Raw genomic sequence first — 57,671 nt, 5'->3', positions numbered from 1 at the left:
CTGCCCATGGAGGAGTGGCCCCACTTCGCCTTCCGGCGGCGCGCCAACCGGGCCCGCGGCCACCGCTGGCACATCCTCGCCGACCAGGACCGCTCCACCCGGGCCGTACGGGACCGCCTCCGGGCGGAGGGGCCGCTGACCTCGACCGGGCTGGGCGGCGCCAAGAACGGCGGCGAGTGGTTCCAGTGGTCCGAGACCAAGATCGCGGTGGAGTGGCTGCTCGACATCGGCGAGGTCGTCTGCACCGAGCGGCGCAGCTGGAAGCGCGTGTACGACCTGGCCGAGCGGGCCGTTCCCGGCGCCCTGTTCCACGACGGACTCGACGACCGGGAGTGCCTGCGCCGCCTGGTCGCGCTGGCCGGGCAGAGCCTGGGCGTCGGCACCCGCGCCGACATCGCCGACTACCACCGCCTCAAGGGCGAGCAGGTCGACGCGGTCATCGCGGACTCGGGCCTGGTCCCCGTCGAGGTCGAGGGCTGGGGCAAGCCGGCCTGGGCGGACCCGGCCGCCCTGGCCGCCGCCCCGCGCGGCCGCCACCGCACCACCCTGCTGTCCCCGTTCGACTCCCTGGTGTGGGACCGGGCGCGCACCGAGCGGGTCTTCGGCTTCACACACCGGCTGGAGGCCTACGTCCCCAAGGCACAGCGGATACACGGCTACTTCGCGATGCCGCTGCTGGCGGGCGGGCGGCTGCGCGGCCGGGTCGACCCGGCCCGCGAGGGCAGCACGCTGGTGGCCCGGCAGCTGTCGCTGACCTCCCCCGGGGACGCCCGGCACATGGCGGCGGCCCTGCGCGAGGCGGCCGAGTGGGTCGGCTGCGACGCCGTCCGCGTCGAGCGCGCGGCCACTCCGCAGGAGGCGGCCGCCGTCACGGCGGAGCTGGCCGCGCTCTGACCGGTGCGCGCGGGCGGCCCCGGGGCTCTCCGGGGCCGCGCCCGGCAGGCCGCCGTGCTAACGGATCTCCAGGATCTTCTCGCGCATCGCGTACACGACCGCTTCCATCCGGGAGTGCAGCTGGAGCTTCTCCAGGATGTTGCGGACGTGGTTCTTCACCGTGTTCTCGGAGATGAACAACTCCTTGGCGATGTCCCGGTTGTTCATCCCCGTCGCGACCAGCTTGAGGACCTCCAGCTCGCGGTCGGTGAGCCGCGGCGCCGGGACCAGCCGGCGCTCGTCGGTCCGCTGGATCATCGACTTGAACTCGGTCAGCAGCTTCGACGCCATTGAGGGGCTGATCTGCGACTGCCCGTCCGCCACCGCGCGGATCGCGGTGGCCACCTCGTCCGTGGAGATCTCCTTCAGCAGGTAGCCCGTCGCCCCCGCCTTGATCGCGTCGTAGAGGTCGGCCTCCTCGTCGCTGATCGTCAGCATGATGATCTTCGCGGAGGGGGCCACCTCCTTGATCGAGGTGCATGCCTCGATCCCGCCGCGGCGCGGCATCCGCACGTCCATCAGCACGATGTCCGGCAGCAGGTCCGCCGCCTTGTCCACCGCCTCCGCGCCGTCCCCGGCCTCGCCGACGACCTGGATGTCCTCCTCGTGCGCGAGGACGATCTCCAGCCCGCGCCGGAACAGGGCATGGTCGTCGACGACGAGCACCCGGATCGGCTCACCGCCGTCTTCGCCGCGCTCCGGCCCGAAACCGTCCGCCATCGTTCCTCCCCCTGCACGTACCGAGCTGCCGGCCAACGCCGCGGGCAGGCCCGCGGGTTGACTGCCCGCCATGATTCCATGCCCGCGGCCCCCGGCGCGGGCGCCCGGACGGCGACCGGCGCATACCGGTCATCCGCAGCCGGGCCGCCCGGTCACGGCGGTGCCCCCGCCGGACACCGAGGCGTCCGGCGGGGGCACCGCGCGGAAATCCGGTGCGGCCTCAGCCGCCGAGCGCGCCGCCCGCGCCCCCTGCACCGGCCTCGCCGTTGCTGGAGGCCTGGTCGGAGTTGAGGTGGATCACGCCGTAGTCGTAGCCGTGGCGCCGGTAGACGACGCTCGGCATCTTGGTGTCGGAGTCGACGAACAGGTAGAAGTCGTGGCCGACCAGCTCCATCTCGTACAGGGCCTGGTCGAGCGACATGGGTGAAGCCGAGTGCGTCTTCTCGCGGACGATGAGCGGGCCTTCGCCCTGCACCTCCAGCGATCCGATGCGGGTGGTCGGGATCGCGTCCGCCTCGTCGGCGGAGACCGGCTGGCCGCTCCCGTTCAGGGTCGCGGCGTCCGGCACCGCGTCGGCGACTTCGGCCGCGGAGAGGCGGCCTGCGCCGCGGCGGCTGTGCCGCTTGTCGTGCTGCCTGCGCAGCCGGGACTCGAGCTTCTCGTGTGCGAGGTCGAGCGCCGCGTACGGGTCGGCCGCGGCGGCTTCCGCACGGATCACCGGTCCGCGCGAGCGCAGGGTGATCTCCACACGGTCGGAACGGTCGGCCTGGCGCGGGTTGTGCTCCTTGGACACCTCGACATCCAGGCTGATGACCTTGCCGTCATACTTCTGGATCTTGTCCACGTTGAGCTTCTCCGCAACGTGCTTGCGGAACCGCTCGGGCACCTCGGTCTTGCGGCCCTTGACGACGATGTCCACGCAGAACTCCGTTCCCGGATAGCTCCGCCTCGCGGCGAAGCGTCTCCCTTTCGCACCAGGCTCCGGTGTTCACCGGAGCCTCGGACTTGGCGACTTTCACCTCCTCCTCCCCCATCGGCAAGATCTACACCCCACCGACTTCGGAGTCGAGAGACAGCCTCTGACACGAAGATTCAAGACCTGCGAAACGTGCGATCCGGTGCGAATCCCAGGGTCGCCAGTTCCTTACAACCGAACATATCTCTCCAAGACGGTTGTCGGCACCCGCTACCGGAACGTACCTCCGTTCAGGAGCTTTCTCCCTCTCACTACCTGCAACGATGCGCCTTCCCCTGCAGTTCCAAATCTATTCACCCAAGGGTTGGTCTGTCTGTGCAAACGGCGGGATTCGTACGAACGCCCCATGCGGAGCGGCCACCACGGCCGCCCCCTGCGCCTCGCCCAGGCCCGCCCCCGCGAGGGCCCGCGCCGCCTCGGCGAGCGTCGCCCCCGTCGTCGCCACGTCGTCGACCAGCACGATCCGCGCCCCGGCCGCAAGACGCCCCGCGCCCCGGCACACCCCGAGCGCCCCGGCCAGGTTCGCCCGCCGCTCCCGGGCACCCAGCCCGGCCTGGTCGGCCACCGGCCGCACCTGCCGCAGTACGGGCGCCACCCGCGCGGCCACCCCGGCCCGCCGCAGCCGCCCCGCCGCGGCCAGCGCGGTGCGCCGCACCGGATCGTGCCCCCGCGCCCGTACCTGCGCCCGCGCCGACGGCACGGGGACCAGCACCACCCCGGGTGCCGCCCCGGCCGCAGACTGCGGCAGCGCCGCGCGGACCGCCCCGGCCAGCGCCCCGCCGAGCGGCCCGGCCAGCGGCAGCGCCCCGCGCTCCTTGTGGGCGAGCAGCACGGCCCGTACGGGGCCCCCGTACGCGGCGGCCGCGTACACCGCGGGCAGCCCCGGCGGGCAGCCCGCCGGAACGACCCGGCCGGCCGGGCCCGCGGCGAGCGCCCGCGCGCATGCCGCGCACAGCACCTCCCGCGCCGCCCCGCAGCCCGCGCAGCACGGCGGCAGGACCAGGCCCGACAGCTCCCGCCACCACGCGCGCATGCCTCCACGGTGCCGGGCAGGACGCCGCTCCGCCACCCCTGTGGACAACGGTACCGGTCAGCCGGTCAGCCGGTCAGCCCGGGTACACCGGGGCCCGGCCGAGCGCGATCGTGCGCCACTGCGCGCCCGGCGGCAGCCACACGATGCCGTCGTCCTCGGACCAGGCCACGACCGGCTTCTTGTCGTCGTCCGCGGCGGCCACCGCGATCAGCCCGGTCGCCCCCGGCAGGCTCGCCGCGACCATCGAGCCGTCCGCCAGCATCGAGCGGGCCTGCACGACGCCGCCCTTCTCCCGGCCCACCACGAGCAGCCGCCCGCGCGGCGCCCAGCTCAGCGCCGTGACGTCGGCCATCTGCGGGGCCGCCGGGCGCAGTTCCCGCACCGTCACCGGCGGCGCGGCCGCCACCGCGGGCTTGCCGCCCTCGGGCCGCTCGATGCGCCCGATGTAGAGGCTCTTGAGGTTGCCCTTCTGCACCAGCAGCGCGAGGCGCACCCCGTCCGGGGCGGCCCTCACGGCGGTGATCCGGCCGTCCAGCCCGGCCACCTCGACCTTCTGCGCGACGGAGGTCCCCGCCGGCACCCGGTACAGGGCCGGCGCCTGCGGGTCCTGGTCGGCGACCCACACGTCGCCGGCCGCGTCGAAGCTGGGCGTGCTCAGCCCGTTCGGCTTGGCGCCCTTGGCGGTGAGCACCGGCGCCGGCATCGGCCCGGCGGTCGTCAGGTTGACCAGGTACATGCCCCGGCCGTCCTCGGAGACCGCGGCCGCCCGCTTCTCGTCGTACGAGACCGCGGCCGAGGCGGCCTTGAACGCCGGGCTGCCCGACAGCGGGCCCGGCACGGGCTCGGCCCGGTACTGCTGGTCCTCGCTGTTGACGTCGAGCTTCATCCGCACGAAGCGGCTCTCGGCGTCGACGTAGTACTGGTAGTCGGGGCTCGGCACGCGGTGCGCGATGGCCGAGGCGCCCGCGTCCGTCACCGAGCACAGCAGGGAGCGGTCGGAGCGCAGCAGCTCCACCCGCTCCAGCCGGGACGCCGCCAGTTCCTTGACGGTGAACAGCATTTGCGTGGCCATCTTCTGGCACTGCGGCTGCGCGACGTCGTCGACCTTCCGGTTCAGCGGCACACGCAGGACGTTCTGCCCGTCGGTGGCGAGGGACTTGGTGCCCTCGCGCAGCTCCGTCCCCGTCGGGAAGCTCGAAGTGACCACCGGCCCCAGCCACTTGGACGGCCCGGCGAGCAGCGACTGCACCGTCTGCGTCGTGGGGTCCATCCGCGAGTCCGGGTCGCTGCGCTGGCGTACGTACACCGGGTCGGCGACGAGGGTCCCCCCGGCGAAGTAGTACTTGTTCACCGGCATGTAGATGCGCTGGAAGTCCGACTCGCTGAGGACGAGGCTCGCCGGCGGGGTCTGGATCCGCCACTGCTTGTTCTCCTGCACGAGCTGCAGGGTCTCCTCGTAGCGGCTGTCCTCGGGGGCCGGCTGGTACGCGCTGCGCTCGTCCACGGTCGCGAGGCGCTTGCCGGCCATCTTGAAGCGGGGCCCCGGGCCGTCCTTGTCGCCGGGCAGGGAGAAGCGGTCGATGCCCGCCGACAGCACGGTGACGCCTGTGCTGGGCCGCCACGTCCGCGCCGCGTCCTCGGTGAGGTACTTCCGGGCGGTCTGCAGCTGCGGGTCGTCGCTGGTCATGGCCTCCAGGAAGCCGTCGACGATCTCGGTCGGGCCCGCCTTGTCGGCCGGCGGCACACCGAACACCCGCACCTGCGAGTCCACGCCCTGCGAGGCCCGCACCTCGCGGATCTCGCCGCTGACCGGCATGGACGCGCAGCCGGCCAGAAGCAGCACGCCCGCGCCGAGCGCGCAGGCGCGGGCGGCCGCCGGCCGGCGCCCGGTGCGGGCGCCGCCGCGCCCCGCGGGCGGCCCGGCCTCGGCTCGTACGGGCTCTGCGCCCACCGGCTCAGCGTCCACCTGCTCCATCCTCCTGTGCTGCCTGGTCGGCGGGGCGGGCCACGACGCGGGCACCGCTGCCGGGCAGGGCCGTCGGGTCGGCCGGCACCGGCACGGCCCCGCCGACCGGCGGCCGGGGCGGTATCGCCGAGCGGTCGGTGCGCGCGGGCGCCTGCGCCTGCGGCCCCTTCGGCCGGTCGGCAGCGCCGGCCGCGGCGCGGGCCCGGTTGGCCCGCGAGTCCTCGGGCTCCAGCGGGATCGGGGAGCCGCGCAGCGGCTCGTCGGCGGTGCGCGGCAGCGTCAGCCGGAACTGGGAGCCGCCGCCGGGCTCGCCCCAGGCCTGGAGCCAGCCGCCGTGCAGGCGGGCGTCCTCGACGGCGATGGACAGGCCCAGGCCGGTGCCGCCGGTGGTGCGGGCGCGGGCCGGGTCGGCCCGCCAGAAGCGGTTGAAGACACGGGTCGCCTCGCCGGGCTTGAGGCCGACGCCGTAGTCCCGTACGGCGATGGCGACGGCGCCGCCCGCGGAGGCGAGGCGCACCACCACGTCGCGGCCCTCGCCGTGCTCGACGGCGTTGACGACGAGGTTGCGCAGGACGCGCTCCACGCGCCGGGCGTCGGCCTCGGCGATGACCGGCTGGGTGTCGCCCAGCACCCGGATCCGGGTGCCCTTGTGCTCGGCGAGCGGCTCGGCGCCCTCGACGACCCGGTGGACGACGTCGCGCAGGTCGATCGGCTCGGCCTCCAGCGCGGCGGCGCCCGCGTCGAAGCGGCTGATCTCCAGGAGGTCGGCCAGCAGCGACTCGAAGCGGTCGAGCTGCCCGGCGAGGAGTTCCGCGGAACGGGCGGTGACCGGGTCGAAGTCGACGCGGGCGTCGTGGATGACGTCGGCGGCCATCCGCACGGTGGTCAGCGGGGTCCGCAGCTCGTGCGAGACGTCGGAGACGAACCGGCGCTGCATCCGCGACAGCTCCTCCAGCTGCTGGATCTTGCCCTGGAGGCTCTGCGCCATCTTGTTGAAGGCCTCGCCGAGGCGGGCGATGTCGTCCTCGCCGGTGACCTTCATCCGCTCCTGCAGCCGCCCGGCCGACAGCCGCTCGGCGATGCCCGCGGCCATCCGCACCGGGGTGACGATCTGCCGGACCACGAGCCAGGCGATGGCGCTGAGCAGCACGACGACGAACAGGCCGGCGGTGGCGATGGTCGACTTGACCAGGTTCAGCGACTCCTCCTCCTGCGTCAGCGGGAAGAGGTAGTACAGGTCGTAGGGGTCGCCGTTGATGTCGGTGAGCCGCTTCCCGACGACCAGCGCGGGCTCGGGGTCCTTGTCGCCGGCCCCGGCCGTGTACTTGATCTGCGAGAACGTCTTGAACGTGCCGGTGGCGTGGTTCACGGCGTGCCGCAGCGCCGGCGGGACGCTCGCGGTCGGGTCGACGTTGCCGGAGGCGCGGGCGCCCTTGACGCCGGATGCGCCGGGACCGCCGGGCCGGCCGACGCCGCCCGCGGCAGGGCCGCCCGGGGCGCCCGTGCCGACGCCGAGCGCGACCACCTCGAACGCTGTCTGGCCGCCGCTCGCGAGCTGCTTGACCAGCGAGTTCATCCAGGTACTGGCGTCCCGGCCGACCTTGTTGTCGGTGGCGTCGGGGCCGTCGACCGTCGCCGGGGTGTTCGCCTTCTCCTGCGCGACGGCGAAGCCGCCCGCGGCCTGGCTCTGCGCCGCCTCCTCCTTCGCCTCGAGAAGGCCCGTGCTGACCTGCGCGATGACGACGACGCCGAGCGCGAGCACGACGGTCAGCGACATCAGCATGGTCGCGGCGACGACCCGCAGCTGGATGTTGCGCCGCCACAGCCGGACAGCCGGAAGCAGCGGCCGCCGTACGAGGCGTACGAGCAGCCGCAGCACGGGACCGCCGGGCGCTCCGTCCTGGAGCAGCCGGCCGCCCCGCAGGGCCCCCCAGCGGGAGCCGCCCCGCGGCCTGCCGGACATCACGTCAGCTCGGTCCTGCCTTGTAGCCGACACCGCGCACCGTCACGACGATCTCGGGGCGCTCCGGATCCTTCTCGACCTTGGAGCGCAGGCGCTGGACGTGCACGTTGACCAGGCGGGTGTCCGCCGCGTGCCGGTAGCCCCACACCTGCTCCAGCAGCACCTCGCGGGTGAAGACCTGCCAGGGCTTGCGGGCGAGCGCGACCAGCAGGTCGAACTCCAGCGGCGTCAGCGCGATCGAGCTGCCGTCGCGCTTGACGGAGTGCCCGGCCACGTCGATCACGAGGTCGCCGATGGTCAGCTGCTCCGGAGCCGGCTCCTCCGAGCGGCGCAGGCGCGCCCGGATGCGGGCCACCAGCTCCTTCGGCTTGAACGGCTTGACGATGTAGTCGTCGGCCCCGGACTCCAGGCCCACCACGACGTCCACCGTGTCGCTCTTCGCCGTGAGCATCACGATCGGCACCCCGGACTCGGCCCGGATGAGCCGGCAGACCTCTATGCCGTCCCTCCCGGGCAGCATCAGGTCCAGCAGCACCAGGTCCGGTTTGACCTCCCGGAAGGCAGCCAGTGCCTTGTCGCCGTCCGCTACGAACGACGGCTCGAAACCTTCACCACGCAACACGATGCCGAGCATCTCGGCCAGTGCGGTGTCGTCGTCGACGACAAGGACGCGTCCCTTCATGCTTGACATCATCCCATTAGCCAATCGTTACCAGGCGGTGAGCTGCCCCACAGCCAGAATGGCCGGAAACCGCCCCTCGGCCCCGTGTGGAGATCACATCGCCCAGTCTGCCCCGGATCAGGGTGACAATTGAACCCGCAGGCGGCCCGGTACGGCGGGGGACGGCCCGCCCGCACGCTGTTCCCACGTGGCACGATGGCAGCCGACCAGCGCCCCCGCCCCCGGCAGGCACACGTGAAGGAGCGACGATGAACGACTCTCCGGGCTGGGCCGCGCCCGGATCCTCTCCGTCCGACGGCGAGCGGCCCGGCGCACCCGACTCCCCCGGGCCCGGCTCCGACGCCCGGCCCCCCGCAGAAGGCCGCAAGTGGGCCGAGCGCCAGCCGCCTCCCGGCGACTGGCAGAGCCCCGGCGCCCCGCAGACCCCCGAGCCCCCGGCCGGCCCGCAGCAGCCCGCGCCCGGCGGCTGGAACCGCGGCGGCACCGGCCCCGGCAGCCCGTACGGCTACCCCGGCGGCCCCGGCCGGTGGGGCAAGCCCCCGGCCGCCAAGCCCGGCGTCATCCCGCTGCGCCCCCTCGACATGGGCGAGATCCTCGACGGCGCCGTCGCCACCATGCGACGCCACTGGCGCTCCGTCTTCGCGATCACCCTCGTCATCGCCACGGTCGTCCAGATCACCGACGTCCTGCTGAAGAAGTACGCCTTCCCGGCCGTCCCCGTGATGAGCGAGGAGCCGGACCTGCAGGAGCTCGTCGACTCGCTCACCGACACGCTCCTGTCGAGCCTGGGCACCGCCTTCGTCCAGTTCATCGCCGGAATCCTGGCGACCGCCCTGCTCACCATGGTCTTCAGCCGGGCCGTCATCGGCCGCGCCTCGTCCGTCGGCGAGGCCTGGCGCGACGCCCGCCCGCAGCTGCCGCGCCTGGCCGGCCTGGCCCTGGCCATCGGCCTGGGCGCCGCCGCCCTCGCCACCGTGCTGCTCCTGCCGGGCATCCTCACCCGGAGCACCGGCCTGCTCCTGCTCGGCGGGCTCGCCGCCCTGCCGCTGCTGCTCTGGCTCGCGATCAAGTTCACGCTGGCCTCGCCGGCGCTGATGCTGGAGAAGTCCGGCATCGTCACGGCCCTGCGCCGCTCCTCCAGGCTCGTCCAGGGCTCCTGGTGGCGGATCTTCGGCATCACGGCCCTGACCGCGATCATCACGCTCGTCGTGTCGTTCGTGATCCTGACGCCGATCAGCGCCCTGGCGCTGGTCATCGCCGGCGGCCTCGACGGCTTCGACCAGCAGACCCTGGCCACCAGCTGGCCGTTCCTGGTCATCTCCGGCATCGGCGCGGTCATCGTGCAGACGGTCACCATCCCGATGCAGGCCGGCGTCACCGTCCTCCTGTACGTCGACCAGCGCATCCGCCGCGAGGCCCTCGACCTGGAGCTGGCCCGCGCCGCCGGCCTGCACGAGTACGGCACGGACCCCGCGGCCCCGCCCACGGCCGGCTAGCCGCCCGTGGCGAGCAGGGGGGACCTCATCGCGGGCGCGGCGGCCGGGGAGACGCCGCCGGTCACGACACCTCGCGGCCCGGCCCGCGAGGCGGCCGAACGGGAACTGTCCGACCCGGCCTACCACCAGAACGACCCCGGGCTGCTGCGGCGCGCCCTGGACGCCTTCTGGGAGTGGCTCGGCGACCTCTTCGACCGAGCCGGCGCGGCCGCCCCCGGCGGCACCGCCGGCCTGGCCGCGGCGGCCGCCCTGGCCGTCCTCGCCGCGGCCGCCCTGTGGTGGCGGCTCGGCACACCGCGCCGGACCTCCGCCGGCGCGGCCGCCCTGTTCGCCGACGGCCCGCGCAGCGCCGCCGACCACCGCACCGCCGCCGAGGCCCACGCCGCGGCGGCCCGCTGGAACGAGGCCGTCCAGGAGCGCATGCGGGCCGTCGTCCGCTCCCTGGAGGAGCGCGCCCTCCTCGACCCGCGCCCCGGCCGCACCGCCGACGAGGCCGCCGCCGCGGCAGCGCCCGCCCTCCCCGGCCACGCCGACGCGCTGCGCGCCGCGGCCCGCACCTTCGACGACGTCGCCTACGGCGGCCGCACCGCCGACGCCGCCGCCTACGGCCGCCTCCGCGACCTCGACCTGGCCCTGGCCGAAACCCGGCCCCGCCTGACGGGCGGCCCGGCATGACCGCCGCCGCCCCGCGCCCGGCCTCCCCGCCCGAGCCCGCCGGCGGCACGTTCCGCCCGGCCGCGACACCGGCCGCGGTGTGGCGCCGCGCCCGCGGCCTGCTCCTCGCCCTCGCCGTCCTGATCACCGCGGGCGTCGTCCTCGCCGCCCTGGACCCGGGCGGCCGCCACGGCCGCCTCGACCCCCGCTCCGCGGACCCCTCGGGCACCCGGGCCGTCGCCGCGCTGCTCCGGGACCGCGGCGTGAGCACCCGTATCGTCACGACGGCGGACGCCGCCGCGGGCGCGGCCGGCCCCGGCACCACCCTGCTGGTCGCCCGCCCCGACCTGCTCGGCCCGCAGGCACGCGGCACGATCCGCTCCGCCGCCGACCTGTCCGGCGGCCGCACCGTCCTCCTGGCCCCGGGAGGCACCGCCCTGCGCGACCTCGCGCCCGCGGTGCACACCGCCGGCGCCTCCCGCACCGACACCCCCGCCCCCGACTGCGCGCTGCCCGCCGCCCGCACCGCGGGACGCGCCGACACGGGTGGCGGCCTGCGGTACACGACGACGGCCGCGGGCGCGGCCGCCTGCTACCCGGACGGCGGCCGCCCGACCCTGCTCGTCCTGCCGTCGGCGACCGCGGGCGGCGACACCGTCGTCGCCGGCTCCGCCGCCTTCCTCCTCAACGAGGACCTGGCCCGCGAGGGCAACGCCTCCCTGGCCCTGCACCTGCTCGGCAGCCGCCCCGAACTCGTCTGGTACCTGCCCTCGCCCGCCGAGCTGCGGGACGGCGCGGGCGGCGACACCGCCCTCACCGACCTGATCCCGGCGGGCTGGCACTGGGCGCTCCTCCAGCTGCTGATCGCCGCCGTCCTGGCCGCCCTGTGGCGGGCCCGCCGCCTCGGCCCGCTCGTCACCGAACGCCTCCCCGTCGCGGTCCGCGCCTCGGAGGCCACCGAGGGCCGCGCCCGCCTCTACCGCAGGGCCGCCGCCCGGGAGCGCGCGGCGACGGTGCTGCGGGCCGCCGCCCGGGAGCGCCTCGCCGCCCTCGTGGGCGTACCGAAGTCCGGCTGCCACGACCCGGCGGTCCTCGTGCCGGCCGTGTCGGCGCGCGCTTCCGGCCCGGACCGGGACGCAGCGGCCCTGCTCTTCGGCCTCCCGCCCGCAACGGACGCGGCACTCGTCGCGCTCGCCGACCACCTCGACGCCCTCGAAAGAGAGGTCCGCTCCTCATGACGGCCACCACGGACAGCGCCCGCTCCGCCCTGGAGGCGATCCGCACCGAGATCGGCAAGGCCGTCGTGGGCCAGGACCCGGCGGTCACCGGTCTCGTCGTCGCCCTCCTGTGCCGCGGCCACGTCCTGCTGGAGGGCGTCCCGGGCGTCGCGAAGACCCTGCTGGTACGGGCCCTGGCGGCCTCCCTCGACCTCGGCACGAAACGCGTCCAGTTCACCCCGGACCTGATGCCGAGCGACGTGACGGGCTCGCTGGTCTACGACGCCCGCACCGCCGAGTTCTCCTTCCAGGAGGGCCCGGTCTTCACGAACCTGCTCCTCGCCGACGAGATCAACCGCACTCCTCCGAAGACGCAGTCCGCGCTGCTGGAGGCGATGGAGGAGCGGCAGGTGACGGTGGACGGCACCCCGCGCCGCCTGCCCGAGCCGTTCCTGGTCGCCGCGACGATGAACCCGGTCGAGTACGAGGGCACGTACCCGCTGCCCGAGGCGCAGCTGGACCGCTTCCTGCTGAAGCTGAACGTCCCGCTGCCCTCCCGCGCCGACGAGGTCGACGTCCTGACCCGGCACGCGGCGGGTTTCGACCCGCGCGACCTCGCGGCGGCCGGCATCCGCCCGGTGGCGGGACCGGAGGAGCTCCGGGCGGCCCGCGAGGCCGTCGCCGCCGTCGCCGTGTCGCCGGATATCGCCGGGTACGTCGTCGACGTATGCCGCGCCACCCGCGAGTCGCCGTCGCTGTCCCTGGGCGTCTCCCCGCGCGGCGCGACGGCCCTCCTCGCCGCGTCCCGCGCGTGGGCGTGGCTGACCGGCCGGGACTATGTCACACCGGACGACGTGAAGGCGCTGGCCCTGCCGACGCTGCGGCACCGGGTGCAGCTGCGCCCGGAGGCCGAGATGGAAGGTGTGACACCGGATGCGGTGCTGAACGCCGTCCTGTCCCACGTCCCCGTGCCCCGCTGATGGCCCTCACCGGACGCGCCGCCCTGCTGGCGGCCCTCGGCGCCCTCCCCGTCGGCCTGCTGGAGCCGTCCTGGGCGGGCATCCTCGCGGTGAACGGCCCGCTGGCCGCAGCCTGCGCCCTCGACTACGCGCTGGCGGCGCCGGTCCGCAGCCTGGTCCTGTCCCGCTCGGGCGACACGGCGGTCCGCCTGGGCGAGCCGGCCGAGGTCCACTTGTCGGTCACCAACCCGGGAACCCGCCCGCTGCGGGCCCGGATCCGCGACGCGTGGCCTCCGAGCAGCTGGCTGCCCGGCACCGAACAGGCGGCGTCCCGGCACACGCTGACGGTCCCTCCGGGCGAACGCCGCCGCGTGTCGACCCGTCTGCACCCCACCCGCCGCGGCGACCGCCACGCGGACCGGGTGACGATCCGCTCCTCCGGTCCTCTGGGCCTCGCCTCCCGCCAGGGCACGCACCGCATCCCCTGGACGGTGCGCGTCCTCCCGCCCTTCACGAGCCGCAAGCACCTGCCGTCCCGCCTGGCGCGCCTGCGCGAACTGGACGGCCGGACGAGCGTCCTGACGCGCGGTGAGGGCACCGAGTTCGACAGCCTCCGCGACTACGTCCCGGGGGACGACACCCGCTCGATCGACTGGCGCGCGACGGCCCGCAGGCACGGCGTCGCGGTCCGCACCTGGCGCCCGGAACGCGACCGGCACATCCTGGTCTGCCTGGACACGGGCCGCACCTCGGCCGGCCGCGTCGGCGACGCCCCCCGCCTGGACGCCTCGATGGATGCGGCCCTCCTCCTGGCGGCCCTGGCCGCCCGCGCCGGCGACCGCGTGGACCTCCTGGCCTACGACCGCCGGGTCCGCGCCCAGGTCCAGGGCCGCTCGGCGGGCGACGTCCTGCCGGCCTTCGTGGACGCGATGGCCCCGCTGGAGCCGGAACTCATCGAGACGGACGCCCGCTCGCTCGTCTCCACGATCCTCCGCACGGCCCCCCGCAGCTCCCTGGTGGTCCTGCTGACCAGCCTGGAGGCGGCTCCGGTGGAGGAGGGCCTGCTCCCCCTGCTTCCCCGCCTGACCCAGCGCCACACGGTCCTCCTGGCCTCGGTCTCGGACCCGAAGGTGGCGGAGATGGCCCGCGCCCGCGGCACCCTGGACGCGGTCTACGAGGCCGCGGCCGCGGCCCAGTCCCAGGCCCAGCGCCGCCGCACCGCGGACCAACTGGCCCGCCACGGCGTCCACGTCGTGGACGCCGCCCCCGACACCCTGGCCCCCGCCCTGGCCGACGCCTACCTCGCCCTGAAGTCCGCCGGCCGCCTGTGAGGCCGGCGGTCCACGTCAACGATCGAGGACGAGGTGCTGCCGGATCACGCCGCATTCTCGTGTCGGCCCGCGAAGGCCTGACGGATCCTGCGCCCCATCTCCGCGCTCTCCTCGTCCGTCACTCGCACACCGAAGTGTTCGGCCATGTACTCACGCGCCCGTTCGGCCCGCTCGCGCCGCTCCTCGTGGGTGAGCGTGGACTCCGCAAACTCCTGCGCGAGAGCTCTGATGGACGTGCCGCGGGACTCGGCGATGACCGCAAGGCGATCGCGCACCTCAGCCGACACTCGGATCATGGCATCGGACATGACCCGAATCTACAGCGGTGTACACATGCACGGCTGGTAAACGCAGGAAAGCCCCGCACCAGAGCTGGTGCGGGGCTGACCCACAATGATTGTTCGGCGGCGTCCTACTCTCCCACAGGGTCCCCCCTGCAGTACCATCGGCGCTGAAAGGCTTAGCTTCCGGGTTCGGAATGTAACCGGGCGTTTCCCTAACGCTATGACCACCGAAACACTATGAAGTTGAACTCAAGCCGGCAAGGCGAGTTCGTTGCTTCAGAACTAACACAGTGGACGCGAGCAACTGAGGACAAGCCCTCGGCCTATTAGTACCAGTCAGCTCCACCCGTTACCGGGCTTCCACATCTGGCCTATCAACCCAGTCGTCTACTGGGAGCCTTACCCTCTCAAGGAGGTGGGAATACTCATCTTGAAGCAGGCTTCCCGCTTAGATGCTTTCAGCGGTTATCCCTCCCGAACGTAGCCAACCAGCCATGCCCTTGGCAGGACAACTGGCACACCAGAGGTTCGTCCGTCCCGGTCCTCTCGTACTAGGGACAGCCCTTCTCAATATTCCTACGCGCACAGCGGATAGGGACCGAACTGTCTCACGACGTTCTAAACCCAGCTCGCGTACCGCTTTAATGGGCGAACAGCCCAACCCTTGGGACCGACTCCAGCCCCAGGATGCGACGAGCCGACATCGAGGTGCCAAACCATCCCGTCGATATGGACTCTTGGGAAGATCAGCCTGTTATCCCCGGGGTACCTTTTATCCGTTGAGCGACGGCGCTTCCACAAGCCACCGCCGGATCACTAGTCCCGACTTTCGTCCCTGCTCGACCCGTCGGTCTCACAGTCAAGCTCCCTTGTGCACTTACACTCAACACCTGATTGCCAACCAGGCTGAGGGAACCTTTGGGCGCCTCCGTTACCCTTTGGGAGGCAACCGCCCCAGTTAAACTACCCATCAGACACTGTCCCTGATCCGGATCACGGACCGAGGTTAGACATCCAGCACGACCAGAGTGGTATTTCAACGACGACTCCACAACCACTGGCGTGGCCGCTTCACAGTCTCCCACCTATCCTACACAAGCCGAACCGAACACCAATATCAAACTGTAGTAAAGGTCCCGGGTCTTTCCGTCCTGCTGCGCGAAACGAGCATCTTTACTCGTAGTGCAATTTCACCGGGCCTATGGTTGAGACAGTCGAGAAGTCGTTACGCCATTCGTGCAGGTCGGAACTTACCCGACAAGGAATTTCGCTACCTTAGGATGGTTATAGTTACCACCGCCGTTTACTGGCGCTTAAGTTCTCAGCTTCGCCCCACCGAAATGGAGCTAACCGGTCCCCTTAACGTTCCAGCACCGGGCAGGCGTCAGTCCGTATACATCGCCTTACGGCTTCGCACGGACCTGTGTTTTTAGTAAACAGTCGCTTCTCGCTGGTCTCTGCGGCCACCCCAGCTCAAGGTGCAAGACCTATCACCAGGAATGGCCCCCTTCTCCCGAAGTTACGGGGCATTTTGCCGAGTTCCTTAACCATAGTTCACCCGAACGCCTCGGTATTCTCTACCTGACCACCTGAGTCGGTTTAGGTACGGGCCGCCATGAAACTCGCTAGAGGCTTTTCTCGACAGCATAGGATCATCCACTTCGCCACAATCGGCTCGGCATCAGGTCTCAACCTTGTATGAGGGACGGATTTGCCTACCCCTCGGCCTACACCCTTACCCCGGGACAACCACCGCCCGGGCTGGACTACCTTCCTGCGTCACCCCATCGCTTACCTACTACAAGTCCGGTTCGTCGGCTCCACCACTTCCCTTCACCCGAAGGATCCAGGACGGCTTCACGGACTTAGCATCGCTCGCCTCGATATTGGGCGTTTCAAAGCGGGTACCGGAATATCAACCGGTTGTCCATCGACTACGCCTGTCGGCCTCGCCTTAGGTCCCGACTTACCCTGGGCAGATCAGCTTGACCCAGGAACCCTTAGTCAATCGGCGCACACGTTTCTCACGTGTGTATCGCTACTCATGCCTGCATTCTCACTCGTGAACCGTCCACAACTCGCTTCCGCGGCTGCTTCACCCGGCACACGACGCTCCCCTACCCATCACAGCCTCCGTTGGGAGTATTACTGCAATGACACGACTTCGGCGGTACGCTTGAGCCCCGCTACATTGTCGGCGCGGAATCACTTGACCAGTGAGCTATTACGCACTCTTTCAAGGGTGGCTGCTTCTAAGCCAACCTCCTGGTTGTCTCTGCGACTCCACATCCTTTCCCACTTAGCGTACGCTTAGGGGCCTTAGTCGATGCTCTGGGCTGTTTCCCTCTCGACCATGGAGCTTATCCCCCACAGTCTCACTGCCGCGCTCTCACTTACCGGCATTCGGAGTTTGGCTAAGGTCAGTAACCCGGTAGGGCCCATCGCCTATCCAGTGCTCTACCTCCGGCAAGAAACACACGACGCTGCACCTAAATGCATTTCGGGGAGAACCAGCTATCACGGAGTTTGATTGGCCTTTCACCCTAACCACAGGTCATCCCCCAGGTTTTCAACCCTGGTGGGTTCGGTCCTCCACGAAGTCTTACCTCCGCTTCAACCTGCCCATGGCTAGATCACTCCGCTTCGGGTCTAGAGCGTGCAACTCAAACGCCCTGTTCGGACTCGCTTTCGCTACGGCTTCCCCACACGGGTTAACCTCGCTACACACCGCTAACTCGCAGGCTCATTCTTCAAAAGGCACGCAGTCACGAGACGTGCAAGCACGTCCGACGCTCCCACGGCTTGTAGGCACACGGTTTCAGGTACTATTTCACTCCGCTCCCGCGGTACTTTTCACCATTCCCTCACGGTACTATCCGCTATCGGTCACCAGGGAATATTTAGGCTTAGCGGGTGGTCCCGCCAGATTCACACGGATTTCTCGGGCCCCGTGCTACTTGGGAGATGAGCAAGCAAGCCGTACAGATTTCAGCTACGGGGGTCTTACCCTCTACGCCGGACCTTTCGCATGTCCTTCGCCTATCCATACGGTTTCTGACTCGCCCAGCCGCCGGCAGACGACTGAAGCTCATTCCCACAACCCCGCATGCGCAACCCCTGCCGGGTATCACACGCATACGGTTTGGCCTCATCCGGTTTCGCTCGCCACTACTCCCGGAATCACGGTTGTTTCTCTTCCTGAGGGTACTGAGATGTTTCACCCCTCGTTCCCTCCACACTGCCTATGTGTTCAGCAGCGGGTGACAGCCCATGACGACTGCCGGGTTTCCCCATTCGGACACCCCCGGATCAAAGCTCAGTTGGCAGCTCCCCGGGGCCTATCGCGGCCTCTCACGTCCTTCATCGGTTCCTGGTGCCAAGGCATCCACCGTGCGCCCTTAAAAACTTGGCCACAGATGCTCGCGTCCACTGTGTAGTTCTCAAACAACGACCAGCCACCCATCACCCCACCAGACAAGCTGGCGAGTTCACTGGGGCCGGCACTGAAGACCAGCCAGACGGCCGTGCCTTCAGGACCCAACAACGTGCCAGGCACCCTCGTTCATCCGCATCCTCTTTCCACGCCGAAGCAGTACTCGAGAACCATCAGATCCGAAGATGCCAACTAATCAACGTTCCACCCATGAGCTGACCGTGCAGAACGTTTGCCTGCAATCGGTACTGTGCTCCTTAGAAAGGAGGTGATCCAGCCGCACCTTCCGGTACGGCTACCTTGTTACGACTTCGTCCCAATCGCCAGTCCCACCTTCGACGGCTCCTCCACAAGGGTTGGGCCACCGGCTTCGGGTGTTACCGACTTTCGTGACGTGACGGGCGGTGTGTACAAGGCCCGGAACGTATTCACCGCAGCAATGCTGATCTGCGATTACTAGCGACTCCGACTTCATGGGGTCGAGTTGCAGACCCCAATCCGAACTGAGACCGGCTTTTTGAGATTCGCTCCACCTCACGGTATCGCAGCTCATTGTACCGGCCATTGTAGCACGTGTGCAGCCCAAGACATAAGGGGCATGATGACTTGACGTCGTCCCCACCTTCCTCCGAGTTGACCCCGGCGGTCTCCTGTGAGTCCCCATCACCCCGAAGGGCATGCTGGCAACACAGGACAAGGGTTGCGCTCGTTGCGGGACTTAACCCAACATCTCACGACACGAGCTGACGACAGCCATGCACCACCTGTATACCGACCACAAGGGGGCACCCATCTCTGGATGTTTCCGGTATATGTCAAGCCTTGGTAAGGTTCTTCGCGTTGCGTCGAATTAAGCCACATGCTCCGCCGCTTGTGCGGGCCCCCGTCAATTCCTTTGAGTTTTAGCCTTGCGGCCGTACTCCCCAGGCGGGGAACTTAATGCGTTAGCTGCGGCACCGACGACGTGGAATGTCGCCAACACCTAGTTCCCAACGTTTACGGCGTGGACTACCAGGGTATCTAATCCTGTTCGCTCCCCACGCTTTCGCTCCTCAGCGTCAGTAATGGCCCAGAGATCCGCCTTCGCCACCGGTGTTCCTCCTGATATCTGCGCATTTCACCGCTACACCAGGAATTCCGATCTCCCTACCACACTCTAGCCAGCCCGTATCGAATGCAGACCCGAGGTTAAGCCTCGGGCTTTCACATCCGACGTGACTGGCCGCCTACGAGCTCTTTACGCCCAATAATTCCGGACAACGCTTGCGCCCTACGTATTACCGCGGCTGCTGGCACGTAGTTAGCCGGCGCTTCTTCTGCAGGTACCGTCACTTTCGCTTCTTCCTGCTGAAAGAGGTTTACAACCCGAAGGCCGTCATCCCTCACGCGGCGTCGCTGCATCAGGCTTTCGCCCATTGTGCAATATTCCCCACTGCTGCCTCCCGTAGGAGTCTGGGCCGTGTCTCAGTCCCAGTGTGGCCGGTCGCCCTCTCAGGCCGGCTACCCGTCGTCGCCTTGGTAGGCCATTACCCCACCAACAAGCTGATAGGCCGCGGGCTCATCCTTCACCGCCGGAGCTTTCCACCGCGGAAGATGCCTTCCGCAGTCGTATCCGGTATTAGACCCCGTTTCCAGGGCTTGTCCCAGAGTGAAGGGCAGATTGCCCACGTGTTACTCACCCGTTCGCCACTAATCCCCTCCCGAAGGAGGTTCATCGTTCGACTTGCATGTGTTAAGCACGCCGCCAGCGTTCGTCCTGAGCCAGGATCAAACTCTCCATGAATGTTTACCGGTGATCCGGTGCACACACACGTAGAGCGGGCCAGTCATGTCGGAATAGGACCGACTGACCACTGCGTCCTCGCTGTGTTTGTTGCCCCCAGGCGTCCACCGAAGCGGACCCTGAAGGTCTTTTCAAAGGAACCTCATCCACCGAAGTGGACGGGGTATCAACTTCTGGCGTTGATTTTTGGCACGCTGTTGAGTTCTCAAGGAACGGACGCTTCCTTCGTACTCACCCGCAGTAACACTTACTGGGGCTTTCCTCCGGGCTTTCGTTCTTCGTTCTTGCGTTTCCGACTCTATCAGAGTCTTTCGCGCTCCGCTTTCCGGGGTTTTCGCTTTCGCGCTTTCCCTTTCCGGCGGTTCCGACTCTATCAGAAGTTTTCCACCGGATTTACCGGCTTCGGATTCCCGATGGCGAGTCGAGTGCACTCCGGTGGAATTCACGATTCCTGCGGAGGCGAGAGAGATGTTAAACCGCTGCTGCCGAACTGTCCAGTTCGAGGCAACCGTTCGAATCTACCTCCCCGTCGCGACCGTGTCAACGGCCGTTCCGGGACGACGAGGAGACTAGCAGCTGACCGGCCCTGCACGCACATCAGGCCGCCGTGGGCAGCGACGCGGTGCGGTCCGCGGCCTCCACGTCGCCCACCTCGCCGGCCCGTGCCGCCCGGCCGCCGAGGACGTACACGTACGCCAGGAACACCGCCTCCGCGGCGACGCCGATCGTGATCCGCGCCCATGTCGGCAGGCCGGACGGGGTCACGAAACCCTCGATCAGGCCGGATACGAACAGGACCGCCGCGAGCCCGACGGCCATGCCGAGCGCGGCCCGGCCCTGTTCGGCGAGGGCGGCGCGGCGGGTGCGCGGGCCGGGGTCGATGACCGTCCAGCCCAGCCGCAGGCCGGTGCCCGCGGCGACGAACACCGCGGTCAGTTCGAGCAGGCCGTGCGGCAGGATCAGGCCGAGGAAGACGTCGAGCCGGCCCGCGGAGGCCATCAGCCCGAGCCCCACCCCCAGGTTCGCCATGTTGAGGAAGAGGATCCACAGCACCGGCAGCCCCAGGAACGCGCCCGCGACCAGGCAGACCGCCGCCGCCTGGGCGTTGTTCGTCCACACCTGTGCCGCGAACGACGCCGCCGGGTGGCTGGAGTAGTACGCCTCGTACCCGCCGCCGGGCTCCGTCATCGCCCGCAGCTCCTCCGGCGCGGCGATGGACGCCTGCACCTCCGGGTTCATTGCGACCCACCAGCCGATCAGCACCCCGAGCAGCGTGGACAGCACCGCGGTCGGGATCCACCAGCGCCGGCTGAGGTAGACGGCGGCAGGGAAGGCGGAGGCGAAGAAGCGGGCGGCGTCCCGCCAGCCCGCGCGCCGGGTCCCGGTGACGGTGGCGCGCGCCCGGGCGACGAGCTGGGTGAGCCGGCCCGTCAGCACCGCGTCGGGCGTGCTCGACTGGATCAGCGACAGGTGGGTGGACGCCCGCTGGTACAGGGCGACCAGTTCGTCCGCCTCCGCGCCGGTGAGCCTGCGGCCGCGGCCGAGCAGCTGTTCCAGGCGGTCCCACTCCGCGCGGTGGGCCGTGACGAAGACGTCGAGATCCATCCGGTTGCCGCTCCCCCTGCTCCGGCGTACTTCTTCCACGGCCAGCTTGGCAGACTGGTCACCGAGGGGCGGGTCCGGCCGGGGAGAGGGGTGCGCAGCGTGAGCGATCTGGTGACGGGGGACGCGGTCGTCCTGGGGCTGCGGCCCGCGCGGCTGCCGAGCCGGGGGCTCGCCTACTGCCTGGACATCGCCGTCTACCTGTCGGGCTATGTGGCCGTCGCGGTCGGGCTGGCCTTCGCGACGGCCTCCCTGGACGAGGCGGCGCAGGCGGCCGTCGCGGTGTCGGGTTTCGTGCTGGGACTGGTCGGCGTCCCGATCGCGGTGGAGACGCTCAGCGGGGGCCGGTCCCTCGGCAAGCTGGCCTGCGGGCTGCGGGTGGTCCGGGACGACGGCGGGCCGATCCGGTTCCGGCACGCGCTGGTGCGCGGGGCCATGGGGGTCGTGGAGCTGCTGCTGACGTTCGGGGCGGTGGCGTGCACGGCCTCGCTGGTGTCGGAGCGGGGCCGGCGGGTCGGGGACGTGTTCGCGGGGACGCTCGTCGTCCGGGAGCGGGTGCCGCGGCAGCAGGTGATGCCGGTGCCGCCTCCGCCGCCCTGGCTGGCGGGGCGGTTCACGGGGCTGGACCTGTCTGCGGTGCCGGAGGGGCTGTGGCTGGCGGTACGCCAGTACCTGACGCGGATGGGCCAGCTGGATCCGCAGGTCGGTGCGGCGATGGCGGCGCGGCTCGCAGACGACCTGGCGGCCCGTACGGGGGCGCCGGTGCCGGCCGGGGTTCCGGCGGCGGCGTACCTGATGGCGGTCGTGCACGAGAGGCAGTCGCGGGACGCCGCGCGGGCCTTCGGGCCCGCGGCCGGCGCGGTGCCGGGCGCGGGCGCCGGTGCGTACGCCCCCGCCCCGCCGCCACCGGCGTACGGGACTCCCGCGCCGTTCGGGACGTACGGGACGCACGCGGCCCCTGTGCCTGCCGGCCTCCCGGCCCCGGCCACCCCGGCTCCCGCCCCGCCGGCCCCTGGGCGGGGCACCGGCTTCGCCCCGCCCGGGTAGGGCTGTCGGGGGGTGCGCCTAGGCTGCGGCCATGTCAGTCAACATCGATCTCGCCTTCACCGTGACCGGGCTCGCGGACCGCCGGCAGGCCGAGGACGTCGTCCGGGCCGTGCAGGAGCTGCTGTACGACGAGTCGCTGGAGAACCAGGTCAGCCACGGCTGGTCCGTGGACGACGCCGGTGCGTTCTTCGTCTCCGGGGAGTCGGACCACCCGCTCGGCATCACCCGCTTCTACCTCTGGCAGCCGCACTTCGAGGGCCTGTTCGCGGCGACGGTCGCCGGTGTGGCCCCCGCGGCCGCGCACGAGATCCGCTGGGGTTACCCGGACGAGGAGTACTGACCGGCGGCGGCCCCCGCGCCTGCGCCGGCGGTCAGGCCGGGAAGGCCGACGGCGGCGTCTCCAGGTGTTCCAGTTCGACGCCGGGTGCGGACAGGACGACGTCGCCCGCGATGTGCACGGAGTGGACCTCGCCGGTGTCCAGGGCGGTGACCCGGTACTCGTCGACGACGAGCGGCCCGCTGTCGGTGTCGTGGACGCTGCTGCCGGCGAGCTGCCAGGCCTGGTCGACCGTACGCGGCGCCAGCACGGGGTCGGTCAGCGCCACGAGCCGGACGCGGGTCGCGGCGGCCCCCTCGGCCGGCCGGAGCAGGCGTGCGGTGGCGACGAGGAAGGCCGGGGACGTGCCGGTGAACGCGGCGGCGGGGGCGTTGCCCTCGGCGGCCTCGGCGCCGGCGGGGTCGGAGCGGACCCAGGTCACCCCGTCGATGGCGGCGCCGCGGACCTGCCAGCCGGCGAGGGCCAGTTCCACGCGGATGGGGCGGCCGAGTTCGTCGACGGCGAGGTCGACGGAGCCGCGGTGGCCGCCGTCCGGGCCGGTCAGCTGGGAGACGTAGCGCCAGCCGGAGGGGCCGGGGGCGCAGTGGAAGTGCTCCTCGCCGAGCAGGGCGTGGTCGTGCGGGTCGTGGAGCGAGTAGCGGCCGCGGGGCATGGCGGGGGGGTCCTTGCTGTGCGTGCGTACGGGGCAGGCCCCCGGCACGGGTGCCGGGGGCCTGGCTCGGTGCTGCCGGGGCAGCGGTGCTGCGGTTCCGCGGAAGGGGCCGGCGGCGCCGGCCCGCCCGGCGGATCAGTAGCGGTAGTGGTCCGGCTTGTACGGGCCCTCGACCTGGACGCCGATGTACGCGGCCTGCTCCGGGCGGAGCGTCGTCAGCTTGACGCCGAGCGCGTCGAGGTGGAGGCGGGCGACCTTCTCGTCCAGGTGCTTGGGCAGCGTGTAGACGTCGGTCGGGTACTGCTCCGGCTTCGTGAAGAGCTCGATCTGGGCCAGGGTCTGGTCCGCGAAGGAGTTCGACATGACGAAGGAGGGGTGGCCCGTCGCGTTGCCGAGGTTCAGCAGGCGGCCCTCGGACAGCACGATGAGGACCTTGCCGTCGGGGAAGGTCCAGGTGTGGACCTGCGGCTTGACCTCGTCCTTGACGATGCCCTCGATCTTCGCCAGGCCGGCCATGTCGATCTCGTTGTCGAAGTGGCCGATGTTGCCGACGATGGCCTGGTGCTTCATCTTGGCCATGTCCGAGGCCATGATGATGTCCTTGTTGCCGGTCGTCGTGATGAAGATGTCGGCGGTCTCGACGACCTCGTCCAGGGTGGTCACCTGGTAGCCGTCCATCGCCGCCTGCAGGGCGCAGATGGGGTCGATCTCGGTGACGATGACGCGCGCGCCCTGGCCGCGGAGGGACTCGGCGCAGCCCTTGCCGACGTCGCCGTAGCCGCAGACGACGGCGGTCTTGCCGCCGATGAGGACGTCGGTGGCGCGGTTGATGCCGTCGATGAGGGAGTGGCGGCAGCCGTACTTGTTGTCGAACTTCGACTTGGTGACGGCGTCGTTCACGTTGATGGCGGGGAAGAGCAGGGTGCCTTCCTGCATCATCTCGTACAGGCGGTGGACGCCCGTCGTGGTCTCCTCGGTGACACCGCGGATGTCGGAGGCCAGCTGCGTCCACTTCTGCGGGGACTCGGCCAGGGTGCGGTTCAGCAGCGTGAGGATGTGGCCGTACTCCTCGGAGTCCGCGGTGGACGGGTCCGGGGCCGCGCCGGCCTTCTCGAACTCGACGCCCTTGTGGACGAGGAGGGTGGCGTCGCCACCGTCGTCGAGGATCATGTTCGGGCCGCCGGTGGGGGTGTTCGGCCAGGTCAGCGCCTGCTCCGTGCACCACCAGTACTCCTCCAGCGTCTCGCCCTTCCAGGCGAAGACGGGGACGCCCTGCGGGTTCTCCGGGGTGCCGTTCGGGCCGACGGCGATGGCGGCGGCCGCGTGGTCCTGGGTGGAGAAGATGTTGCAGGAGGCCCAGCGGACCTCGGCGCCGAGCGCGACCAGGGTCTCGATCAGGACGGCGGTCTGCACGGTCATGTGCAGCGAGCCGGTGATGCGGGCGCCCGCCAGCGGCTGCGCCTCCGCGTACTCGCGGCGGATCGACATCAGACCCGGCATCTCGTGCTCCGCCAGGGTGATCTCCTTGCGGCCGAAGGCGGCAAGGGAAAGGTCTGCGACCTTGAAGTCCATGGGTGCTGCTCTCCTCATGGTTCGAGAGGTGGGTACGGCTGAGCCGCGCATCGCCGGAGGCGGTGCACCGGGCACTCAGTCCGTCGGGGGCCCTCTCTCCCCTCGGCCGGTCGCGGGACCGCCCGACCGCCATCAGCAGCGACGCCTGACACTGATGACGAATCTACACCGAGCCGGGGGGCGAGCCCCAGTGCACCCGGGAATCCGCGGTCGTACGGGCCCGCGTGCGCGGGCCGCCCGGGGGCGGGTGCGGGAACGCCCCCGCGGGGGGTCGCAGGGGCGTTCGGGCGGTGCCGGGGGCCGGTCAGCCGGCGGGCTTGGCGAGGGGGTCCGCGCCGGCGGCTGCCTCGGCGGCCTTGTAGATGTCCGGCTCCAGGTAGATCACGCGGGCGATCGGGACGGCCTCGCGGATGCGGGCCTCGGCGGCGTCGATCGCCTCGGCGACGCGGGCGGCGGTCTCGTCGTGCCGGACGGCGATCTTCGCGGCGACGAGGAGCTCCTCGGGGCCGAGGTGGAGGGTGCGCATGTGGATGAGGCGGGTGACGCTGTCGCCGTCGACGACGGCCGCCTTGATCTTCTCGATGTCGTCGATGCCGGCGGCCTCGCCGAGGAGCAGCGACTTCGTCTCGGCGGCCAGGACGATCGCGATGAGGATGAGCAGGATGCCGATCGCGAGGGTGCCGATGCCGTCCCAGACGCCGTTGCCCGTCAGGAGGGCGAGGCCGACGCCGACGAGGGCGAGGACGAGGCCGACGAGCGCGCCGAGGTCCTCCAGCAGCACGACGGGCAGTTCGGGCGCCTTGGCGCGCTTGACGAACTGGCGCCAGGTCAGGCCGCCGCGCACCTCGTTCGACTCCTTGATCGCGGTGCGGAAGGAGAAGGTCTCCGCGATGATCGCGAAGACGAGGACGCCGACGGGCCAGTACCAGGCCTCGATCTCGTGCGGGTGCTTGATCTTCTCGTAGCCCTCGTAGATGGCGAACATGCCGCCGACGGTGAAGAGCACGATCGAGACGAGGAACGCGTAGATGTAGCGCTCCCGCCCGTACCCGAAGGGGTGTTCCGCGGTGGCCTCGCGCTTGGCCTTCTTGCCGCCGAGGAGCAGCAGCCCCTGGTTGCCGGAGTCCGCCAGCGAGTGGACGCTCTCGGCGAGCATCGACGACGAGCCACTGAAGACGAAGGCCACGAACTTGGCTGCGGCAATGGCGAGGTTGGCGGAGAGTGCCGCCACGATCGCCTTGGTTCCGCCCGACGCGCTCATGGGTGCTGGTTGTCCCTTCCTCGGTACGGCGGCCCTGGCCGGGGCGCCGCGCTACGGCCGCACATTCTTGCAGCCGCCGCGGCCGGCCCCGGCCTCAGAGGACGACGGTGGCGCGGAAGACGGTGCCGGGGCCGGACAGTTCGACGGACTCGTCGGCCGGGACGAACACCGACTCGCCTGGCGCCAGGGCCAGTTCGCCGGCGGTGGGGCGGCCCGCGGTGCACAGCAGGATCTGCGGGGCGCCGGCCGGCAGGCGGTGGGGCGCGGCGCCGGGGGCGAGGGCGAGGCGGGAGAGGCGGAACTCGTCGGTGGGGGTGTCGTAGACCTCCTCGTCGCCGTCCTCGGGGCGCAGCAGCGCCGGGTCGCCGGGGTCGAAGCGGACGATCCGCAGGAGTTCGGGCACGTCCACGTGTTTGGGGGTGAGTCCGGCGCGCAGGACGTTGTCGGAGTTGGCGAGGAGTTCGACGCCGAGGCCGTCGAGGTAGGCGTGCGGGACTCCGGCGCCGAGGAACATGGCCTCGCCGGGCTGGAGTTTGACGTGGTTGAGGAGCATGGCCGCGATGACGCCGGGGTCGCCGGGGAAGTGGTGGGCGAGGGTGGCGTACGGGGTGTAGGGGCCGCCGAGGCGTTCGGCGGCGGCCGCGGCCTCGGCGACCGTACGGGCCGTCTCCGCGCGGTCGGCGGTCAGGACGGCGGTCAGCATCTCCCGCAGGGCCGCGTCCTCGGGGTGGGCGCGGAGCAGGTCGACGTACGGCGTGAGGGAGTCGACCTTCAGGCCGTCCAGCAGTGCGGCGGCCTCCCGGGGCGGGCGGAAGCCGCACAGCCCCTCGAAGGCGGTGATGGCGCAGACCATCTCCGGCTTGTGGTTGGGGTCCTTGTAGTTGCGGTGGGGGGCGTCGGCGGGGATGCCGAGCCGCTCCTCCTCCGCGTATCCGGCGCGGGCCTGCTCCAGGTCGGGGTGGACCTGGAGGGAGAGGGGCGCGCCGGCGGCGAGGATCTTGAAGAGGAAGGGCAGGCGGGGCCCGAACCGGGCGACGGCCGCGGCGCCGAGCTCCCGTTCGGGGTCGGCGGCGATGACGTCCGCGAGGGTGGTCTCGCCGGCGCCGCGGTCCAGGCGGGAGGGGGCGCCGGGGTGGGCGCCCATCCACAGTTCGGCCTGGGGTTCGCCGGTCGGCTGCACGCCGAGGAGGCCGGGGATCGCGGTGGGCGATCCCCAGGCGTAGGGGCGGATCGTGTTGGTCAGGCGGTCCATCTGCGTGCGTCTTCCCGGGAAGGACGGAGCCGGCGCGGTTGCGTGCTCACCCGTGTCCCCTGGTGGCCAGGGACAGGTAGGCGGTCGCGAAGTCCGTGACGGCGAGGAGTTCGGCGAGTTGTTCCAGCTCTCCGCCCTCCTCGGGTTCGATCTCGCTGATGGCCGTGTCGTGGCTGAGGGCCAGTTCGCGCGCGGCGGGGGCGGCGGAGAGGCCGCCGGCGGGCCGGTCGCGCAGCAGGACGACGCGGGCGCGCAGGGCACCGGGCTCGTCGACGCGGTCGCGGAAGAAGTCGTCGGGGTCGGCACCGGCGGCGAACGCCCCGGAGAGCAGGACGCCGTGGGCGGGGAGCGCCTCGGGGAGGTCGGCCGCGAGCGCGGGGCGGCCGGCGAGTTCGGCGAGGGTGGCGGCGAAGCGGCGGCCGGCCGGGGCGGCGCCGGCGCCTTCGCTCCAGATGAGCGGGAGGGCGTCGGCGAGTTCGGCGGCGAGCGTCTTGGCCGGGTTGGAGTAGGTGGCGATGGCGGGGCCGCAGCGCTCGGCGGTGCGGTCGAGGCGGTCGGCGACGCGCTGGAGGGCCTCGGGCGGGGCGGTGACCAGGCCGACCTTGTCGAGGAGCAGCAGCAGCGGGGTCAGCAGGGCCCACAGGGCGCCGGGTCCGGCTGCGGCAGCGGACTCGTCGTACTCCTGGTAGGGGGCGTTGGCCATCGGTACGAGGAGTCCGTGGGCGCCGGCGACGGCCTCGCCGAGCGGGGACCGCTCGGGGGCGACGGCGACGACGGTGCAGCCGCGGCGGTACGCCTGCTCGGCGAGGACGGCGAGGCTGGGCTCGGTGCCGTCGGTGGTGGCGAGGAGCAGCAGGTCGACGGGGCCGGCCCAGCCCGGCAGGGCCCAGCGCAGGGCGCCGGGGGCCTGGGCGACGCCGGTGGGGTGCAGGCGGATGACCGGGGCGGAGGGTGCGGCGAGGGCGCCGAGCAGGTCGGCGACGCCGGAGGCGGCGGTTCCGGGGCCTGCGATGAGGACGGCGCGGGGGCGGCCGTCCGGGCGGAGTTCGCCGAGGCCGGCCTCGGCGGAGTGCCGGGCGGCGGTGCGGACCCTGGCGCCGGCCTCGGCTGCGCCGCGGAGCAGGCCGCGGCGGTCGGCGCGGGCGAGCTCCTCGGGTGCGTCGAGGAGCGTCTCGTCGAGCATGGCGGCCTCCGGCTGGGTCGATAGGGCGGGCGACTCGGGTGCTCGGGCGCCCGGCGCTGCGGCGGGCGCCCTGTACGGCGTACGGCCTGCGGCGTGGTCTGCGGGCCTGGGGGGCCGCTGGGCCGGCCGGCCGTGGGCGGCGGGGCCGGGGCGGGGCTCAGGCGGGGCGGCGGGCCTCGTCGACGAGGAGGACCGGGATGCCGTCGCGGACCGGGTAGGCGAGGCCGCAGTCCCGGCCGGTGCAGATCAGCTCGGGAGCCGTCTCGTCGGCCGACTTGTCCTCCAGGGGCGAGTGGCAGGCGGGGCAGGCGAGGATCTCCAGAAGGCCGGCTTCGAGCGGCATGGGGGCTTCCCTTCGGACATGCGGATTGGGCGAGGTCAGCGTACCGCCGGGCCGCGTCGCGCGCGGCCCGGCGGTACCGGCGGGGCGGGTGGGCGCTACGCGCGGACCAGGGCGAGGACCTCGTCGCGGACGCGGGCGAGGGTCTCGGGGTCGCGGGCCTCGACGTTGAGGCGGAGCAGCGGCTCGGTGTTGGACGGCCGCAGGTTGAACCACCAGTCGGCGGCGGTGGCGGTCAGGCCGTCGAGCTCGTCGAGGGTGACGCCGTCGGCGGCGGCGTAGGCGGCCTTGACGGCGGCGAGGCGGCCGGCCTGGTCGGCGACGGTGGAGTTGATCTCGCCGGAGCCGGTGTAGCGGTCGTAGGAGGCGACGAGCTCGGAGAGCGGGCCCTCCTGGCCGCCGAGGGCGGCGAGGACGTGGAGGGCGGCGAGCATGCCGGTGTCGGCGTTCCAGAAGTCCTTGAAGTAGTAGTGCGCCGAGTGCTCGCCGCCGAAGATGGCGCCGGAGCGGGCCATCTCCTCCTTGATGAAGGAGTGGCCGACGCGGGTGCGGACGGGAGTTCCGCCGTTCTCGCGGACGACCTCGGGGACGGACCAGGAGGTGATCAGGTTGTGGATCACGGTGCCGGTGCCGCCGTTGCGGGCGAGTTCGCGGGCGGCGACGAGGGCGGTGACGGCGGAGGGCGAGACGCCCTCGCCGCGCTCGTCGACGACGAAGCAGCGGTCGGCGTCCCCGTCGAAGGCCAGCCCGAGGTCGGCGCCCTCGGCCTTCACGCGTTCCCGGAGGTCGACGATGTTCTTCGGGTCGAGGGGGTTGGCCTCGTGGTTCGGGAAGGTGCCGTCGAGCTCGAAGTACATGGGGACGAGCTCCAGCGGCAGCCCGTCGAAGACGGTCGGCACGGTGTGGCCGCCCATGCCGTTGCCGGCGTCGACGACGACCTTCAGGGGGCGGATGCAGGTGAGGTCCACCAGGGACTTCAGGTGCTCGGCGTAGCCGACGAGGGTGTCCTGTGCGGTGACGGTGCCCGGGGTGGTGCCCTCGGGTGCGGCCGGCAGGCCGTGCTCGGACCACTTCTCGGCGAGCGCGCGGATGTCCGCGAGGCCGGTGTCCCGGCCGACGGGGGCGGCGCCGGCGCGGCACAGCTTGATGCCGTTGTAGCGGGCCGGGTTGTGGGAGGCGGTGAACATCGCGCCGGGCAGGTCGAGCTTGCCGGAGGCGTAGTACAGCTGGTCGGTGGAGCACAGGCCGATCAGGGTGACGTCGGTGCCGCGGGCGGCGGCGCCGCGCGCGAAGGCCGCCGACAGGCCGGGCGAGGAGGGCCGCATGTCGTGGCCGACGACGATCGCGGTGGCGCCGGTGACCTCGACGAAGGCGGCACCGAACAGCTCGGCCAGCGCCTCGTCCCACTCGTCCGGCACGACGCCCCGTACGTCGTACGCCTTGACGATGTTCGAAAGATCTGCGGCCACTGCTGCCCCTCCTGAAGCTCCTGTGCGGTGGAGCCAACCTACCGTGCGGTTCGGCGGGGCCTTCAGGGGTCCGGGCCGGTCAGGAGTCCGGGGACCGCAGCACCCGCAGGTGCCCGCGCCGCGTCTCGCCGGCCGACCGGGAGCCGCCCTTGGCCGGTCCGCCGCCGCCCTCGGCCGCGCGGTCGTGCGGGCGGGCCGCCTCGCGCACGGCGTTGGCCAGGGCCTCCAGGTCGTCGCCGCTCGGGCGGGACGGCGCCGACCCGTCGGTCAGGCGCACCACGTCCCAGCCGCGGGGGGCGGTCAGGCGCTCGGAGTGCTCGGCGCACAGGTCGTAGCAGTGGGGTTCGGCGTATGTGGCGAGCGGGCCGAGGACTGCGGTCGAATCGGCGTAGACGTACGTCAGTGTCGCGACGGCAGGGCGGCCGCACGCGGTGCGAGAACAGCGACGTACAGGGCTCACGACGTTGGACGGTACCGCACTCTTGACCGGGCCGCGACGACTCTCCCGCAGGTCACTCCCCCGTGTCGTCCCCCGGGCGGGGCCCGGCAGGGTCGGAAACGCCCCGGTGGGGGGCCCTTTGCGGGCTACGCTCGGGGGGTGACCGACAGCCCTGTGCCACCCAGCGAGCCCCGCCCCGCCGACCTGCCCGCCGAGCCGCGGCCGCGCCGCCGCGACCGGCACGGGCGGGGCATGCGCGGGCCGGTGGCCCCGCCGCAGGTGCCGCTGGCGGCGAGCCGGGCGGAGCTCTTCGGCGACCTGGTGCGCGAGTCCGTCGACCGGCTGGAGCGGCGCTGGCCGCAGCTGGCGGACGTGGAGTTCGTCGTCGCGGACGTGCCCGGGCCGCCGGGCGGGCCGGAGACCGGCTGGAACGACGAGGCGGTGCCGCTCGGGGCGCTCGCGGAGTCGCCGGGGACGGGCCGGCCGCCGCGGATCATCGTCTTCCGGCGGCCGGTGGAGATCCGGTCGAAGACCCGCGACGAGCGGGCCCTGCTGGTGCACGAGATCGTGGTGGAGCAGGTCGCGGAGCTGCTGGGGCTGACCCCGGAGACGGTCGACCCCCGCTACGGCCAGGACTGATCAGGACTGATGCGGCCAGGACTGATGCGACCGCACGGGCGCTAGCGGGTCAGGACGGACAGGTCCTGGCGCGCCTGCGGCACGGGGACCGTGCCGCGGTCGTCGGACAGCGCCTGGACGGTGAACATCGGGATGCCCTCGTGCGGCAGCGCCAGCATGCGCGACGCGTACACCGGGCCCCCGGAGAGCGTCTCCACGGTGAGGGCGTACGCACCCTTCAGCCCGGCCGGCGCCGGGGAGGGCAGCGCCTGCGTGGTGCCCGCCCGGACGGTGACCTCCTGCACGGCCGGCTCGCCGCCCTCGGTCCCCGGCGACGCCGTGACCCTCACCTTCGCGTCCGCGCCGACCGCCGTCAGCGACAGCACGCCCGCCCCGTCCCCGGCCCGGTTGTCGGCGGCGGTCGCCCGCGCGCCCACCGGCGCGGCCGCCGGGACGAACGCCAGCTCCTGCCTGGCGCCGCTGCCGCGGACCACGCGCAGCGCCGCCACCACCGGTACGGGCTTGCCGTCCACGGCGGGGGCCAGCAGCAGCGAGCCCGCCTCTCCGCGGGTGAGGTCCTTCAGGTCGGCGCTCGCGGCCGTGCCGGCCTTGACGTGCAGCCGCTCGCTGCCGGCCGGGCTGATCGAGCCGTTCGGGCCGGCCAGGCGCAGCGCCAGGTCGGCGTCCTCCTCGCCGGGCGCGAAGACGACGAGCTTGACGGAGGCGGCGTCCGCCGGGATTCCGGGCAGCACCAGTGACGGCGCCGGTTCGGCGGCGGCAGGCAGCCAGTCCGCGCCGACGCCCTCCTCTCCGGCCTGCACGGACGCGCCGACGCGGCCGGCGCGGGTCGTCACCCGGGCCGCGGCGTCCGCGAGCTGCGCGCCGGGGGCGAGGGTGGCCAGCGAGACCGCCTTGCTGGAGCGGGGGTCGATGCGGATGTTCTCGTTGGTGCCGACGTCCGCCTTGACGGGGCCGTCCGGACCGAACAGCTTGATGTCGACCACGGCCGCGGTGTCGTCCGGGTTGGTCAGGTGCACGTAGTCCTCGCGGCCCTTGGCCGTGCTCACCCCCGGGAACCAGAAGTCGGTGCCCGGCGCGGTGCAGGCGGCGCCGAGCAGCCCGCGCGCCCGCCCGACGGACACCTTGGTCGTCTGCTGCGCCGTCCAGCCCGGTGCGAGGACGCCGTCGGCGGCGCCGGCCAGCGCCGGCGCCTCGGCCCCGGAGGCGCTCGCCCCGGCCGGCCTGCCGGGCTCCCTGAGCTCCAGGACCGGCTTGGCCTCCTTGGTGGCGCCGAGGAGGCGGGCGGTGCCCCGGCCGGAGGCGCCGGGCGCGGCGGGCGTGATCGCCGTGTACACGGTCTCCGCGATGTCCGAGGAGCTGGGCGCCGGGCACACCAGGACGGAGCGCTCCACCGGCATCCGTGCGGCCTGGGCCGCCGGGGCGCCGTCGGCGGGGGCGGCGGGCGCGAGGAGGTGGGCGGCGCCGGCGAGGGCGGCGAGGGCAGCGGCGGCGGCCGCCAGTGTCAGGGGGGCGCGGTGCTTCACTTCTGGTGGCTCCCGTCGGGGCGCGGGTGGTGCTGCCGGCCGTGGGGGTCGTCGTACGGGTCGGCGTACGGCTGCGGGTCGTACGGGGCCGGGTCGTACGGGGGCTGCTGCTGCGGGTCCGGGTGGCCGTACGCCCGGGGGTCGTACGGCTGCGCCGTGTAGGGGTCGTGGCCGGTGTGCTGCGCAGGCACGTACGGCTGCCCGGGCTCCGTGTACGCCTCGGGGTACGCCTGGTCCGCATGGCCCGGCTCGGCGTACGCCTGCTCCGGGTATCCCTGCTCCGGGTATCCCTGGTCCGGGTACGTGCCCTGCCGGTACGGGTCGTACGGCTGCCCCCCGTACTCCTGGTACGCGTAGGCCTCCTCCCCGTACGCGGGCTGCGCGGGGATCCCGGCGTACGGGTCCGCGACGGCGCCCTCGGGCTCCGCCGGGGACGGCTCCGGGGCGGCCGCGGCACCGGCGCCGGCGCGGAGCCGGCGGGCGCGCCGGCCCTCGGGAGCCCCGGCGGGCGCGGCCTGCTCGGGGGTGTCGGCGCCCTCGTCGGGGAGGTCGTCGTCGAGGCGGGCGCGGCGGCCGGGCAGGGCCATGACGAGGAGGACGGCGGCGAGCAGCGCCTGGGCCGCGTGCCAGGCGGTCCGCGGCAGGGCGTCCTCGTGGACGAGGTCGAGGCGGCCGCCGGCGGCGGGCAGGGCGAAGCCCTGCGCCCAGCCGTCGACGGTCTCGGCCTTCAGGGGTTTGCCGTCGAGGGAGGCCTTCCAGCCGGGGGCGGCCCGGTCGGCGATGCGCAGGACGCGGCCGTCCTCCCCGGCGGGGATCCGGGTGTGGATCTCGACGGGGCCCGAGGCGACGGGGACGGGGGCCTCCCCGGGCTTGGCGGGGATGATGACGGCGCGGGCGACCTGGCGGTCGACGCGCCACAGGGCGCTGCCGTCCAGCCGGCTCATGCGGCTGAGGCCGGGGGTGGCGTCGAGGACCTTGCGCATCTCCTGCGGGGCGTCGTCGCGGAGGAGGACGTAGCGGACGGCGAAGTCGCCGAGCTGGTCGGTCTGGTCGGCGCCGGAGCCGGCGACGAGTCCGGCGACGGCCTTGTCCAGGCGGGTGCTGCCGCCGGCGGGGGCGGTCTCGGCGTCGCCGAGGGTGGCGCCGGAACCGCGGACGAGGCTGTAGGAGACCCGGGCGGGGGTGCCGCCGAGGACGAGGGTGCGGGCCCGGTCGCGGGTGCCGGCGTCCTCGGCGACGAACGCGGGGACCTGGACGGGATCGCGGCGTTCCAGCGGTCCGGCGGCTCCGCCGGCGGCCCAGGCGGCCGCGGCGAGGAGCGGTCCGGCGGCGGCCGCGAGGGCGACCAGTGCGGCGGCCGGCTGGCGCCAGCCGAAGCTGCTGGCGGCGACGCGCTCCCGGGCCCCTTCGGCGCCGACGGCGGCGGCCGCGAGGACGCCGAGCCCGTACAGGAGGGTGGCGGGTCCGGCCCAGCCGGTGCGGTTCAGGAGGACGGCCAGGGCGAGCCCGGTCAGGGCGGCGGCCCAGGCGGCGCGGACGGCGGTGCGCCGGTCGGCGCGGGCCAGGGCGGCGAGGGCGGCCAGGAGGGCGCCGGCGAGGAGCAGTCCGCCGCCGGCCTTGGGGCCGCCGGGGTCGGCGCCGAGGAGGCCGAGGGCGGTGGCGGCGCCGGCGGGGCCGGGCAGTCCGGCCTCGTCGAGGAGCCGTCCGGGGTGGGCGAGGAGGGTGAGCGACCAGGGGGCGAGGGCGGCGACGGGCACGGCGAGGACGGCGAGCAGCCGCAGGGCGTACGCCTTCCGTTCGGCGCGGTGCACGGCCACCGCGGCCAGGCCGAGGACGGCGGCGGGCAGCCACACGACGGGGGCGAAGGCGGCGGCCGCGGTCATCAGGAGGGCCAGTGTCCACGCGGCGCGCCAGGGGCCGCGCTGCCCGGCTCCGGCGGGGGCGGTGAGGCCGAAGGCGGAGACGGCGGAGCGGGCGAGGAGCGGGAGGAGGACGGCGAGGACGGCGGTGCCGAGGCGGCCCCCGGCGAGCGCTCCGGTGACGGCGGGGAGGAGGGCGTAGGCGGCGGCGGCCCAGGCGCGCAGCAGGCGGGAGGCGACGAGGGGCCGGGAGGCGGCGTACGCGGTGAGTCCGGCGAGCGGGACGGAGCCGGCGAGGAGGAGGGTCAGGGCGGCGTCGGAGGAGCCGAGGAGCAGGGTGGCGAGGGCGCCGAGGAGGGCGAGGTAGGGGGGTGCGCCGGCGGTGGAGCCGGTGCCGGCGGGCTGCCAGTCCTCGGTGTAGCGGCGCCACAGGTCGAGGCCGCTGTCGGGGGCGGGCAGGAGGGCGCCGCCCATGAGGGAGCCGCTGCCGAGGAGGCCGCGGCAGGCGACGAGGGAGACGGCGGCGAGGAGGGCGAGGAGGAGGGGGGCGGGGTTGCGGGCGATCCGCCTGAGGCGGGCGAACCGCTCCGGCGCGAGGCCTGCGGCGTCGTCGGGGCCGGCGGCGGCGCCGTGGCGGCCGGCGGCGGGGCTGTCGGTGTCGCGGCCGTCGGTGAAGTGGGCGGCGAGCTGCTCCACGCCGGCGCGCAGGGTCGCGCCGGGGGGCGGGAAGAGGGGCCGGAGCTCCTTGGCGGGCACGGCGGGGCGGCCGCGGCTGCGGCGGGCGGCGAGGAGGCGGCCGGGGCGCAGGAGGGTGGCGAGGAGGCCGGTGAGTTCGTCGACGGCCTGGCCGGGCGCCTTGCCGACGAGGTAGCCGAGGGTGCGCAGCACGGTGCCGGCGACCAGGCGGAGCAGGACGTACGGCAGGGCGGCGCCGGAGCAGTTGGCGAGGAGGGTGTGGACGGCGCCGGCCTTGTCGACGCGGTGGGGTCCGAGCGCGGTGCGGCCGGCGCAGTCGACGGTGCGGCGTTCGCGGGAGGCGGCCTCGGCGTGGCGCAGGACGGCGTCGGGGGCGACGAGGACGCCGTGGCCGGCGCTGTGGGCGCGCCAGCACAGGTCGACGTCGTCGCGCATGAGGGGCAGGCGGCGGTCGAAGCCGCCGAGGCCGTCGTAGACGTCGCGGCGTACGAGCATGCCGGCGGTGGAGACGGAGAGGACGGAGCGGACCTGGTCGTGCTGGCCCTGGTCCTGTTCGCGGCGGTCGAGGCCGGTCCAGCGGCGGCCGCTGCGGGCGATGGTGACGCCGGCTTCGAGGAGCTGCCGGTTGTCGTACCAGCCGCGGAGCTTGGGGCCGATGACGGCGGCGTCGGGGTTCTCGTCGGCGACGCGGAGGAGTTCGGTGAGGGCGTCGGGCTCGGGGGCGCTGTCGTCGTGGAGCAGCCAGAGCCATTGGACGGGCTCGCCGTGCGGGAGTTCGGGGAGGTCGTAGGCGTCGTCGCGCCAGGTGCGGCTGACGGGGTCCCAGCCGCTGGGGCGCCTGAGGTAGGGGAGGTCGTCGAGGGAGGGGGTGCCGGCGCTGCGGGCGGCTTCGTCGACGGCGGTGCCGAATCCGGTGCGGCGGGCGAGGTGGAGGACGCGGTCGTCGCCGAGGGCCTCGGCGAGGAGGCGGGCGGAGTCGTCGGAGCTTCCGGTGTCGGCGGCGATGTGGTTCTGCGCGGGGCGTTCCTGGCCGAGGAGGCCGGCGAGGGTCCGGGGCAGCCAGCGGGCGCCGTCGTGGGCGACGAGGACCGCGGTGACGACGTGCCGGGGGAACTGGGGCGTGGCGGCGGCCTGGTGGGAGGCCGTCGGCTGGCTGTGCAGGGACATCGCTCTACTGGCCCTCCGGCCTGGGTGTCCCGCCGGGCTCGGCCGGAGGGAGGTCCGCGGGCGCGCGCCCTCGGAGGCTGCTGGACAGCGCCCCACACTAACGGCTCGGAACACAGCGGTCCGCCTCCTGCGGGAAGTTGCAGGAGGCGGACCGGTGGTGTGCTGGCGGCGGGGGGCCGTCACCCAACGTGACGCCGGGCCGGGGTCCGGACGGGGTCGGGGCGGGGGCCCGGGGCCGCTGCGGGGCGGCTCAGACGGCGGCCTTCTTCAGGCGGCGGCGCTCGCGCTCGGAGAGGCCGCCCCAGATGCCGAACCGCTCGTCGTTGGCGAGGGCGTACTCAAGGCATTCGGACCGGACTTCGCAGGCCAGGCAGACCTTCTTGGCCTCTCGGGTGGAGCCGCCCTTCTCGGGGAAGAAGGACTCGGGGTCGGTCTGGGCGCACAGCGCGCGCTCCTGCCATCCGAGCTCTTCGTCCGCTTCCTCGACCAGCAGTTCCTGAAACAGCTCGGTCATGTGCGCCCCTCGCTCTGTCTGTGCATCCCCGTGGCCGTCGTCACTCATCGCTACGTAACGACACGAGTGAAATTACAAGTGGGGGGCTCCAGCGCAGTCAAGCCGGGGTCTGCTATTGGGGCCCTTATTCACTCTGCGGAACCAAGGCTATGCAGAAAGTGTTGATATCGCCAAAAATCGTGACAGTTGCCACGAGTGCCACTCCACCCACACCCACCCCTGACATACGCGGACCCCCCGGCGGCGGTTGCGATCCGGCCACAGAAGCGGCGCAGATCACATTCCGATCACGAGTTGGCCACATAAGTTTGAGGTGGCGCGAGACGGTTTCTCGGCACGCGGTGTGCCCTGCATCTGTCTGCACAAACCTTTCTCCGCCTCGGTTAACCGGATCAGTTGAAACTTTTCGACCAAACCGGGCATTGGGTTGACAGTCCGGCCCCGCAGCCGGTCTCCTTGTCCCCATGTCAGTGACCGCAGCCGCCTTCCGGACCCCCATTCGTGGGTTCCTGCGCGCTGCCCAGGTTCGCTGTTGCTGTTGCGGCTGTTGATGCCCCAGGAGCGCTGCTCCTTCCAGGCCCCCGCCCCAGCGACCGCCCACTGACACCCGTCTAGGACCCCCTGATGCGCGATTCCGCCGCCGCCCCTGCCGTCATCGAGAGCGACCTCCAGATCGCCGGCGACATCCTCTCCGTACCGCACCTGCTCCAGCCGGCCCGCGAACACCCCGCCACCGTCGCCGAGTTCGCCGGCCTGGCCCGCTCCATCGCCGCCGACCGCGCGAGCTGGGAGCACCTGGTCCGCTACGACGCCACGACCCGCTGGTACCACCGCCTGCGCTCCGTCGCCCCCTCCCCCGGCTCCCCGACCGGCTACGAGGTGTGGCTGCTCAGCTGGGTTCCGGGCCAGGGCAGCGGCTTCCACGACCACGGCCCGTCGTCCGGCGTCTGGACGGTGCTGGAGGGCGGGCTCACCGAGCACAGCACCCGCGGCAGCCTCACCCTCGGCGCGGGCTCGCAGCGCGTCTTCGCCCCGGGCTACGCCCACGAGGTCGTCAACGACACCCTCGAAGGCGCGGTCAGCCTGCACGTCTACTTCCCCGGCCTCCAGGCCATGCCGATGCACAACTGCCACCCGGCCCACCCGGAGGCCGTCCGCGTCTGACGCCTGTCAGACTTCGCTGCATGCGCATTGTTGTTCTGGCCGGCGGCATCGGCGGCGCCCGCTTCCTCCGCGGGCTGAAGTCCGCGGCCCCCGCGGCGGAGATCACGGTCATCGGCAACACCGGTGACGACATCCACCTGTTCGGGCTCAAGGTGTGCCCCGACCTCGACACCGTGATGTACACCCTCGGCGGCGGCATCAACGAGGACCAGGGCTGGGGCCGCGCCGACGAGTCGTTCACCCTCAAGGAGGAGCTCGCGGCGTACGGCGTCGGCCCGACCTGGTTCGGGCTCGGCGACCGCGACTTCGCCACGCACATCGTCCGTACGCAGATGCTCGCCGCCGGCTACCCGCTCAGCGCGGTCACCGAGGCGCTCTGCGACCGCTGGCAGCCGGGGGTCCGCCTCCTGCCCATGTCGGACGACCGCGTCGAGACCCACGTCGCCGTCACCGAGAACGGCGAACGCCGCGTCGTCCACTTCCAGGAGTACTGGGTGCGCCTGCGCGCATCCCTGGCCGCGGAGGCCGTCGTGCCCGTCGGCGCCGAGCAGGCCAAGCCCGCTCCCGGCGTCCTGGAGGCCCTGGCCTCCGCCGACGTGATCCTCCTCCCGCCCTCCAACCCGGTCGTCTCGATCGGCACGATCCTCGCCGTCCCCGGCATCCGCGAAGCCGTGGCCGGCGCCGCCGCCCCGGTCGTCGGCCTCTCCCCGATCGTCGGCGGCGCCCCGGTCCGCGGCATGGCCGACAAGGTCCTCGCCGCCGTCGGCGTGGAGTCCACCGCCGCGGCCGTCGCCCGCCACTACGGCGCGGACCTCCTCGACGGCTGGCTCGTCGACACCGCCGACGCCGACGCCGTCGCCGAGGTCGAGGCCGCCGGGATCGCCTGCCGCGCCGTCCCCCTGATGATGACCGGCACCGAGGCCACGGCGGCGATGGCCCGCGAGGCCCTGTCCCTGGCCGAGGCCGCCCGGTGACCGCGTACGAGGTCCGCGCCGTCCCCGGCATCCCGGAGGTCAGCCCGGGCGACGACCTGGCCCGTCTGATCGCCGCGAGCGCCCCGGACCTCCGCGACGGCGACATCCTCCTCGTCACCTCGAAGATCGTCTCCAAGTCCGAGGGCCGCATCGTCCGGGCGGCCTCCCGCGAGCAGGCGATCGACGCCGAGACCGTGCGCGTCGTCGCCCGCCGCGGCGCCCTGCGCATCGTGCAGAACCGCCAGGGCCTGGTCATGGCGGCGGCCGGCGTGGACGCCTCCAACACCGCCCCCGACACGGTCCTCCTCCTCCCCGAGGACCCGGACGCCTCGGCCGCCGCGATCCGCACGGGCCTGGCCCGCCTGCTCTCCGTCGACGTGGGCGTCGTCATCACCGACACCTCGGGCCGCCCGTGGCGCACCGGCCTGACGGACATCGCCGTCGGCTCCGCGGGCGTGCGCGTCCTGGACGACCTCCGCGGCAGCACGGACACCCACGGCAACCCGCTCACCGCGACGGTCGTCGCCACAGCCGACGAGCTGGCCGCGGCCGGGGACCTGGTCAAGGGCAAGGCCGCCAACCGGCCGGTGGCCGTGGTCCGCGGCCTGTCCCACCTGGTCGGCGGCGACGCCACGGCAGCCCGGCTGGTCCGCCCCGCCGAGGACGACATGTTCCGCCTGGGCACCTCCGAGGCCGTACGGCAGGCCGTGACCCAGCGCCGCACGGTCCGCGCCTTCACGGACGACCCGGTGGACCCGGCCGCGGTCCGCCGCGCCGTCGCCGCCGCCCTCACCGCCCCGGCACCGCACCACACCACCCCCTGGCGCTTCGTCCTCCTCGAATCGCGGACGGCCCGCCTGGAGCTCCTGGACGCGATGCGCGACGCGTGGATCGCCGACCTGCGCCGCGACGGCAGGTCGGAGGAGTCCATCGCCCGCCGCGTCCGCCGGGGCGACGTCCTGCGCAACGCCCCGTACCTGGCCGTCCCGTGCATGGTCACCGACGGCGCCCACCACTACGGCCACGCCCGCCGCGACGCGGCCGAGCGGGAGATGTTCGTCGTCGCCACGGGCGCGGGCGTGCAGAACTTCCTCGTCACCCTCGCGGCCGAGCGCCTGGGCTCGGCATGGGTGTCCTCGACGATGTTCTGCCGCGACGTGGTCCGCAAGGTCCTGGCCCTCCCGGACTCCTGGGACCCCATGGGCGCGGTGGCGATCGGCCGCCCCGCCGAACCCGCGCGGCCCCGCCCGGAGCGCATCCCGGACGAGTTCATCGAGGTGCGTTAGCACCGCGGGCGCTGACCCTTCGCGGTCACGGCACTAGATCAGCGAGATGTCGCTCCGGTACATCCGCGGCGCCCGCCGCGGCGGGGTCCGCCCGGCGAGCAGCACCAGCCGGGCGGCCCGGTGCCGCTGCCCCGCGTACGGGGCGAGCAGCTCCAGCATCACCGCATCGTCGGCGTCCCGGTTCCCGGCGAGCGCGTACCCGATGATCCCGGGCAGATGGAGATCGCCGGTGGTCACGGCGTCGGGATCGCCGTTGCTGCGCTGCAGCGTCTCGGCGGAGGTCCACGGCCCGATGCCGGGCACGGCCTCCAGCCGCGCGGCCGCCTCGCCTGGCGGCATGGCCGCCGCCTCCTCCAGCCGGGCCGCGACGCGCGCGGCCCGCACGATCGTCGCCGACCGCTTCCCGTCGACCCCGGCCCGGTGCCACTCCCACGACGGCACCATCGCCCACGTCCGCGCATCCGGCACGACGCACAGCCCGAGGTCGGGCCCGGGTGCGGCTTCGCCGTGCGCCCGTACGAGCCGCCGCCATGACCGGTAGGCCTCGTCCGCGGTGACCTTCTGCTCCAGCACCGTCGGCACGAGCACCTCGAGCACGAGCCCCGTGCGGGTCAGCCGCAGACCGGGCCGCCTCCGGTGGCTCTCGTGCACCAGCCGGTGGCGCGGTACGAACACGCCCGGATCGTCACCGGCACCCAGCAGCGCGGGAAGCGCATCGAGCACCCACCCGGCCCCGGGCCCCCATGCCTCGCCCTTCACCCGCCCGGCGCTGCGGTCGGCGGACACCCTCAGCGTCGCGGGCCCCTGCGGGGTCCGCGTCGTGCGCCACACGGACCCGTCCTCGCCGATCCTGAAGGTCGGATCCCCGGGCCCCCGCCGCAGCGGCCCGAGCGTCAGCCCCGGATCGAGCGGCCCGCCGGGATCCCAGACCCGGCTGAGCGCCCCGCCGGCCGCCGCGGCAGCCTGCCGCGCGGCGGGCACACCGGTCCGTCCGCCGCGCACGGCGGCACGGGTCAGGGGATCGAAGCGGCCGGCCATGCCACGAGCGTAGCCGCATCCGGGTCGCCCGGAGCGGGGCAGCCGGAGCGGGAGGGCGGGGCCCCGGCCGCCCCGCGGAACCGCCTCCTCACCTCCCCTGGAGCTTCGCCGATGCCGTCCGGGTGGTGGGCAGCTGCCCGTACAGCAGCTTGCCTGGGCACTCGGTCGCGAAGCCGTCGCGGTGCCCGGAGATCACCTTCAGCTTCACGCTGCTGCCCTTGGGGTAGCGGTTCCCGCCCCCGGACTTCAGCGTCGTCGTCGAGCGCGGGTCCCGGTTGAACAGCCCCAGCTTCCAGGCCGTGAGCGCCGCCACGGACTTCACCGCGGGCGCCGGCGGGTTCGTCCCCGTGAAGGTGCCGATGACCGCGATGCCCATGCTGTCGGTGTTGAAGCCCATGGTGTGCGCGCCGAGCACCGCCCGGGCGACCCCGCCCGCACGGCCCTCGTACACGGTGCCGCACTTGTCGACGAGGAAGTTGTAGCCGATGTCCCGCCACCCGCTGCTGACGACGTGGTAGCGGTACATGCTGCGGATGACGGCCGGCGCGTCCTTGCAGGCGTAGTTGTTCCCGGACGCCGTGTGGTGGACGAAGGCGGCCTTGACGGTGCTCGTGTAGACGAACGCCTTCTCCCTCAGCTTCTCGTCCGCCCCCCACCCCAGCCGGGTGATGATCCTCGGGCGCGGCCCGATATAGGGCGCGGCCGCCGCGCCGGGCCGGGCCTCGCCGGTCAGGACGGCGTCGGCGGTCGAGTCGGCCTTGCCGAGGGCGCCGATCTCCGTGGCGCCGAGAGGGGCCAGCGGGACGTTCACGGAGGAGGCTTCCGCCATCTCCATGGTCATGCCGGGCACCAGCACGGGCCCCTTGTCGTCGTCGCCGGGCAGTCCGCCCGTGCCGGCGCCGTTCTTCCCGTCGGCGGCGCCCGCGGGCGGCACTCCGGGGTCGATCAGCTCGATCCGCAGGCCGGACGGGAGCCGCGCGGGCAGTGCGCGCACCGTGGGGCGTTCTGCCTCGACGCGCACCTCGATGGCATCCGACTCCCCCACCCACAGCGGGGCGGTGGCGCCGCGGGCGGGCCCGGTGCCGCGTTCGGCGGTGTCGGGGTCGGGGGCGTGCGCGCCGTTGTGGGTCTCGACGTCCTGCCAGTCGGACCAGAGCGCGGTGTCGACGGACCGGGTACGGACCTGGACGCGGCCGTTGAGTTCGGCGTCGGCGTCGTCCCAGACGACACCGACCAGCGAGAACCGCTCGACCTCCCGCGCGGCGAGGCCCCGCGCCTCGGGCAGGCCGGCGGCGGGAGGCACGGCCGACCGGTCGGAGGACGCCCTCAGGGGGGCAAGGGGCAGCGACTGGGTGGAACCGGCGGGGGCGGCGGGAGGCACCGCCCCGAGACCGGAGGCGGCGGAACCGGAGGCGGCGGCGCCCGAGCCGGAGGCGGCGGCAGCCGGCACGGACAGGGCGAGCGGCAGGGCAAGTGCGGCGGCGGCCGCGACACCGACCGCTGAAGACAGGAATCCACGCATGCAAGCGATGCTGGGCACTCTCCCCGGGGTCCGCCATCGGAGAACTGACGGTCCGTCTGCTGACGCCGCCCGGCCCGCTCCCCCGTACGGATGAGCCGCGCGCCGCCGTACGGGGGAGTGCCCCGCGTACGCTGGGCCGGGTGAACGCCACTGACCGCACCCCTGCCGACCTGCTGCGATCCGCGCTCGCCGCCGATCCGGGCCGCCCTCTCGTCACCTTCTACGACGACGCCACGGGCGAGCGCGTCGAATTGTCCGTCGCCACCTTCGCCAATTGGGTGGCCAAGACCGCCAACCTGCTCCAGGGCGACCTGGCCGCCGGCCCGGGCGACCGGCTCGCCCTCCTGCTCCCCGCGCACTGGCAGAGCGCCGTCTGGCTGCTCGCCTGTGCCTCGGTCGGGGTCGTCGCCGAGGTCGGCGGGGACCCGGCCGGCGCGGACGTGGTCGTCAGCGGGCCGGACACCCTGGAGGCGGCCTCGGCGTGCTCGGGCGAGCGCGTCGCGCTCGCGCTGCGGCCGCTGGGCGGCCGGTTCCCGCAGCCTCCGGCCGGGTTCGCGGACTACGCGGTGGAGGTCCCCTCCCAGGGCGACCGGTTCGCCCCGTTCGCCCCCGTCGACCCGGACGGGCCGGGGCTGTCGGTCGGCGGCGAGGAGCTCAGCCACACCGAGGTCGTCGAGCGGGCCCGGGCGGACGCGGCCGGGCTGGGCCTGGGACCGGGATCCCGGCTGCTGTCCGGGCTCGGCTACGACACCTGGAAGGGCCTCTCGGCCGGACTGTACGCGGCGCTGGCCGCGGGCGGGTCGGTGGTGCTGTGCCGGCACCTGGACCAGCTGGACGCGGAGGGCCTGGCGAAGCGCACGGAAGCGGAGCGGGTGACGCACACGGCGCAGTAAGGACCGCCGCAGCCGCCGCACCGGGGCACCCGCCCGCGCCCCCGCCCCGACCCGGGCCGCCCGGCAGACCCGCCGCACTTTTCACCCGTTCAGCCCTAGACAGCCCCCTGCCCCCGGGCCGCCACACACGCCCGGGGGCAGGATCGGTCCAGGTCGTACACGTGCGACCCCATGCCGGACCGGCGAGGGGACGGAACGCGAGTGACATCCAGCGCAGGCATACCTGGCAGGCAGCCGGAAGCGGCAGGCGGCTCCCCGGAGTCCCCGCGCCGCCGCCGGCGCCGGCTGCTGCGCTGGATCGGGCTCGGCCTGGCCCTGCTGGTGCTGCTCGGGGCGGGCACGGGCTGGTGGCTGTACCGCAAGCTCAACGCGAACATCACCGCGGACACCTCCGCGGCGGCCGAACTGGAGCGCTACGAGCGGGAGCGCCCGCCGCCCGGATCGAGCGGCTCCCGCAACATCCTCCTCATCGGCGCGGACTCGCGCGCGGGCAGCGGCAACGCCTCGTACGGCAGGGACAAGGGAACGCAGCGCTCGGACACCGTCATCCTCCTGCACCTGCCCGCCGACCGCCGCAGCGCGACGGCGGTGTCGATCCCCCGCGACCTGATGGTGGACATCCCGAGCTGCCTGGGGCCGGGCGGGAGCCGCAGCGCCGAGCAGTTCGCGCAGTTCAACTGGGCGTACCAGCGGGGCGGGGCCGCCTGCACGATCCGTACGGCGGAGAAGCTGACCGGGATCCGGATCGACCACCACATGGTGATGGACTTCGACGGGTTCAAGCGGATGGTCGACGTGATCGGCGGCGTGGAGGTCTGCCTGAAGCAGCCGGTGAACGACCCCGGGGCGCGGCTGCGGCTCCCGGCGGGCCGGCAGACCCTGCGCGGGGAGCAGGCCCTGGGCTTCGTCCGCGCCCGGTACAGCCTGGGCGACGGCAGTGACACGGAGCGGATGGAGCGTCAGCAGCATTTCCTGGCCTCGATGGTCGACAAGGTGCAGAGCAACGGGGTGCTGCTGAACCCGCGGAGGCTGTACCCGCTGCTGGACGCGGCGACGTCCTCGGTCACCACCGACCCGGGGCTGGCGTCGCTGCGCGGGCTGTACGAACTGGCGCGCGCGCTGCGGAGCGTGCCGACCGACCAGGTGAACTTCCTGACGGTGCCGCGCCGTCCGTACGCCGCGGACCCCAACCGGGACGAACTGGTGCAGCCCGACGCGGGCCGGCTCTTCCAGCGGCTGCGGACGGACCAGCCGCTCGCGGTGGCCCCGTCGACGGGGCCGGACGAGCGCGGCACCGGCAGCACGATGCGGCCGCCCACCCCCGCCCCCACCTCGGGAACCGACACCAGCGCGACACCCGTCCCCACGTTCACGGGCACCACTGCCGGGATGACCGACTGCCGGTAAAGCAATCCCAAAAGCCGGTGTCCGAACCGCAAGCCATGAGTATTTTGCCCCGTTTTAAGGTGAGTGGAATTTGTCACCACCATGGTTTGGAGCGGACCGGGGCGGATAAGGTGAGCGATCCGGTGCCCTGGCCAGCGAAGAGGCCGTGCACCAGCAGCCGGATCGTTGACCGGGCGCCTTGGGGGAGGCGTGTCGCGAGGCACCGACGGAGGATTCAAGCAACCGTGGATGCGCAGAGCCGTGGGCGGGCGGACGAGATCGACCCCGCCGACCAGTGGGTGCTGAACCCCCGCACCGGCAACTACGAACTGCGACTGGACCACTCCGGTCCGCAAGGTCCGTCGCCGGCGGTGACTCCGCCCCGCAGACCGTCGCGGTCCCGCTCGGAGGCGGCATCCCCCGCGCCGCCCGCCGGGCGCACGTCGCGGGCGGCCGGAACGACCTCCGAGTCGGCCGGAGCCCCCGCCAGGACTCCCGGCGGCGGAAGCCCCTCGAAGGCGCCCGGCACCGGCTCCCCCACCCCCGTGGTGCCCGGTCCGCGCCGCGGCGAGGCCCCGCCGGGCCGGCGCGGCGGCCGCCCGCGGAAGGGCGGTTCCGGTCCGCGCCGCAAGCGGGCCCTGGTGGTGACGGGCGGCACGCTGGCGTTCCTGCTGGTGGGCGGCTCGCTCGGCGCGTACCTCTACTACAACCACCTCAACGGCAACCTGAAGGTCACCGACGTCGGCGACGCGGGCACGGGCGGCTTCAAGAAGGACCAGCCGATCAACATCCTCGTGATCGGCACCGACAAGCGCTCCGGCTCCGGCAACGAGGGGTACGGCGACGCGGGCAGCCCCGGGCACGCCGACACGACGATCCTGTTCCACGTCTCGAAGGACCGCACCAACGCCACCGCGCTGTCGATCCCGCGTGACCTGATCACGAACATCCCGGCCTGCCCGACGAAGCAGCCGGACGGCACCACGAAGACGATCCCCGGCCGCAAGGGGGACCGCTTCAACACGAGCCTCGGCCAGGAGGGCCGCGACCCGGGCTGCACGATGCGCACGGTCAAGGAGCTCACCGGGATCACCGTCGACCACTTCATGATGGTCGACTTCAACGCGGTGAAGGTGCTCAGCACCGCCGTCGGCGGCGTGCCCGTCTGCCTGGAGAAGGCCGTCGACGACGAGGACTCGAAGCTGAAGCTGGGCCCCGGCGAGCACCGCCTGCAGGGCGAGGACGCGCTGGCGTTCGTCCGCACCCGGCACGCCTTCGGCAACGAGAGCGACCTGGACCGCATCAAGACGCAGCAGCAGTTCCTGAGTTCGATGCTGCGCGAGATGAAGTCCAAGGAGACGCTGACCAGTCCGAAGAAGTTCTTCTCCCTCGCCGAGGCGGCCACGAAGTCGCTGACGGTGGACTCGGGCATCGGGTCGATCGAGAAACTCACCAACCTCGCCGGTGAGTTGAAGGACATGAACCTCAAGAACGTCACCTTCGCCACCCTCCCGGTGCGCGACAACCCGGCGGAGAAGGTCAAGGCGACGGTGGTCGTCGACCACGCACAGGCCGACCCGCTGCTGGAGATGATCCGGGGGGACGTGTCCCTCACCGAGGTCGAGGAGAAGGAGCAGGCGGCGAAGGACGCCGCCGACGCCGAGGCGAAGGCCAGGCAGGACGCCCTGCTCCAGGGCCCGCGCGCGCAGGCGAAGGACGTACGCGTGGACGTCCTCAACGGGGGCGGCCCGGCGGGCGCCGCCTCGGCCACCATCGGCTGGCTGCAGAACACCAAGGGCGTCTCGCGGTCCAGCAACCTCGGCAACGCGCCGGCCAAGCTGGACGCCACCCAGCTGGAGTACGCCCCGAACCAGGCCGACCAGGCCCGCGCCCTCGCGGACATGATGGGGCTGCCCGCCTCGGCGCTGAAGATGGGCACGGCCGACGCGGCGCCCAGGACTCCGATGAAGCTGACGCTCGGCGCGGACTTCAAGGGGGCGGGGGTCTCCATGACGGCTCCGCAGAAGGCGCCGGAGAACATCCAGCGCGTCGAGGCGGACAAGGCGATCTGCGCCAAGTAGCCGTACGGACCGGCCGGCCGCCCACCGACGGGCGGCCGGCCGGCAAACGATCTGCGCCGGTCCGGCGGGCGCACCAGGACGACATGACGTGATCTCTAGGGGGGACGTGTGAGGAGCAACAGCGTGCGCGGGGAGGGGGCGCCCGCCCGGCCGGACGGCGACACGGCCGACGGCGGACCAGCCGCCCGCGGCGGCGTCCCCGCACCGCGCCCGGGCGCGGACCCCGCGGCAAGGTCCACGGCCGCTGCCGGGGCGGGCCCCGCCCCCCGGCGCGGCAAGCGCCGGATACTGCGCTGGACGGCCTCGGTGCTGGCCTTCCTCATACTCGCGACGGCGGCGGCCGGGTACCTCTACTACCGCCACCTCAACGGCAGCATCCAGACGGACGCGCTCAACCTGGGCGAGAACAAGCTGGGCGGCTCCAGGCCCAACGCCTTCGGGCAGACCCCCCTGAACATCCTCCTGATCGGCTCCGACGCCCGCGACGGCGAGGAGAACAAGGCCCTCGGCGGCGCCAAGGACACCTTCGACGGGCCGCCGCTCGCGGACGTGCAGATGCTGCTGCACCTGTCGGCGGACCGCAGCAACATGTCGGTGGTGTCGATGCCGCGCGACACGCTGCTGAAGATGCCCAAGTGCACCGAGCCGAACGGCAAGGTGCACCCGGCGAGCCGGGGCCTCGTCCAGACCAACCAGTCCCTCAGCCGCGGCGGCCCCGGATGCACGGTCGCCGCCTGGCAGGATCTGACCAGGATCCCGATCGACCACTTCATGATGATCGACTTCAAGGGCGTGGTGACGATGGCGGACGCCATCGGCGGCGTCCCGGTCTGCGTCCAGGAGAACGTCCACTCCCTCACCCGGGACGGCAAGGGCTCGGGACTGAAGCTCCCCAAGGGCGAGAACGTCATCCAGGGCGAGGTCGCCCTGCAGTGGCTGCGGACCCGCTACGGCTTCGAGGACGGCAGCGACATAGGCCGCGCCCACGCCCAGCACATGTACATGAACTCCCTGGCCCGCGAGTTCCGCCGGAACGCCAAGCTGAGCAACCCCGTCAAGCTCAACAGCCTGGCCCAGGCCGCCATCAAGGCGATGGTGGTGGACCCCGGCCTCAACAAGATCGACAAGCTGTACGACCTGAGCATGGAGTTCAAGAGGGTCGACCCGTCCCGCATCACCATGACGACGATGCCGTGGATCCCGAGCCCGTCGGACTCGGCCCGCGTCGAGCCCAAGCCGGGCGAGGCGGAGGACCTGTTCCGAATGATCCGCGAGGACATCCCGCTCGACGGCAAGGGCCCCGAGCAGCCCCCCGCCCCCGGGGCCGTGCCGTCCGCCGGCGCCTCCGGCGCGCCCGCGACCCCCGCCACCCCCGCCTCGCCGGCCCCGTCCCTGCCGACGGCCGACCCGGCCGCGCCGCCCGCGCGGATCCCCGTGTCGGTCCGCAACGCCACCGGCGGCAGGGACGGGGCGCAGGGCCGGGTCAAGGGCCGGGCCGGCGAGGTCGCGGCCGTACTGGCCGGCAAGGGGTTCACCCGGGCCGTCGCGGACACCCTGACCGGGTCCGAGGACACGACGGTGGTCCGCTTCTCCAGCCCGGACCAGGCGGGCGACGCCGCGGCCGTGGCGACCGCGCTGGGCCTGCCGGCCTCGGCCGTGCAGAAGACGGACGACGTCACCGGGATCGTCCTGTTCGTCGGGAGGGACTGGCGGACCGGCAGCGCGCCGACCCCGCCCCCGCCGGCCCCCACCAAGGCGCCGGACTCCTCGCGCCCGCTCAACGGCGGCAACGACAAGGAGTGCATGGCGATCCAGCCGGGCTTCACCTGGTAGGCACCGGCGGCGGCGACCCGCGCGGCACACCCCGCGCGGCACGGCACGAAAAGGGCCCGGCGCCCGCGGTCTTCGAACCGCCGGGCCCGGGCCCTCGCCCCTTCTGCGTCCGGGACGGCTCTCAGGCGGCCGCCGACGGGTCTGCCTGCGGCGCCGGCCTGCGGCTCGCGATGACCTTGTCGGCCAGCGAGCGCGGGCTGCTCAGGAAGCCGAAGCCCCACGACATGTGCATGGTGGCGATGGCCACCGGGATCTGCACCCGCGCCTTCGGGGAGAGCCCCCGGCCCGCCGGGATCGACCCGAGCGTGATGCCCGCCAGGTAGCCGGCGGGGACGGCGAACGCCCAGGGGGTGATCGCCGCGCCGGCGACGATGCTCGCCGCGATGGCGCAGACCGCGGTCGGCGGTGCGAGGTAGCGCATGTTGATCGAGCCGGCGTGGTACCGGGCGACGACGTGCCGCCAGCGGCCGTAGTCCTTGTACTGCTTGGCCAGCGCCCGCACCGACGGCCGCGGCCGGTACTGCACCTTCAGCTCGGGCGAGAACCAGATCAGGCCGCCCGCCTCGCGGATGCGGTAGTTCAGCTCCCAGTCCTGGGCGCGGATGAACTCCTCGTTGTAGCCGCCGGCCCGCTCCAGGGCCTCCCGCCGGAACACGCCCAGGTAGACGGTCTCCGCCGGGCCGGCCTCGCCGCCGGTGTGGAAGGCCGCGTTGCCGACACCGAGCCGGGAGGTCATCGCCGCGGCGACGGCCTCCTCCCAGGCGTTCTCGCCCTCGGCGTGCATGATGCCGCCGACGTTCTGCGCGCCGGTCTCCTCCAGGAGGCGGACGGCCGTCGCGATGTAGTCCGGCGAGAGCATGCCGTGGCCGTCGACGCGTACCACGATCGGGTGGCGCGACGCCTTGATGGCGGCGTTGAGGGCGGCCGGGGTGCGGCCGGAGGGGTTCGGGACGGTGACGACGCGAGGGTCCTCGCGTACGAGCTCGGCGGCGATCTCGTCGGTGCGGTCCGTGGACGGCCCCAGCGCGATCACCACCTCCATCTCACCGGCGTACTCCTGTCCGAGGATGTGGCGGACGGAGTTGCGCAGGTGGCGCTCCTCGTTGAGCACCGGCATGATCACCGAGACTGCGGGCTGCTGGGCGGGCATGTGGTCCTTCAAGGTCGGGTATCGGTGTCACGTTACCGCGTACGGGGGAAACGGGTGCGCGCCGCCTGATCGGTGGGGACCGGCGCTGATCGTACGGGCCTACTGTTCTGACGATCTGACCGATGTGTGTGGATTCTTCCCTGACGGCCGCTGCAGATCCCGCGGAGGTGTTCCCCCGTGCCCCAGCCACACCGCCCACCCCGACCCGCCCGGCCCCGCGAGCCGCAGCGCGCGCGGCGCGGCGGGGCACCGGCCGGGGCCGCGGCCCGGCGCGGGAACGGCCGGCCCCGGTGGGGCGTACGGCTGGCGGGCGGACTCGCGGTGGCGGTCCTCGGCTCCGGCGCCGTCGGGCACGCGGTGATGACCGGCCTGGACACCGGCATCCAGCGGGTCGACCCGTTCCGGGACATGAAGAACCGGCCCGCCGCCGGGCACGGCCTGAACTTCCTGCTCGTCGGCACCGACGGCCGCGACAGCACCACCCCCGCCGACAAGCGCCGCTACCGCCTCGGCGGCGCCCCCTGCCGCTGCACCGACACCGTCATGCTCGTCCACCTCTCGGCCGACCGGCAGCGCGCCAGCGTCGTCAGCCTCCCCCGCGACAGCTACGCCGAGCTGCCCGCCCACCGCGACGAGTCCAGCGGCCGCACCCACGGCCCCCACCCGGTGAAGCTCAACGCCGCCTACGCCGAGGGCGGCCCGCAGCTGACCGTGCGCACCGTCGAGCAGATGACCCGCGTCAAGATCGACCACTACCTGGAGGTCGACTTCACCAGCTTCATGAAGACCGTCGACGCGATGGGCGGCGTCGAGATCTGCACCGCCAAGCCGCTGCGCGATCGCAACACCGGCCTCGACCTGGCGCCCGGCAGCCACCGGCTGGGCGGCGGCCAGGCCCTGCAGTACGTCCGCTCCCGGCACGTCGACGGCGCCGCCGACCTCGGCCGGATGCAGCGCCAGCAGCGCTTCCTCGCCGCCCTGGTCGAGCAGGCCACCTCCAGCGGGGTCCTGCTGAACCCCGTCAAGTTCAAGGAGGTCAGTTCCACCCTCCTGGGCTCCGTCCGCGCCGACCCGGGCTTCGGCTCCGAGCAGATGCTGGCCCTCGGCCAGGCCATGCGGGACTTCACCCCGGCCTCCTCCGAGTTCGCCTCCGTGCCCGTCGGCGACCCGTCGTTCCCCGTGAAGGGCATCGGCTCCACCGTCAAATGGGACGCGGCGAAGGCCGCCGAGCTGTTCGCCGCCCTCCGCGAGGACCGCCCGCTCGCCCCGGCCGCACCGGCCCGGACCGGGCCGCGGCAGCCCGCCCCCGTCCCGGTGGACGTGCCCCCGAAGCAGGTCCGCGTCCGCGTCGAGAACGGCACCCGCACCAGCGGCCTCGGCGGCCGTGTGGACGCCGCCCTGCGCGCCACCGGCTTCGACACCACCGGGGCCCCCGGGAACGCGGCCCGCCGCGACCACAAGCGCACGGTGATCGCGTACGACCCCCGCTGGGACCGCTCCGCGCGCACCGTCGCGACCGCCCTGCCCGGCAGCGAACTCCGCGCGGTGCCGGGCCAGGGCCGCACCGTCCGGGTGATCGCCGGAGCGGACTACCGCAAGGTGGTGCCCGTACGCCCGGAGGAGCCGCAGCGCGGCCCCTTCGGCACGGTCACCGGCGACCAGGTGGTGTGCACCTAGTCCGGTGGCCCGGCCTGGCTCAGTCCTCGTCGAAGCCCTGCGCCGCGCGCTCCTCGCGCAGCGCCATGATCGCCCGGCGGCGCGCCAGCCGGTGCGTGCGGCGGATCTGCGCCTCCTGGTAGCGGCGCCTGTCCTGGTCGGTCTCGGGGAGCACCGGCGGCACCGTGCGCGGCTTGCCCTCCTCGTCGACCGCCGTGAACACCAGGTACGCGCTGCCGACCTGCGTCGCCGGCGTGGACTCGTTCCACCGCTCCGCCAGAACCCGTACGCCGATCTCCATCGACGAGCGGCCCGTCCAGTTGCACTGCGCCTTGACGTGCACCAGGTCGCCCACGCGGACCGGGGCCAGGAAGGCCATCTCGTCCATCGACGCGGTCACGGCCGCGCCGCCCGAGTGGCGGCCGGCGACGGCGCCCGCCGCGTCGTCGACCAGCTTCATGATCACGCCGCCGTGGACGGTGCCCAGGAGGTTGGTGTCGTTGGCGGTCATGATGTGGCTGAGCGTGGTCCGCGAAGCCGAGGTGGGCTTCCCCTGCAGGTCGCCCGCATTCGCGCCCGGTATGTGTGTCATACCGACACCTTAAAGCCGTCGCGGATGCCACAGCTGTGCAACAGCACCGGTACGAAGCCCGACCCGGTCTGTCGCCCGGCTCCCCGGACCGGGCATCCTATGCCGCATGAACGAGTGGCCAGAAGGGCGCGGGGACCGCCGCGACGACGGATACGGGCACGGCAGCGCGCAGGCGCAGCCGGAAGGCGCCCGGCGGATGCCCCACGTCCAGCGCCGGCAGCCGGGCCTGCCGCAGCAGCCCCAGCGACCGCCGCAGCCGCCGGTCCCGCCGCGGCCCGGGCGCCGGCCCGCCCCGCAGGTGCCGCCGCAGCAGGGCGCCGGCCACGCGGCCGACAGCTACGACAGCGGCTACAACACCGGCCAGGTCTACGGCACGCCCCAGCGCGCCCCGCAGCGCCCCGGCGGCCCGGGCGGCCCCGCGGGCGGCGGTCCGGGCGGCCCCGGGCGCCCGGCGGCCGCGCCCGACTGGGGCCGGCGCATCAAGGTCGGCTCCATCGCCCTGGTCTCCGTCCTCCTCGTCACGGCCATCGGCACGTACGTGTGGGCCGACTCCAAGGTGCGCCGCGAGGTGGACCTCTCCAAGGTCATCGAGCGCCCCAAGGACGACGACTGCACCACCTACCTGATCGTGGGCTCCGACAGCCGCGAGGGGCTGACCGAGGAGGACAAGAAGAAGCTCCACACGGGCTCCGCCGACGGCAAGCGCACCGACTCCATGATGATCCTGGCGGCCTGCTCCGGCGGGACCACCATGATCTCGCTGCCGCGCGACTCCGACGTGGAGATCCCCTCCTTCGTCGGCTCCCAGTCCGGCAAGAAGTTCCCTGCGCAGGGCAGGCGCACCAAGCTCAACGCGGCGTACGCCGAGGACGGCCCGGAGCTCCTCGTCCGCACCGTCGAGCACAACACGGGCCTGCGCATCGACCACTACGCCGAGATCGGCTTCGCGGGGTTCGCGAACATCGTGGACGCGCTCGGCGGCGTGGACATGAACATCGAGAAGGCCTTCAAGGACGAGAAGTCCGGCGCCGACTTCAAGGCCGGCGAACAGACCCTCAACGGCGAGCAGGCCCTCGCCTTCGTCCGCACCCGCTACGCCTTCGCCGAGTCCGACCTGGCCCGTACGAAGAACCAGCAGAAGTTCCTCGCGACGCTCGCCAACCAGGCGGCGACGCCCGGCACGCTCCTCAACCCGTTCAAGCTGTACCCGGTGCTCGGCGCCGGCCTGGACACGCTGATCGTGGACGAGGACATGTCGCTGTTCGACATGGGCGAGATGTTCTTCGCGATGAAGGGCGTCACGGGCGGCAGCGGCACCTCGATGAACATGCCGATCGCCGGCGAGCGGGGCGGCAACCTGCTGTGGGACAAGGCGAAGCTCCAGCAGATCGTCAAGCAGATCCAGAACGACGAGAAGGTCACCGTCACGGCCAACTGACGCCGCGGCGTACGACGGCCCCCGCTCCGATGCCCGAAGGCCGGAGCGGGGGCCGTCGCCGTACGCCCGTGCGGGCTCAGCTGTCGGGGGAGAACCGCAGCGCCTTCGGCGGCAGCTCGGCCCGGCACCACACGCGCGCGCCGGCGCGCAGTTCGTTGTCCGCGCCGACGACCGCACCGTCGCCGACGACGGCGGCGTCGACCACGGTCCGCGCGCCGACGGTCGCGCCGTCGCCGATGAGGCTGGCGGTGACCTGCGCGTCGGGCTCGATGACGGCGCCGTCGAGGAGGATGGACCCGGTCACGACGGCACCCGCCCCGACGCTCGCCCCGGCACCGACGACGGTGCCGCCGGACAGCTTGGCGTCCGGTGCGACGCGGGCCCCGGGCAGCACCAGGGACTCGCCGCGCGGCCCGGGCACGGCCGGGGAGGCCACGACCCCGCGGACGAGGTCCGCGGAGGCCTGGACGAACGACTCGGGCTTGCCCAGGTCGAGCCAGTACGTGTTCTCGGTGACGCCGTGCAGGACCGCGCCGGCGGCGAGCAGGCCGGGGAACGTCTCGCGCTCGACGGAGACCGGCCGGTCGCCCGGGATCGAGTCGATGACGCTGCGCTTGAAGACGTAGCAGCCGGCGTTGATCTGGTCGGTGATGATCTCCTCGGGGGTCTGCGGCTTCTCCGTGAACGCCAGCACCCGCCCCTCGGAGTCGGTGGGCACCAGCCCGAACGCCCGCGGGTCCTCGACCTGCACCAGGTGCAGGGTGACGTCCGCCTCGGCCGCCCGGTGGGCGTCGACGAGGCCGGCGATGTCGAGGCCGGTGAGGATGTCGCCGTTGAAGACCAGCACGGAGGAGTCCGGGCCTCCGGTCAGCCGCCGGGCGGCGTTGCGGATGGCCCCGCCGGTCCCGAGGGGCTCCTCCTCGACGACGTACTCCAGGCTGACGCCGAAGTCGGACCCGTCACCGAAGTACGGCTCGAAGACCTCGGCGAGGTAGCAGGTCGCCATCACGATGTGGGTGACCCCCGCGGCGGCGGCGCGGGCTATCTGGTGGGCGAGGAACGGCACCCCGGCGGCGCGCACCATCGGCTTCGGAGTGTTGACCGTGACGGGGCGCAGCCGCGTCCCCTGCCCCCCGACCAGCAGGATCGCTTCCAAAATGTTTCTCTCCCCACCCCGGGTCGGGCCTGTGAAGGTCCAAAGTTAGCCCATGCGGGGCATGTGCCGGCCGGAGGCGGGCGAAACGCTGCCGCTCCGCCGCCTCCGGCCGGGAATCACCTGCTACGGCAGGTTGCGCGCCATGACGATCCGCTGGACCTGGTTCGTTCCTTCGTAAATCTGCGTGATCTTCGCGTCGCGCATCATGCGCTCGACCGGGTAGTCGCGGGTGTAGCCGTAGCCGCCGAGGAGCTGGACGGCGTCCGTGGTGACCTCCATGGCCGCGTCCGAGGCGAAGCACTTGGCGGCGGCGCCGAAGAACGTGAGGTCGGAGTCGGTGCGCTCGGACTTGGCGGCGGCCGCGTAGGTGAGCTGGCGGGCGGCCTCGATCTTCATCGCCATGTCGGCCAGCATGAACTGGACGCCCTGGAAGTCGGCGATCGGCTTGCCGAACTGCTTGCGCTCCTGGACGTAGCCCTTGGCGTAGTCGAGGGCGCCCTGGGCGATGCCGAGGGCCTGGGCCGCGATGGTGATGCGGGTGTGGTCCAGGGTCTTCATCGCCGTGGCGAAGCCGGTGCCCTCGGCGCCGATCATGCGGTCGGCCGGGATGCGGACGTTGTCGAGGTAGACCTCGCGGGTCGGGGAGCCCTTGATGCCGAGCTTCTTCTCCGGGGCGCCGAAGGAGACGCCCTCGTCGCCCTTCTCCACGACGAAGGCGCTGATGCCCTTGGAGCGCTTCTCCGGGTCGGTCACGGCCATGACCGTGTAGTACTCGGAGACGCCCGCGTTGGTGATCCAGCGCTTGACGCCGTTGAGGACCCAGAAGTCGCCGTCGCGGACCGCGCGGGTCTTCATGCCGGCCGCGTCGGAGCCCGCGTCGGGCTCGGAGAGGCAGTACGAGAACATCGCGTCGCCCTTGGCGAGCGGGCCCAGGTACTTGGCCTTGAGCTCCTCGGAGCCGGAGAGGATCACCGGGAGGGAGCCGAGCTTGTTGACGGCCGGGATCAGGGAGGAGGAGGCGCACACGCGGGCGACCTCCTCGATGACGATCACGGTGGCCAGGGCGTCGGCGCCGGCGCCGCCGTACGTCTCGGGGACGTGGACGGCGTGCAGGTCGTTGGCGACGAGGGCGTCCAGAGCCTCCTGGGGGAAGCGGGCCTCCTCGTCGACCGCGGCGGCGAACGGGGCGATCTTCGCCTCGCAGAGCGAGTGGACGGACTCGCGGAGCATGTCGTGCTCCTCGGCCGGGCGGTACAGGTCGAAGTCGGCAGAACCCGCCAAGATCTCTCACTCCCCAAGGTGAACCATGTGCTAACTACCGTTAAGTAACCCAAATCTTAGTGTCCGCCGCCCGCACAGCGATATGTACGCGGCACGTGAGCTGCATGACAACGCCCGGTACTCCGGGAACGTCCCCCGTACGGGCGCGACTATGCTCGGTTGCCGCAACAGGCCCCGCACCTCTGGAGCAGCCATGGCCCCCCTCAGGATCACAGTGATCGGCACCGGCTACCTCGGCGCCACGCACGCCGCGGCGATGGCCGAGCTGGGCTTCGAGGTGCTCGGGCTGGACGTGGTCCCCGAGAAGATCGAGATGCTGGCCGCGGGGCGCGTGCCGATGTACGAGCCCGGCCTGGAGGAGCTGCTCGCCGCGCATGTCGCCGGGCTCCCGGGCTCCACGGGCCGGCTGCGCTTCACCCGGTCCTGGGAGGAGGTCGGCGAGTTCGGCGACGTCCACTTCGTGTGCGTCAACACCCCGCAGAAGCACGGCGAGTACGCCTGCGACATGAGCTACGTCGACTCCGCCGTCGAGTCGCTGGCCCCGCACCTGGCCCGGCCCGCCCTCGTCGTCGGCAAGTCGACCGTCCCCGTCGGCTCCGCCGAGCGCCTCGCCGCCAAGCTGGCCGCGCTGGCCCCGGCCGGCGCCGACGTGGAGCTGGCCTGGAACCCGGAGTTCCTGCGCGAGGGCTTCGCCGTCCAGGACACCCTGCACCCCGACCGGATCGTCATCGGCACCCGCGGCGAACGCGCCGAGAAGGTGCTGCGCGAGGTGTACGAGCGGCCGATCGCCGAGGGCAGCCCGCTGGTCGTCACCGACTTCCCGACGGCCGAGCTCGTCAAGACGGCCGCCAACTCCTTCCTCGCCACGAAGATCTCCTTCATCAACGCGATGGCCGAGGTCTGCGAGGCCGCCGGCGGCGACGTCGCCAAGCTCGCCGAGGCGATCGGGCACGACGAGCGGATCGGGAGCAAGTTCCTGCGCGCCGGCATCGGCTTCGGCGGCGGCTGCCTGCCCAAGGACATCCGCGCCTTCATGGCGCGCGCCGGCGAGCTGGGCGCCGACCAGGCGCTGACGTTCCTGCGCGAGGTCGACTCGATCAACATGCGGCGGCGCGGGCACATGGTGGAGCTGGCCCGGGAGGCGGTCGGCGGGGCGTTCCTCGGCAAGCGGGTCGCGGTGCTCGGGGCGACCTTCAAGCCGGACTCGGACGACGTACGGGACTCGCCCGCGCTGAACGT

Annotated in this window: 44 protein-coding genes and 3 rRNA genes (2 of these 47 cut by a window edge); 19 read left to right on the top strand and 28 right to left on the bottom strand. The window is 72.8% G+C overall.

Going from position 1 to position 57,671, the window contains the following annotated elements; translation table 11 throughout:
- On the top strand, positions 1–894 hold the 3' portion of the coding sequence (locus MUK52_RS19650) for a winged helix-turn-helix domain-containing protein (protein WP_284578715.1). Its footprint begins 282 nt before the window's first position; the window shows 894 of its 1,176 coding nt (coding positions 283–1,176); its start codon lies off the left edge, out of view; it ends in the stop codon at positions 892–894.
- 57 nt (positions 895–951) lie between these two features.
- On the opposite strand, the gene MUK52_RS19645 is transcribed toward MUK52_RS19650, so the two are convergent.
- From MUK52_RS19645 to mtrA, 6 genes are all read right to left on the bottom strand, one after another.
- The gene (locus tag MUK52_RS19645) at positions 952–1,653 is read right to left on the bottom strand and encodes a response regulator (protein ID WP_114057763.1); all 702 of its coding nucleotides are present in this window, start codon (positions 1,651–1,653) and stop codon (positions 952–954) included.
- A gap of 220 nt (positions 1,654–1,873) precedes the next feature.
- Positions 1,874–2,572 carry a ribosome hibernation-promoting factor, HPF/YfiA family gene (gene hpf / locus MUK52_RS19640; RefSeq protein ID WP_114057764.1) on the bottom strand — a complete coding sequence of 233 codons (699 nt, stop codon included), beginning with the start codon at positions 2,570–2,572 and terminating at the stop codon, positions 1,874–1,876.
- 346 nt (positions 2,573–2,918) lie between these two features.
- Complete coding sequence (locus MUK52_RS19635; protein ID WP_284578708.1) at positions 2,919–3,662, bottom strand: ComF family protein; 744 nt, start codon at positions 3,660–3,662, stop codon at positions 2,919–2,921.
- Positions 3,663–3,735: 73 nt separating this feature from the next.
- Positions 3,736–5,628, bottom strand: a complete 1,893-nt coding sequence (locus MUK52_RS19630) for an LpqB family beta-propeller domain-containing protein (RefSeq protein ID WP_246042708.1) — start codon at positions 5,626–5,628, stop codon at positions 3,736–3,738.
- Positions 5,618–7,591: an MtrAB system histidine kinase MtrB gene (mtrB, locus tag MUK52_RS19625; protein ID WP_174250469.1), complete on the bottom strand. Its 1,974-nt coding sequence runs from the start codon at positions 7,589–7,591 to the stop codon at positions 5,618–5,620. Before mtrB ends, MUK52_RS19630 begins: the two co-directional genes overlap by 11 nt.
- Before the next feature lie 4 nt (positions 7,592–7,595).
- Positions 7,596–8,285 carry a two-component system response regulator MtrA gene (gene mtrA, locus MUK52_RS19620; RefSeq protein ID WP_189812656.1) on the bottom strand — a complete coding sequence of 230 codons (690 nt, stop codon included), beginning with the start codon at positions 8,283–8,285 and terminating at the stop codon, positions 7,596–7,598.
- 236 nt (positions 8,286–8,521) lie between these two features.
- Here mtrA and MUK52_RS19615 point away from each other — a divergent pair, with 236 nt between their 5' ends.
- From MUK52_RS19615 to MUK52_RS19595, 5 genes are read left to right on the top strand one after another with little or no spacing between them, the layout of a single operon-like run.
- A complete protein-coding gene (locus tag MUK52_RS19615) occupies positions 8,522–9,769 on the top strand; it encodes a DUF7847 domain-containing protein (protein ID WP_284578702.1) in 1,248 nt (415 codons plus the stop codon).
- Positions 9,770–9,775: 6 nt separating this feature from the next.
- On the top strand, positions 9,776–10,444 hold the full coding sequence (locus tag MUK52_RS19610) for a DUF4129 domain-containing protein (protein ID WP_114057769.1): 669 nt from the start codon (positions 9,776–9,778) through the stop codon (positions 10,442–10,444).
- Positions 10,441–11,661: a DUF4350 domain-containing protein gene (locus tag MUK52_RS19605; protein ID WP_114057770.1), complete on the top strand. Its 1,221-nt coding sequence runs from the start codon at positions 10,441–10,443 to the stop codon at positions 11,659–11,661. The genes MUK52_RS19610 and MUK52_RS19605 overlap by 4 nt, the downstream gene beginning before the upstream one ends.
- Complete coding sequence (locus MUK52_RS19600; RefSeq protein WP_114057771.1) at positions 11,658–12,620, top strand: AAA family ATPase; 963 nt, start codon at positions 11,658–11,660, stop codon at positions 12,618–12,620. The genes MUK52_RS19605 and MUK52_RS19600 overlap by 4 nt, the downstream gene beginning before the upstream one ends.
- The gene (locus tag MUK52_RS19595) at positions 12,620–13,930 is read left to right on the top strand and encodes a DUF58 domain-containing protein (protein ID WP_284578697.1); all 1,311 of its coding nucleotides are present in this window, start codon (positions 12,620–12,622) and stop codon (positions 13,928–13,930) included. The genes MUK52_RS19600 and MUK52_RS19595 overlap by 1 nt, the downstream gene beginning before the upstream one ends.
- 44 nt (positions 13,931–13,974) lie before the next feature.
- On the opposite strand, the gene MUK52_RS19590 is transcribed toward MUK52_RS19595, so the two are convergent.
- From MUK52_RS19590 to MUK52_RS19570, 5 genes are all read right to left on the bottom strand, one after another.
- Positions 13,975–14,238, bottom strand: a complete 264-nt coding sequence (locus MUK52_RS19590; protein WP_284578694.1) for a hypothetical protein — start codon at positions 14,236–14,238, stop codon at positions 13,975–13,977.
- A gap of 91 nt (positions 14,239–14,329) precedes the next feature.
- Positions 14,330–14,446, bottom strand: a 5S ribosomal RNA gene (rrf, locus tag MUK52_RS19585).
- A 74-nt stretch (positions 14,447–14,520) separates the two neighbouring features.
- Positions 14,521–17,626: ribosomal RNA gene (locus MUK52_RS19580) — 23S ribosomal RNA — on the bottom strand.
- Between the two features lie 282 nt (positions 17,627–17,908).
- Positions 17,909–19,430: ribosomal RNA gene (locus MUK52_RS19575) — 16S ribosomal RNA — on the bottom strand.
- Together the 16S, 23S and 5S rRNA genes form the textbook arrangement of a ribosomal RNA operon.
- Positions 19,431–20,027: 597 nt before the next feature.
- A complete protein-coding gene (locus MUK52_RS19570; RefSeq protein WP_284578692.1) occupies positions 20,028–21,035 on the bottom strand; it encodes a stage II sporulation protein M in 1,008 nt (335 codons plus the stop codon).
- 99 nt (positions 21,036–21,134) lie between these two features.
- Between MUK52_RS19570 and MUK52_RS19565 the strand changes: the two genes are divergently transcribed.
- On the top strand, positions 21,135–22,079 hold the full coding sequence (locus MUK52_RS19565; RefSeq protein ID WP_174250470.1) for an RDD family protein: 945 nt from the start codon (positions 21,135–21,137) through the stop codon (positions 22,077–22,079).
- 31 nt (positions 22,080–22,110) lie between these two features.
- The gene (locus tag MUK52_RS19560; RefSeq protein WP_284578689.1) at positions 22,111–22,419 is read left to right on the top strand and encodes a hypothetical protein; all 309 of its coding nucleotides are present in this window, start codon (positions 22,111–22,113) and stop codon (positions 22,417–22,419) included.
- A gap of 31 nt (positions 22,420–22,450) precedes the next feature.
- Here the strand turns inward: MUK52_RS19560 and MUK52_RS19555 are convergent, their stop codons facing one another.
- The 8 genes from MUK52_RS19555 to MUK52_RS19520 form a co-directional block, all read right to left on the bottom strand.
- Positions 22,451–23,068, bottom strand: coding sequence for a hypothetical protein (locus MUK52_RS19555; protein WP_114057777.1), 618 nt, complete (start codon positions 23,066–23,068; stop codon positions 22,451–22,453).
- A 135-nt stretch (positions 23,069–23,203) separates the two neighbouring features.
- On the bottom strand, positions 23,204–24,640 hold the full coding sequence (gene ahcY, locus MUK52_RS19550; protein ID WP_216827111.1) for an adenosylhomocysteinase: 1,437 nt from the start codon (positions 24,638–24,640) through the stop codon (positions 23,204–23,206).
- A 304-nt stretch (positions 24,641–24,944) separates the two neighbouring features.
- Positions 24,945–25,901, bottom strand: a complete 957-nt coding sequence (locus MUK52_RS19545; RefSeq protein ID WP_114057779.1) for a cation diffusion facilitator family transporter — start codon at positions 25,899–25,901, stop codon at positions 24,945–24,947.
- Between the two features lie 94 nt (positions 25,902–25,995).
- A complete protein-coding gene (manA, locus tag MUK52_RS19540; protein WP_284578683.1) occupies positions 25,996–27,153 on the bottom strand; it encodes a mannose-6-phosphate isomerase, class I in 1,158 nt (385 codons plus the stop codon).
- A gap of 46 nt (positions 27,154–27,199) precedes the next feature.
- Positions 27,200–28,336, bottom strand: a complete 1,137-nt coding sequence (locus tag MUK52_RS19535; RefSeq protein WP_114057781.1) for an SIS domain-containing protein — start codon at positions 28,334–28,336, stop codon at positions 27,200–27,202.
- A gap of 157 nt (positions 28,337–28,493) precedes the next feature.
- Positions 28,494–28,679, bottom strand: coding sequence for a Trm112 family protein (locus MUK52_RS19530; protein ID WP_054222355.1), 186 nt, complete (start codon positions 28,677–28,679; stop codon positions 28,494–28,496).
- Positions 28,680–28,774: 95 nt separating this feature from the next.
- Positions 28,775–30,145 carry a phosphomannomutase/phosphoglucomutase gene (locus MUK52_RS19525; RefSeq protein ID WP_284578678.1) on the bottom strand — a complete coding sequence of 457 codons (1,371 nt, stop codon included), beginning with the start codon at positions 30,143–30,145 and terminating at the stop codon, positions 28,775–28,777.
- A gap of 79 nt (positions 30,146–30,224) precedes the next feature.
- Complete coding sequence (locus MUK52_RS19520) at positions 30,225–30,605, bottom strand: DUF3499 domain-containing protein (RefSeq protein WP_216827112.1); 381 nt, start codon at positions 30,603–30,605, stop codon at positions 30,225–30,227.
- Positions 30,606–30,743: 138 nt separating this feature from the next.
- On the opposite strand from MUK52_RS19520, the gene MUK52_RS19515 reads away from it, so the two are divergent.
- Positions 30,744–31,223: a metallopeptidase family protein gene (locus MUK52_RS19515; protein ID WP_390335827.1), complete on the top strand. Its 480-nt coding sequence runs from the start codon at positions 30,744–30,746 to the stop codon at positions 31,221–31,223.
- A gap of 41 nt (positions 31,224–31,264) precedes the next feature.
- Here the strand turns inward: MUK52_RS19515 and MUK52_RS19510 are convergent, their stop codons facing one another.
- From MUK52_RS19510 to MUK52_RS19500, 3 genes are all read right to left on the bottom strand, one after another.
- Positions 31,265–32,746, bottom strand: coding sequence for a DUF5719 family protein (locus MUK52_RS19510; RefSeq protein WP_284578672.1), 1,482 nt, complete (start codon positions 32,744–32,746; stop codon positions 31,265–31,267).
- A complete protein-coding gene (locus MUK52_RS19505; protein ID WP_284578670.1) occupies positions 32,743–36,468 on the bottom strand; it encodes a glycosyltransferase in 3,726 nt (1,241 codons plus the stop codon). Before MUK52_RS19505 ends, MUK52_RS19510 begins: the two co-directional genes overlap by 4 nt.
- Before the next feature lie 250 nt (positions 36,469–36,718).
- Positions 36,719–36,982, bottom strand: a complete 264-nt coding sequence (locus tag MUK52_RS19500) for a WhiB family transcriptional regulator (protein ID WP_003983763.1) — start codon at positions 36,980–36,982, stop codon at positions 36,719–36,721.
- Between the two features lie 624 nt (positions 36,983–37,606).
- On the opposite strand from MUK52_RS19500, the gene MUK52_RS19495 reads away from it, so the two are divergent.
- Genes MUK52_RS19495 through MUK52_RS19485 form a run of 3 tightly spaced genes read left to right on the top strand, consistent with a single transcriptional unit; the run spans position 37,607 to position 40,406 of the window.
- Positions 37,607–38,146, top strand: coding sequence for a cysteine dioxygenase (locus MUK52_RS19495; RefSeq protein ID WP_114057787.1), 540 nt, complete (start codon positions 37,607–37,609; stop codon positions 38,144–38,146).
- A 20-nt stretch (positions 38,147–38,166) separates the two neighbouring features.
- Positions 38,167–39,120 (top strand): 2-phospho-L-lactate transferase, encoded by a 954-nt coding sequence (cofD, locus tag MUK52_RS19490; RefSeq protein WP_114057788.1) that lies wholly within the window; start codon positions 38,167–38,169, stop codon positions 39,118–39,120.
- Positions 39,117–40,406 (top strand): coenzyme F420-0:L-glutamate ligase, encoded by a 1,290-nt coding sequence (locus MUK52_RS19485; RefSeq protein WP_284578600.1) that lies wholly within the window; start codon positions 39,117–39,119, stop codon positions 40,404–40,406. Before cofD ends, MUK52_RS19485 begins: the two co-directional genes overlap by 4 nt.
- 33 nt (positions 40,407–40,439) lie before the next feature.
- Here the strand turns inward: MUK52_RS19485 and MUK52_RS19480 are convergent, their stop codons facing one another.
- Positions 40,440–41,444: a DNA-3-methyladenine glycosylase family protein gene (locus MUK52_RS19480; protein WP_114057790.1), complete on the bottom strand. Its 1,005-nt coding sequence runs from the start codon at positions 41,442–41,444 to the stop codon at positions 40,440–40,442.
- An 88-nt stretch (positions 41,445–41,532) separates the two neighbouring features.
- A complete protein-coding gene (locus MUK52_RS19475) occupies positions 41,533–42,966 on the bottom strand; it encodes a peptidoglycan recognition protein family protein (protein WP_284578596.1) in 1,434 nt (477 codons plus the stop codon).
- Between the two features lie 140 nt (positions 42,967–43,106).
- Between MUK52_RS19475 and MUK52_RS19470 the strand changes: the two genes are divergently transcribed.
- From MUK52_RS19470 to MUK52_RS19455, 4 genes are all read left to right on the top strand, one after another.
- A complete protein-coding gene (locus tag MUK52_RS19470) occupies positions 43,107–43,859 on the top strand; it encodes a TIGR03089 family protein (protein ID WP_114057792.1) in 753 nt (250 codons plus the stop codon).
- 201 nt (positions 43,860–44,060) lie between these two features.
- Positions 44,061–45,266, top strand: a complete 1,206-nt coding sequence (locus tag MUK52_RS19465; RefSeq protein ID WP_246042709.1) for an LCP family protein — start codon at positions 44,061–44,063, stop codon at positions 45,264–45,266.
- Between the two features lie 224 nt (positions 45,267–45,490).
- The gene (locus MUK52_RS19460; protein WP_284578593.1) at positions 45,491–47,326 is read left to right on the top strand and encodes an LCP family protein; all 1,836 of its coding nucleotides are present in this window, start codon (positions 45,491–45,493) and stop codon (positions 47,324–47,326) included.
- A gap of 108 nt (positions 47,327–47,434) precedes the next feature.
- Positions 47,435–49,159, top strand: coding sequence for an LCP family protein (locus MUK52_RS19455; RefSeq protein ID WP_246042710.1), 1,725 nt, complete (start codon positions 47,435–47,437; stop codon positions 49,157–49,159).
- 121 nt (positions 49,160–49,280) lie between these two features.
- Here MUK52_RS19455 and MUK52_RS19450 read toward each other — a convergent pair whose 3' ends face one another.
- On the bottom strand, positions 49,281–50,309 hold the full coding sequence (locus MUK52_RS19450) for a glycosyltransferase family 2 protein (protein ID WP_114057796.1): 1,029 nt from the start codon (positions 50,307–50,309) through the stop codon (positions 49,281–49,283).
- Positions 50,310–50,486: 177 nt separating this feature from the next.
- On the opposite strand from MUK52_RS19450, the gene MUK52_RS19445 reads away from it, so the two are divergent.
- Positions 50,487–51,986 carry an LCP family protein gene (locus tag MUK52_RS19445; RefSeq protein WP_472913811.1) on the top strand — a complete coding sequence of 500 codons (1,500 nt, stop codon included), beginning with the start codon at positions 50,487–50,489 and terminating at the stop codon, positions 51,984–51,986.
- A 19-nt stretch (positions 51,987–52,005) separates the two neighbouring features.
- Here MUK52_RS19445 and MUK52_RS19440 read toward each other — a convergent pair whose 3' ends face one another.
- The gene (locus tag MUK52_RS19440; RefSeq protein WP_114057798.1) at positions 52,006–52,557 is read right to left on the bottom strand and encodes an acyl-CoA thioesterase; all 552 of its coding nucleotides are present in this window, start codon (positions 52,555–52,557) and stop codon (positions 52,006–52,008) included.
- 106 nt (positions 52,558–52,663) lie between these two features.
- Between MUK52_RS19440 and MUK52_RS19435 the strand changes: the two genes are divergently transcribed.
- Positions 52,664–53,995, top strand: coding sequence for an LCP family protein (locus MUK52_RS19435; RefSeq protein WP_114057799.1), 1,332 nt, complete (start codon positions 52,664–52,666; stop codon positions 53,993–53,995).
- A 76-nt stretch (positions 53,996–54,071) separates the two neighbouring features.
- Here MUK52_RS19435 and manB read toward each other — a convergent pair whose 3' ends face one another.
- Both manB and MUK52_RS19425 read right to left on the bottom strand, forming a co-directional pair.
- Positions 54,072–55,154, bottom strand: coding sequence for a mannose-1-phosphate guanylyltransferase (gene manB / locus MUK52_RS19430; protein WP_114057800.1), 1,083 nt, complete (start codon positions 55,152–55,154; stop codon positions 54,072–54,074).
- 120 nt (positions 55,155–55,274) lie between these two features.
- Positions 55,275–56,432: an acyl-CoA dehydrogenase family protein gene (locus tag MUK52_RS19425; RefSeq protein ID WP_284578585.1), complete on the bottom strand. Its 1,158-nt coding sequence runs from the start codon at positions 56,430–56,432 to the stop codon at positions 55,275–55,277.
- Positions 56,433–56,625: 193 nt separating this feature from the next.
- On the opposite strand from MUK52_RS19425, the gene MUK52_RS19420 reads away from it, so the two are divergent.
- Positions 56,626–57,671, top strand: partial view of a UDP-glucose dehydrogenase family protein gene (locus MUK52_RS19420; protein ID WP_114057802.1) — the 5' portion only. It continues 298 nt past the right edge of the window; the window shows 1,046 of its 1,344 coding nt (coding positions 1–1,046); the start codon lies at positions 56,626–56,628; its stop codon lies beyond the right edge, outside the window.

The organism is Streptomyces sp. 2P-4, assembly GCF_030167965.1.
Taxonomy (GTDB): Bacteria; Actinomycetota; Actinomycetes; order Streptomycetales; family Streptomycetaceae; genus Streptomyces; species Streptomyces globosus_A.
Note: the sequence above shows the minus strand (reverse complement) of the source record. Positions and strands in the feature narration are given on the sequence as shown.

Excerpts from the sequence above, each read along its gene's own strand:
- MUK52_RS19645 (WP_114057763.1), bottom strand. The coding sequence starts at position 1,653 with ATGGCGGACGGTTTCGGGCCGGAGCGCGGCGAAGACGGCGGTGAGCCG.
- MUK52_RS19635 (WP_284578708.1), bottom strand. The coding sequence starts at position 3,662 with ATGCGCGCGTGGTGGCGGGAGCTGTCGGGCCTGGTCCTGCCGCCGTGC.
- mtrB (WP_174250469.1), bottom strand. The coding sequence starts at position 7,591 with ATGTCCGGCAGGCCGCGGGGCGGCTCCCGCTGGGGGGCCCTGCGGGGC.
- mtrA (WP_189812656.1), bottom strand. The coding sequence starts at position 8,285 with ATGATGTCAAGCATGAAGGGACGCGTCCTTGTCGTCGACGACGACACC.
- MUK52_RS19615 (WP_284578702.1), top strand. The coding sequence starts at position 8,522 with ATGAACGACTCTCCGGGCTGGGCCGCGCCCGGATCCTCTCCGTCCGAC.
- MUK52_RS19605 (WP_114057770.1), top strand. The coding sequence starts at position 10,441 with ATGACCGCCGCCGCCCCGCGCCCGGCCTCCCCGCCCGAGCCCGCCGGC.
- MUK52_RS19600 (WP_114057771.1), top strand. The coding sequence starts at position 11,658 with ATGACGGCCACCACGGACAGCGCCCGCTCCGCCCTGGAGGCGATCCGC.
- MUK52_RS19595 (WP_284578697.1), top strand. The coding sequence starts at position 12,620 with ATGGCCCTCACCGGACGCGCCGCCCTGCTGGCGGCCCTCGGCGCCCTC.
- MUK52_RS19590 (WP_284578694.1), bottom strand. The coding sequence starts at position 14,238 with ATGTCCGATGCCATGATCCGAGTGTCGGCTGAGGTGCGCGATCGCCTT.
- MUK52_RS19570 (WP_284578692.1), bottom strand. The coding sequence starts at position 21,035 with ATGGATCTCGACGTCTTCGTCACGGCCCACCGCGCGGAGTGGGACCGC.
- MUK52_RS19560 (WP_284578689.1), top strand. The coding sequence starts at position 22,111 with ATGTCAGTCAACATCGATCTCGCCTTCACCGTGACCGGGCTCGCGGAC.
- MUK52_RS19555 (WP_114057777.1), bottom strand. The coding sequence starts at position 23,068 with ATGCCCCGCGGCCGCTACTCGCTCCACGACCCGCACGACCACGCCCTG.
- ahcY (WP_216827111.1), bottom strand. The coding sequence starts at position 24,640 with ATGGACTTCAAGGTCGCAGACCTTTCCCTTGCCGCCTTCGGCCGCAAG.
- MUK52_RS19545 (WP_114057779.1), bottom strand. The coding sequence starts at position 25,901 with ATGAGCGCGTCGGGCGGAACCAAGGCGATCGTGGCGGCACTCTCCGCC.
- manA (WP_284578683.1), bottom strand. The coding sequence starts at position 27,153 with ATGGACCGCCTGACCAACACGATCCGCCCCTACGCCTGGGGATCGCCC.
- MUK52_RS19535 (WP_114057781.1), bottom strand. The coding sequence starts at position 28,336 with ATGCTCGACGAGACGCTCCTCGACGCACCCGAGGAGCTCGCCCGCGCC.
- MUK52_RS19530 (WP_054222355.1), bottom strand. The coding sequence starts at position 28,679 with ATGCCGCTCGAAGCCGGCCTTCTGGAGATCCTCGCCTGCCCCGCCTGC.
- MUK52_RS19505 (WP_284578670.1), bottom strand. The coding sequence starts at position 36,468 with ATGTCCCTGCACAGCCAGCCGACGGCCTCCCACCAGGCCGCCGCCACG.
- MUK52_RS19500 (WP_003983763.1), bottom strand. The coding sequence starts at position 36,982 with ATGACCGAGCTGTTTCAGGAACTGCTGGTCGAGGAAGCGGACGAAGAG.
- MUK52_RS19495 (WP_114057787.1), top strand. The coding sequence starts at position 37,607 with ATGCGCGATTCCGCCGCCGCCCCTGCCGTCATCGAGAGCGACCTCCAG.
- cofD (WP_114057788.1), top strand. The coding sequence starts at position 38,167 with ATGCGCATTGTTGTTCTGGCCGGCGGCATCGGCGGCGCCCGCTTCCTC.
- MUK52_RS19480 (WP_114057790.1), bottom strand. The coding sequence starts at position 41,444 with ATGGCCGGCCGCTTCGATCCCCTGACCCGTGCCGCCGTGCGCGGCGGA.
- MUK52_RS19475 (WP_284578596.1), bottom strand. The coding sequence starts at position 42,966 with ATGCGTGGATTCCTGTCTTCAGCGGTCGGTGTCGCGGCCGCCGCCGCA.
- MUK52_RS19450 (WP_114057796.1), bottom strand. The coding sequence starts at position 50,309 with ATGCCCGCCCAGCAGCCCGCAGTCTCGGTGATCATGCCGGTGCTCAAC.
- MUK52_RS19440 (WP_114057798.1), bottom strand. The coding sequence starts at position 52,557 with ATGACACACATACCGGGCGCGAATGCGGGCGACCTGCAGGGGAAGCCC.
- MUK52_RS19435 (WP_114057799.1), top strand. The coding sequence starts at position 52,664 with ATGAACGAGTGGCCAGAAGGGCGCGGGGACCGCCGCGACGACGGATAC.